Consider the following 55,204-nt stretch of genomic DNA (forward strand, 5'->3'; position numbering starts at 1 on the left):
TTTTTTTTTTTTTTTTTTTTTTTTTGTTGGGGGGGGGGGGGGGGCTGTGTCGGGGGGGGGGGGGGGGCCCCCGTTCGTGCACCCCCGGGGGGCCCGCCCCCGGGGGGGCCGCCCCTCCTGATCTGGGGCGGAATTTGGTGCTGCGGCTACGGCCGTGCAGCCTCGGCGAGGACGTCGTCGATGCGGGAAAGCACCCCGGGCCAGCCGTTGCCCATGCCCTGGAAGGCCTGCTGCCCCATCGGAGTGTCCAGCTTGAAGCCGGAGTGTTCGAGGTGCAGGACCGTGCCGTCCTCAACCGTTTCGAGGGTCCATGTCACGGTGGTGTCCAGGGCGCCCTCGGCGAACAGGAAGCTGATGGAGGTGCCGGGATCGACGCTGAGGACCTCGCACTGCTGGGTTCCCCAGCCGCCCATGTCCAGCGTGAAGCGGTGCCCGACAGTGGGGGCGATGTCGCCGGCCGCCCACCACCGCGCGAGCAGGTCCGGTGTGGTGAGCGCCTTCCAGACTGCCTCCGGCGGGTGTGGGAAGTGCCGTGTAAGGCGGATCGTGTTGTCGGTCATGTCAGGTTCTCCTCGTTCAGTAGGTTGCCATCCAGCACGTTGCCCGGCGCGTCGAGGCGCGGTTCCGAGCATATCTGCACCACTTTGGCCGCAGCACTGGCGATTCGGGTGCGGGGAAGCCCAAAAACCCCTGTTTCACTGGGCTCCGGGCTCGTAAAATAAAGGTGGGGCCGACGGCAAGAGCCCCGGAGAGCGATCCTTACGAGCCCGGGGTGCCTTCCCAACCGCCGCCGGCCCTTACGAATGCCGCCAGGTTCCGATCCGGTCACGCTCCGGCATCAGCTCTTCCCGCAAGATCACGGCCATGTGACCATTGGGCATGAGCGACGAACTTATGGCGGCGGCACCCTCCGGCGGTGGCGCTCCCCGCAACCGAACAGCCGGACTGATCCACTCCGAAGGCTCCGAGGCCACGCGGAAGATGCGCGAGCAGGCCAAACGGCGCCGGGAAGCAGAAGCGAAGCTGCAGCTGCACCTGATGGAAACCCGCAACAGGGCGGCAGGAACGCCGGACCCCGCACTCTGACGGAGCCGGCCGAAGCCCAGGCGGGCCCAAGCCCAGAGCGCCCGAACCCGCTCGAACAGCAATCACGGCGGCACCTTGAACGGTGCCGCCGTGATTGCGCTTCAGTTGTCAGCTGAGCGGGCCTCTAGTGCTGGCCGCTGGTGCCGCCAAGGGGCGGGATGGTTCCGGGACCGCGGTCTGCCCTCTCGGCCCGGTCCGCGGCGCTCTGTGTGTCGCTGGCTGCCGTCTCGTCCGAGTCGCCTTCGTCGTCAATCAGCCCGTTGGTCTGGTCGAACGGATGCGCGATGGCCTCGTCCGTCAGCGCCGAGCCCGTGCCGGTCGTGTCGGCAACAGTGGTTTCGGTGTATTCCGGCACCACCGGGGTGACAGTCTCGTCCACGACATAAACCGTGTCCGCATCCTTGTCCTTGCTGCCCGCGGCAGCGGCCACTGCCGCCCCTGCTGCAGCCGCCACTCCGGCGGCCGCGGCCGCCTTGCCGGAGATGCCTGCCTTGCCGCTGTCGCCGAGCGACCCGGCAGCATGCTCGACGCCCGGCGTGCCTACCGATCCGCCTTCGTTGACCGAGCCGCGCCAGGCGCCGCTGGCGTAGCCTTCGTCCTCGATGAATTCCTTGAACCTCTTGAGGTCGGCCTCGGCCTGGTGCTCCACCACATGCAGTTTGTCACCGATCTTCTCCACGAGCCCTTCGGGTTCGTAGTCGATGAAGAGCTTGATGGAGGTCTGGCCGCCGCCCACGTCTTCAAATTCCACCGATCCGGCGTTGGTGGCCCCCTCGGTGGCTGCCCAGGCAACCTTCTGGTCAGGCTTCTGCTCCAGGATCCGCGCCTCCCACTTGCGCTTCACGCCCGCGATCTCGGCCACCCACTCGAGGCGGTCGTCGCTGAGCTGGGTCACTTTCTTGACGCCGCCCATGAAGTGGGGAAAGTCCTCGAACTGGGTCCACTGGTTGTATGCCGTGCTGACCGGCACGTTCACCAGAATGCGCTTCTCAACCCTCGTGCTCATAGTGTCTCCTTCGTCGAAGTGAACAGATGATGGTCCGGTAATCCGAAGTCATCAGCATGCTTACTATATCGTCGACGGCGGAGTGTGGCCAGTGCGGGCAGCAGCCGACCGTGATGCTTGGGGGAAAACGTGAAGCCTCCGCGCGAATCATCGGACTCAAGCGCGGAGGCTTCCAGCGCTCCATTTTTTGGGGGGAAAGAGGAGAGCTGGCACTAATGTACAGGCGGCGGGAGTTCAGTAAAGGCGTATTCGGCCGTTTCGGCAATTCTTGACTAAACCTTGAGTTGCCGGCGGAAATCGACCGCGTCAACCAGCCTGGCGACCACCTCGGCCGGGGGACCGTCGGCGTCGATCTTCACCATCCCCGCGTACTCGGGCAGTGCCCGGTAGGCGTTCCGCAGGGCGGTCAGTTCGGCCACGGATTCCTCGTCCGTGCCGCGCGCCACGATCCGCTGGTGTGCGGCTTCGGGGCTCACGTCCAGGTGGAGGACGAGGTCCGGGGCTGGCAGCGTCCGGAGGATCCAGGGGAGAAGCCAGCCGCGGCGCAGGCCCCGTGCCTCGCGCAGCGCCAGCTGGCAGTGGAGGTGCCGGTCCATGACAACCAGGCCCTGGAACCGGGACGCCCGCACAGTGGACACCAGCACGTTGAACACCCGCATGGTGGTTTCCAGGGCGTCGGCCAGGCGGGCTGGCAGCCGGATGCCGAGCCTGGCGCTGAGCAGGGACATTCGCCGCCGGCCTGCATAGTTGTTCAGCAGGAGTGCGCCGCTGCCCTTCTCGCGGGCTGCGGCAGCCAGCGAGCGGGCCGCCGTCGTTTTGCCCGAGCCGTCGATTCCTGTCAGGACAATGAGCATGTGGCCTCCTTCCGTCCCCTGTCCAACGTCCGGGGGGCGGCCAACGTTGCGGCTTTGAGGCGCACGTCACGTTATCATGCCCGGATTGCCGCGGGCCAAGGCCGCCGCACTTCAAAACGGACGACGGCGGTGCCAGCGGATCTTGCAGTGATCCTTCCGGAAAGTTGCGCCTTTCTTGAGCCTGTCGGAGGACAGTATTCCGCAGGGGCCGTGCAGAAGCGCCGCGGCCCCGTAAAACGACCCGCTACGAACATCACGGATTCACCCAGGAAAGCCATGGACTGGGACGGGCAAGGCGCAATGGGGCACCGGCCCGTCCCCGGCACTAATTCCTGACGCGGGGCTCAGCCTTGACGGGCCTTCATCCTCGGATTCTTCTTGTTGATGACAAACGTCTTTCCGCGGCGGCGCACCACTTGGGCTCCCGGTATCTTCTTCAGTGCGCGCAGCGAATTCCGTACCTTCATGTAACTTTCTCCTCCTTGTGGTGATGGTCAGGCTTCTTGTGGTGATGTGGCCGGTCAATTCGGCTGGGTGAGACCAAACGGATCGTCCAGGGCCTCGAATCCGGCATTCATTTCTGATTCGGTGAGCTCGCAGGATGCGAGCAGCTCGGCGATCCGGTCCCCGTCCAGGCTGTCGCCGGTGGCGGCGAGTACCGTCCCGCGGCCGCCCGGACCGGTGTGCGGGTCCTGCAGTGCGCCAGGGTGTGCGGCCTCTTGCGCCAGGTGCGGTTCGGCCCTGCTGGTTGGCCATGGCCCGGTATTCTCCAGCCAGATGCGCGGGCCGATGCCGTGGATGGCGATCCGGCAGCCGGGGGCTGTTGCTATCCAAAGGTAGCCGCGGAGCCAGCAGCATCCGGCGGCCAGCGTGGCCAGGGCGTGCCGGAACCTCTCCGGATGGAGCGGGCGGCGGATCCGGTGGGTGACCGTGGTGAACGGTCCGCCGGACGTGCGTGCTGTCCGCACGGTTCCGGGAACCGTTCTGCCGACGGCGGCGGCGTAGTCGTGCCGGCCCGGCCGAATCCGCGCCGCGTCCTCGGCGAGGTCGGCGTGCGGTGCCAGTTCACGGAGGAGTTGCAGGCCGCGGGCCCGCCCATCGGGATCTACGGGGAGAACGTCCGGTTCTGCGGCAAGGATGGTGTCGCAGAACGATAGCTCTCCCATGACGAATTCGCCGGACGTCCGCTCGTCATCGGGCACGGGTGTGAAACCTGATTCGAACAATGTGTGGCGGTCCCAGATGTGGTCCTCCACGCAATCCGGCGCGCAGGCGTGGACGGCGGAGCTCACCCGGCAGTCCCGGCCAAGCTCCTGCCTGAGCGCGGCGATAGTGGTGGACGCCGGCACGCCCGAAGGCAGCCCAACAATGACGTGTTCCTCCCCGCGCGCCATCAGCTGCCTGACGGTGGGCACCACGTCCAGGCGCACGGTGCAGCTCAGGCAGCCGTGTTCCAGAACTGTTTCGTGCCGCTGGACCGGCCCGTCGTGGCTGAAGACCCGGCGCACAACAGTGCCGTTTTCCAGGAGGTCATGGACCACGACGGCGGCCGGGGGGTGTGCCGCGGCCAGCGCTTCGCACGCCTGCTGCCGGCAGAGGGAGTCGAGGGAGCTGAGGACGGTCAGGATCATGCATCCAGCATAATGAGAACCATTCTCATTTACAACCTAGGTGCCGCAGTGCGGCGGCACCGGCATGCATCAGGACGGCAGGCATCCGCCGCCAACCGGATCAGAGGAAGGCACTGCCCCTGACCACCGTGCGGCTGGTCCCGCCCACCCAGATGCTGTCGCCTTCGCTGGTGATGGTCAGCCGGCCGCCGCGGCCCAGGGCAGTGCCCTGGCTGACGGTGTAGTTGCCCTCCGCCGCACCCGAGCCGATCAGCCACTGGGCGAGGCCCGCGTTCAGGCTGCCGGTGACCGGGTCTTCGGGGATGGCCAGTCCGGGAAGGAAACCGCGCACCTCGAAGTCGGCCGGTCCGCCGTCCCCGTAGGCACCGATGACGCCGACATTCAGCTGTCCCATCGCGGTGAAGTCCGGCGTCAGGTCGAGCACAGCCCGGGCCGAGGCCAGCCGGATACCGAGCCAGCCCGGTCCGTTGTCCACCCAGTTGCTGTCGAGGACCTCTTCCGGAGTGATGCGCAGACTCGTGATGGCCTGCTCCAGGACCTCAGCCTCCAGAGGCCCGGAGCGACGCAGCGGCGGGGCCTCGAAGAACTGCTCGTTCGCGGTTTGGCTGATTTTGACCAGCCCCACCTCGCATTCCTGCACGAGTTCGCCCGGGCGGTGCGGCTGGCCGCCGTTCTCCAGCCACGCGTGTGCGGAGCCGAGCGTGGGGTGCCCGGCGAAGGGAAGCTCGGACGCCGGCGTGAAGATCCGCAGCCGGTAGTCCGCCTCCGGCCGGGTGGGCCTGAGCAGGAAGGTGGTTTCGGGGAGGTTGGTCCAGTTGGCGAAGCTTTGCATCTGCTCGGCGGACAGGTCATCGGCATTATGGACGACGGCCACCGGGTTGCCGGGCTGCGGCCCCGGGGCGAAAACGTCGACCTGCGAAAAGGGGTATTCGTTCACGCTGGTCATTATGCCTCCGCCGGTTCCCGCGGCGTGGCGAGCCCGTCCACTACCTCGACGCCGGGGAGCTTGAGGAGCTCGGCCGGGTCGAGGACGATCTTGCTGGACCTGTTGCCCCCGCCCATGACCACCCGGGGCACCTCCGTCACGGCCCGGTCCACGTACACGGGCAGCCCCTCGATGCCGGGGACGGTCACGCCGCCCACCAGCATGCCGGTCAGCGCGGTGGTGGTTTCGGCGTCGGCAAACGAGGCGCGCTTGACGTCGAGCAGGGCCCGGACCGCACGGTTCACGTCGAGGCGGGTGGTGCCCAGGACCAGGCACACCGCATACCGTGGCGGCTCCACCTTCTTGGAGGCGATCAGGATGGTGTTGGCCGCCTGCTCCAGGCTGAAGCCGTAGTGTGCGCAGAACTCCGCGGTGTCCGCCAGTTCCGGCAGGCATTCGAGGACCTCGTGGGCCACGCCGTGGGCGGCCAGGGCATCGGCCACGGCGGGCAGCAGGAGCGTATCACTCACAGCAGTTCTCCTTTCAGTGCGGTGTCGTTGAAGGCGGTGTCTTTGAAGCCGGCGTCTTTGAGCGTGCGGTCGCTAAGGGCGGCGTCCGCGCCGGACACCGCCGGCACAGGATAGGCGGTAACGCCGCGGTGCAGCAGGAAGAACCGGTTGGATGCGGGCAGCCACATGAGCGTGGCGCCGGCCAGTGTCAGGAGCAGGCCGGCAAGGATCGGGACGGTGAGGTCGACAGGTGCGCCGAGCGCCGAGAGGGCCGCAGCGGCCGTAAGGAGGCTGCGGGCCCACCGCTCGCCGTGCAGCAGATGCTGGGCCGCCAGGACCTGCAGAGCAGTCAGCGGGACGGCGAACGCCACGAGATAGGGCACGGCCCAGTCGGGGATCGACTGGCCGAAGTCGATTCCCGAGACCTCCAGGATGACAGGCATCATGCCCGCCACCACGGCGCTGGCCACCCAGCAGGCTGCCGAGAGCCGGACAGCCGCCGGTGTGTTTCCGGGCTCGCCAAAGCCCAACTGCTGATCGCCCAATGAAGTCCCCATTCTTCAATTTGCGGTGCTTGTTCGCCGCGCACACTGCGCGGTGTTTATTGCCGTGTGCCCGGATTTCCGGCGACGGCTCCAGCCTACAGGCTGTCCTTCAGCGGCCGGACGTACACTGGCCTTCCCATCTCTTCGAGGACCTGCTGCGAGTGCCTGAATGCTATGGAAGCTTCTTGTCCGGTACCTGCAGCCGCAACGGCGGCTGCTGATCGCCGTCGTCGTTTTTCAGCTTGCGCAGTCCATTGCCTCCCTCTATCTCCCCACCCTGAACGCGGACATCATCGACCTGGGTGTGGCCAAGGGGGACACGGGCTACATCCTGCGCGTCGGCAGCCTCATGCTGGTCATCACCCTGCTGCAGATCGCGTGCGCGGTGACGGCGGTGTACTTCGGGGCCAAAGCGGCGATGGGCATGGGCCGGGACCTGCGCGGGGCGATCTTCACCCGGGTGGGCGGGTTCTCCGAGCAGGAGGTCACCCAGTTCGGCCCCGCCAGCCTGATCACCCGGTCCACGAACGATGTCCAGCAGGTGCAGCAGCTGGTGCTGATGTCCGCCACGCTGATGGTGGCCGCACCCATGCTCAGTATTGGCGGCGTGGTGATGGCGGTCCGGCAGGATGCCCAGCTCTCGTGGCTGATCGCGGTGAGCGTGCCGGTGCTGCTGGCCGGCGTCGCGGTGATCATCAGCCGGATGGTGCCCCTGTTCCGCCTGATGCAGCTGCGGATCGACGCCGTCAACAGGGTGCTCCGCGAGCAGCTGGCCGGCATCCGGGTGGTGCGGGCGTTTGTGCGCGAGGACCTGGAAACGGAGCGGTTCGCGGGCGCCAACGCCGACGTGACGGATACGGCGCTGCGGGCGGGGCGGCTGATGGCGCTCGCGTTTCCCGTGGTGATGCTGGTGCTCAACGTGTCCAGCGTGGCGGTGATCTGGTTCGGGTCGTTCCGGATCGAGGACGGCTCCATGCAGGTGGGGACACTGGTGGCGTTCCTCAGCTACCTGCTGCAGATCCTGATGTCCGTCATGATGGCCACCTTCATGGCCGTGATGATCCCGCGCGCGGCCGTCTCCGCGGACCGGATCGGTGAGGTGCTGGAGACGGAGTCCTCCGTGCGGCCGCCCGAGCACCCGGTGCGCTTTTCCGCCGATGCGTCCGGCGGCACTGCCCGCGGTGAGCTGGAAATGCGCGACGTCGGATTCGCCTACCCGGGTGCCGAACGGCCGGTCCTCAGCGGCGTCAGCTTCACGGCTGCCGCGGGCAGGACGACGGCGGTCATCGGCAGCACGGGCTCGGGGAAAACCACCCTGGTGAACCTCATGCCGCGGCTCTTCGACGCCACATCCGGATCGGTGCTGATGGGTGGCGTGGACGTGCGGGAACTGCACCCTGACCTGCTGTGGGGGCACATCGGCCTGGTCCCTCAGCGGCCGTACCTGTTCTCCGGAACCGTGCGGAGCAACCTGCTCTACGGCAAACCCGACGCCACCGAGGAAGAGCTGTGGCGGGCCCTGGCCACGGCCCAGGCAGAGGACTTCGTGCGCAGGATGGACGGCGGGCTGGACGCGCCCGTCTCGCAGGGCGGCACCAACGTCTCCGGCGGCCAGCGGCAACGGCTGGCGATCGCCCGGGCACTCGTGAAGAGGCCGGAGTTGTACATCTTTGACGACTCGTTTTCCTCACTGGACACCGCCACGGATGCCCGGCTCCGGCAGGCGCTGCGGCGGGACACCGCCGGGGCCACGCTGGTGATCATCGCCCAGCGCGTCTCCAGCATTGCGGACGCGGACCAGATCCTGGTGCTCGACGGCGGCAGGATTGTCGGGCGCGGAACGCACAGTGAGCTTTTGGAGACCTCGGAGACGTACCGCGAGATCGTGTCCTCGCAGCTGGCGGCGGAGGAGACGGCATGAGCACAGCCCGCGGAACCCCTCCCGGCCCCGCAGCTGGAGCCCCCGGAACCGGGGCTGCCGCGGGAACCCGGCAGGCCGCCGTCGTACGCATCCCCCGGCCCGCCGGCGGACCGGGACGGGGCGGGCCGTTCGCGGGGATGAATGTCCCGGCGGAGAAGGCGCTGAACTTCGGGCCGTCGGCCCGGCGGCTGCTGGGGGAGCTCCGCCCCGAACGGGCCTGGCTGGCGCTGGTACTTGCGCTCGCCGTCGTCAGCGTGGCGTTCTCGGTGACCGGGCCGCGGCTACTGGGCGAGGGCACCAACCTGATCTTCGCCGGCGCCGTCAGCAAAAACCTGCCGCCCGGGGCGAGCAAGGAACAGGTGATCGCCGGACTGCGGGCGTCCGGGCAGGAGAAGCAGGCGGACATGCTGGGGGCAATGACGCTGACGCCGGGCACGGGGATCGACTTCGCCGCGCTGGCCAGCGTGCTGCTGTGGGCGCTGGCGCTGTATGTGCTGGCGTCGGCGTTCGGCTGGATCCAGGCCTACGTACTTAACGGTGTGGTGCAGCGGACCGTGTACCGGCTGCGGGAGCGGATCGAGGCGAAGATCCACCGGCTGCCGCTGCGGTACTTCGACTCCATCCAGCGCGGCGAGCTGCTCAGCCGGGTGACGAACGACGTGGACAACATCTCGCAGAGCCTGCAACAGTCGATCAGCCAGGCAGTCACGTCGCTGCTCACGGTGCTGGGCGTGCTGCTGATGATGTTCCTGCTCTCGCCGGTGCTGGCGCTGATTGCCCTGGTGACGGTGCCGCTGACGCTGGTGACGACGGGCCTGATCGCCAAGCGCTCGCAGAAGCTGTTCGTGGCGCAGTGGAAGCACACGGGGGAGCTGAACGGGCAGATCGAGGAGACGTACACGGGGCACGCACTGGTCAAGGTGTTCGGCCGGCAGCGGGAGGTGGAGGAGCGGTTCCGGCAGAAGAATGCGGAGCTGTTCGAGGCGAGCTTCGGCGCACAGTTCATTTCCGGACTGATCATGCCGGCGCTGACGTTCATCGGGAACCTGGTGTACGTGGCGATCGCGGTGGTGGGCGGGCTGCAGGTGGCCTCCGGGGCGATGCAGTTGGGCGACGTACAGGCGTTCATCCAGTACTCGCGGCAGTTCACCCAGCCGCTGGCGCAGCTTGGGTCGATGGCCAACCTGCTGCAGTCCGGGGTAGCGTCCGCGGAAAGGGTGTTCGAGCTGCTGGACGAGGAGGAGCAGACTCCCGAATCTTCAGGTGCTGCCTCTTCCGGTGGCCGCGGGCGGCTGGTGTTCGAGAATGTCTCCTTCTCCTATTCGCCCGACAAGCCGCTTATTGCCGACCTCAGCCTGGTGGCGGAGCCCGGGCAGACGGTGGCGATCGTCGGCCCCACCGGGGCCGGCAAGACCACCCTGGTGAACCTGATGATGCGGTTCTACGAACTGGACGCCGGCCGGATCACGCTCGACGGCGTGGACGTCACCGCTGTTCCCCGGCGCGAGCTGCGCTCGCGGATGGGAATGGTCCTGCAGGACACCTGGCTGTTCGGCGGGACCATCCGGGACAACATCGCCTACGGCCGCCCGTCGGCGTCGGAGGCCGAGATCGTGGAGGCAGCGCAGGCGACGTACGTTGACCGGTTCGTGCGCGCCCTGCCGGAGGGGTACAGCACGGTGCTCGAGGATGAGGGATCCAACGTCTCGGCCGGCGAGAAGCAGCTGCTGACCATCGCCCGGGCTTTCCTTTCCCGGCCCTCGGTGCTGATCCTGGACGAGGCCACTTCTTCCGTGGACACGCGGACCGAGCTGCTGGTGCAGAAGGCCATGAGCGCGCTGCGGTCCGACCGGACTTCGTTTGTCATTGCCCACCGCCTCTCCACGATCCGCGACGCCGACCTGATCCTGGTGATGGAGGCGGGGCGGATCGTGGAGCAGGGCACGCACGCGTCGCTGCTGGCTGCGGGCGGGGCGTACGCACGCCTGTACGAGGCGCAGTTCGCGGCCCCGGCGGCAGAGGTTTAAGGACTGAGGCTCAGGAGGGCGCACCCACGAGGTGGCCGGCCGTGAGGGGCAAGCGCTGCCCGTTGATCCGTTCCGCCTCCAGGCCGAAGATCCGCTGTACGGCGTCGGCAAGGACACTGACATCGGTGAAGCCCGGAAACTTCCGTTCCGGCTGGGCTGCGCGCATCCGGTCATCGACCAGGGCCTTGACGACGAAGACCAGGGCGGCTGAGCGGCTTTCGTTTCCTCCCTGCGGATGCCGGAAGCCGTCGGCCACGGCAAGGGTCCATGCCTCGGCGGCGGACTTGACGGCGGCATAGGCGGGGCCGTCCGCTGTCGGCGAGGAAGCGGACTGTGCGGAAACGATGGCCAGACGGCCCACCGGGGAGGCAGCCAGATCCTGGTAGAAGGCGCGGCTGGTGTTCCTCAGGGTGGTGAGGACGCTGGCGTGCAGGAAGTCCCAGTCCTCATCCGTCTGGCCTGCAATGCCCGTGCCGCCCCGCCACCCTCCGACAAGATGGATGAGCCCGTCCACCGGACCCAGATCGTTACGGACAGATGCCGCCAGGTCCTCAACGGCTTGCAGGTCCGCAAGGTTGCAGACATAGCCCGTGACATTGTCGTAGGATCCCGAGAGCTCCTGCACGCGGTCCTCAAGAATGTCCACGGCGGCCACGCGCGCCCCGGCTTGGGAGAGGGTGCGGACTACTGCGGCGCCGGCTGCGCTTGTCGAACCGGCGACGACGACCGTACGCCCTGAGAGTTCCTGGCTCATGCGCCCGCCCCGCCCTCGGTCTTCACGGGGCTTTTACCGGTGATCCCGGCAGTTGATTCAATGACCGGGGACATCTTCTTCTCCAGTGCCTCGTAGAACATCGACAGGGGGAATTCGTCGTCAAGGATCTGGTCCGTCAGTCCCCGGGGAGGGCCGTCGAGCGGAAGAGCCTCCGGTCCCTTGGCCCACACGGAGGCCGGGTGCGGGGTGAGGGTTTCCGAGACGAGCTCATAGGCGGCCAGCCAGTGTGCGGTCTTCGGGCGGTCGATTGAACGCCAGTAGAGTTCCTCGATGCGAAGGCCCAGCTCGACGACCACGCCGGCGACGTCCTTCCAGTCGATGCTCAGCTTTCCATCGGTCCAGTGCAGGACCCGGTGCTGGTGCATCCAGGCGAACAGCAGTTGGCCGCCCACGGCGTCGTAGTTACGGACCCGGTTCCCGGTAATCGCGAAGCGGAAAATGCGGTCGAAGATCACGGCGTACTGGACCAGCTTGGCGTGCTTGCGGGCGTCCTCGGAAGCCGTTTCGTCCCGCTCAATGAGGACTGATTCGCGGAAGGCGGTCAGGTCACAGCGGAGCTCCTCCAGGGAGTACAGGAAATACGGCATCCGCTGCTTGATCATGAACGGGTCAAAGGGCAGGTCGCCGCGCATGTGGGTCCGGTCATGGATCAGATCCCACATCACGAAGGTCTTCTCCGTGAGGTGCTGGTCTTCAATCAATTCCGCGGCGTCGGCCGGCAGGTCCAGGGACGTGATGTCGGCAGCAGCTTTCAGGACGCGGCGGAACCGGGCAGCTTCACGGTCCGCGAAAATGCCTCCCCATGTGAAGGAGGGGGTGCTCCGGACCGCGACGCTCTCGGGGAAGAGAACGGCGGAGTTCGTGTCATAGCCGGGTGTGAAATCGACGAAGCTGATGGGGACGAACAGCTTGTTGGAGTAGTTCGCCGCCTCCAGTTCAGCGACGAAGGAAGGCCAGATGACCTCGATGAGGACGGCCTCGAAGTAGCGGTTGGTGCTGCCGTTCTGGGTGTACATGGGGAACACGACCAGGTGCGGCAGCCCGTCGATGCGCCACTGCTCGGGGTGGAAGGCTGCCAATGAGTCGAGGAAATCCGGTACAGCGAAGCCCCCGGACGCCCACCGCTGGAAGTCCTGCACCAGCAGTTCAAGGTAGTCCCTGTCGTGGGGGAGGTGGCGGCACAGGTCACTGACCGCGTCAGTGATGATGCCGACGTTCCGGCGGGCCTGGTCATGGTCAGCGGATTCAGGAACGGAACCGTCCTGCACTTGAACCTGCTGCAGTTCCATGACGGCTGCCTTCAACGCCTGCCACGCCGGCAGCGGTTTCAGGTCTTCTGCCCGGCTCGTCGTCACTTCGGGGCTTGCGATGGACATCTTCGTTCCTTCCGTTGAGGGGTCCGGATGAACGTAGCAATGGATAAGCACGATTGATGTGTAATTTCGACAAGAGTAAGAAACTCTTGCGCTCAGGCGGCTGCTTTTCGGGCCTATCCGTAAGACTTCGATCATTCGCCGGGCAACATTCGCTTCGCCGGAGGGGCCGTTCCGCTCATGTGTTAGCTTGATCACCGTCCTTCCCGGCCGGGCCCGCCGGAAAGCTCCATCCACCGCAGCTACCTTCCCGGAGGCATCTCAATGAGCACGACTTCCACAGGCATCAAAGACGATGCAGTGGCACAACCCGGATACGCCCCAGCCACAGGGGCGGCCCGCGCGTCCGACGAAACCGCCAACGATCTCAAGCGCGGACTCAGCAGCCGCCACCTGCAGATGATCGCCATCGGCGGTGCGATCGGCACCGGGCTGTTCGTGGCCTCGGGCGGCACCATTTCCCAAGCGGGTCCCGGTGGGGCGCTGGTCGCCTACGCGCTGGTCGGGCTGATGGTGTTCCTGCTGATGCAGTCACTGGGCGAAATGTCGGCCAAAATTCCGGTCGCCGGTTCCTTCCAGTCCTTTGCCACCCGTTTTGTCTCCCAGTCCTTTGGCTTCGCGATCGGCTGGAACTATTGGTTCAACTGGGCCATCACGGTGGCCGCCGAGCTGGTGGCGGCCGGAATCATCATGGACTTCTGGTTCCCGGGCGTCCCCGGCTGGGTGTGGGCCGGCATCTTCCTGCTGGTGCTGGCCGGACTCAACGCCCTCTCGGCGAAGTCCTTCGGTGAGTCGGAGTTCTGGCTGTCCCTCATCAAGGTCACCGCCGTCGTGCTCTTCCTGATCGCCGGTGTGCTGATGATCTTCGGCATCCTCGGGGGCAACTCCCCGGGCCTCAGCAACTGGGAAAACCGGGATGATGTGTTCCACGGGGGCTGGGTCTCGATCATCTCGGTCTTCATGATTGCCGGGTTCTCCTTCCAGGGCACCGAGCTGGTAGGCGTGGCCGCAGGCGAAGCCAAGAACCCGCGCCGCGAAGTGCCGAAGGCTATCCGCACTGTCTTCTGGCGCATCATGCTGTTCTACATCGGTGCCATCTTTATCATCGGCTGCCTGATCCCGTTCACCGATCCGAGCCTGCTGGCTTCCGGCGAGGCCGACATTGCAGCATCGCCGTTTACCCTCGTCTTCTCGCGCGCCGGGATCGCCTTCGCAGCGGCCCTGATGAACGCAGTGATCCTGACCGCCATCCTGTCCGCAGGCAACTCCGGACTGTATGCCTCCACCCGGATGCTTTACGCCATGGCCCATGACGGCATGGCCCCGAAGGTCTTCGGGCGGACCAATGCGCGGGGCGTGCCGATCCCGGCACTGCTGGCCACCTCGGCCGTGGGACTCTTCGGATTCCTCTCCGCAATCGTCGGTCAGGGCGCGGCCTACTCCTGGCTGCTGAACATGTCAGGCCTGTGCGGTTTCATCGTCTGGGCGGGGATCGCGGTTTCCCACTACCGTTTCAGGCGCGGCTTCCTGGCCCAGGGGAACAAGGTCAGCGACCTGCCATACAAGGCATCCCTGTTCCCCATTGGCCCACTGCTGGCCTTCGCCCTGCTCGTGCTGGTGATCGCGGGACAGAACTACGAAGCCGTGCTTGCGGGGAGGGCGATGGAGGTGCTTTCCTCCTACATCGGGCTGCCTGTCTTCATCGGCCTGTGGCTAGCTCACCGCTACATCACCAAGTCCAAGGTAGTGCCGCTACTCGAGATGGATCTCTCGGCACCTAAGGACCTCGAGGACGAACCTGCCCGCGTCACCCGGTGACCGGGAATTCACCCGGCTTTCCTGTTGCCCTGTGGTCTCTGCAACTGTTTCTGACCACAGGGCGGCAAGGCTTTCAAAATTTCGTACTACACGCGGGAGGATCTGCCCCGGATGAAATGGAAGACCAGGACGACCACGGCTATTACCAGCAGCAGGTGAATTAGCCCGCCGCCTATGTTGCCGAGCAGGCCGAGAAGCCAGAGAACTGCGATGATGATGGCTATCCAAAGCAACATGGGAGTCTCCTTCGCCTTTGCGGCTGGAAATGCCAATTCCAGCTGTGGTGCCTATCACAATAGGCCCGGATCGGGTTGCCGGAAATAGCCGTACCCCACCCAATTGCCGGAGAATTTGGGACTAGTAGAAAACGCTCACGACGTCGACCGGGTGTCGAAGGCGGCAGCGGATTCCCGCAGCAGGCGCGCGACCGTGTCCACCGGGGAGCTGGCTGACCGCCGCCGGTCAAAGCGCCGCAGCACAATGCGCCGCGTGCCCAGGCCGGGGACATCCAGAACGTCCACCCCGTCCTGGACGACGCCGCTCAACGCCAGGGTGGGCACGATGGCGACGCCCTCACCTGCAGCGACCAGCGCCAGGGCGGTCAGTGTGTCCTGGTACTGGTGCACGGTTTCCAGCTGGGCGCCCGTTGACTCGCGGAGCCTGCCGAGCACCGACGCGTTGGCGGCCGAGGACTCGACGCCCAACCACGGAAGGGGCAGGCGGCCGAGGTCGATGTTCTCGGTGCTGAGCAGTGCGCCGGCTGGTACCACCAGTTTCCAGGGCTCATCCAGCAGGGGCTCCTCGGTCATTCCGGCGGACATCGAACGCTGGCCGGACGTCGTCGAATCGAGCTCGACCACCACGGCGTCGAGCGCGCGCTGCCGGAGCAGCCGCATCAGGGCCGGGAAGTCGTCCTCAATCATCCGGATCTGCAACTGCGGATACTGGCTGCGCCACTCGGGCAGGCGCGGGATCACCACCGTGCGGACAAAGCTGGTGAATCCGCCCACCCGCACCACGCCGGAGATCTTGGCGCCGCCTTCTATCCGGGCTCGCGCCACACTGAGGGCGCGCTCGATCTCTTCGCCGGCCTCTGCGACGGCCAGGCCGGCGGGCGTGAGAACCGAGCCTTTGGGCGTGCGCACGACCAAAGCGTGCCCCGTCTCTTCCTCTAATTTGTTCAGTTGCTGGGACACGGCCGACGGCGTAATCCCCAGTTCGTCTGCCGCGGCGAGGACCCCGCCCGTGCGGGCAACAGCCAGGAGGACTCGCAGCCTTCGCGGATCGATATCCATGTTAAGAAGTTCTAAACCATATCTTCAGCGGAATGCAATTGATCTAAAGATTCTTCTTCCTCATAATTGCTGTTGTAACTACAGGACAGTGGGAAAATTAAGGCCGGGCGGACCAACTGGAAGGTCCACATCCCGGGGCCAAGCCAACGCTGGTACAGCGTCCCTTATCCCTTCGGCAATGGAGCCTCTTCTGAACCACACACATATATGGCCCGCCCCTCCACTCCGATCAGCGAATGGCAGCCGGGCACAACCCTGAAAGGACGCCATGGAACTGCTGTTTGAAATTTCTGGTTGGGCAGGGGCGGTTGCGATCCTCAGTGCGTACCTGGCTGTGTCCATGGGGTGGCTGAAGGCTGGCAAGGGCTTCCAGATCGCGAATCTCCTCGGTTCCTGTGCCTTTATTGTCAATGGCGCGTTCCACGGAGCGTGGCCGTCCGTGGTCACCAACATCGCCTGGTTCCTCATTTCTGCGGTGGCGCTGGTCCGCATGCGCGCCGCGCAGGACGCTCCGGCACCGGCCGCCGAAGCCCCGCAGGTGCAGTTTCCGGGCGTCCCCGAAACCGGCCAGTTGGCCATCATTGAGGCGCCGCAGGTGCAGTTTCCCGGTGTCCCCGAAACCGGCCAGCTGGCCATTGTTGACGGCCCGCAAGCACGCTGTGCCTAAAGCGGACGACGGCGGGACGTCCCGCCGTCGTCCGTCTCACGGCATTTCTGCTGTTACACCGCTTCATTAGGGGCGGCGGCTGCCTGCACATACGAGGCCGAGACCCGGCGGTAGACCGGGGTCAGGAAGGCTGCCAGGGCGGCCGCGATCATAATCACACCGGCCACCAGGAACACCAGGGCAATGCCGCGGGAGGTACCCTCGCCCAGGAGCGGGGCCAGCTGCGCTGCGCCCTCGGCGGACCGCGCGTAAGGGATGATCCAGAACTGCGCGATGGGGGCAATCAGGAACGCGGTGACCGGTGCCGCCGCGGACTCGAAAGCCATGGCGAATCCGAACACCCGGCCCTGGCGGGGCAGGGGAACCACCTGCTGGATGACCGTCTGCTCGGCGGCCTCCACGAACGGTATCAGGACCAGGTACAGCCAGATGCCGGCCACGTACAGCCAGGCCCACTCCCGCAGCGTGAACACGGCACCAAGCAGCCCCATCACGGCCACGGCGATGAGCATGGTGCGCAGCGGGTTCGCGCCGAGCCCGAACTTGCCGATCAGCGCGCCGCCGATGATGAATCCGGTGGAGCCGAGCGCGAAGACGGCGCCCCACATCTCCACGGAGAACATCTCCAGCCCGTACGGATCCATCAGCGCCATGTAGACGCCGCCGATGAAGTTGTTGAATGTGGAAAACAGGATGAGCGCGAACAGCCCGGCGATGGCAAGCACTGCGGCCAGTGAACCGCGCAGATCGAATCCTCCCTGCGCGTCCGTGGCGGCAGCGCGCACTTCCTCGGGCATGCGCAGGGTCAGCAGATGCGCGAAGGCCAAAGCGGTAAGCGCCAGGGCGACGACGATCGTCCACCCCATGCCGAGCAGCCCGACGGACAGCCCGGAGAGCAGGGAGGTGACGATGAACATCAGTCCCTGCACCATGCCCACCATCCCGTTGGCATTGGCACGCCGGTCGGGCTCGATGAGGATGGTTACCGTGGTGGACAGTGCGATGTTGCGCATGTTCTCCACCACCGCACCGACCAGGATGATCAGCGTAAAGAGCCAGAACCACGGCTGCGTCAGGTCCAGCAGCATGGCGGCGGGTGTCAGCAGGAACATGACGCCGGACAGCAGGAACATCACCAGGGTGAAGGCGGCGGCGAAGCGCATCACCGCCAGTTTGCGGTAGCGGTCCACGAAGGTGCCGAAGCTGATGCTGGACAGGGCGATCAGCAGCATGTACGCGCCACCGACCACCCCGGTGGCGATCACGTTCCGCGTCTCCAGGTACACCCAGAACGTGAGGGCGAACCAGAGGTAGCTGGTGGTGACGTTGGCAAGCGCCGTGTTCACCAGGATTCCGGCGAAGGTGCGGGACCGCTGCGCCGGGGTGCGCAGGGATGTGTCGACGGCGTCGGGATCGGCCAGACGCGGAGCCTCGGCCTCCTCGACCGGGGCCGGATCCTGCTCGGTCATGCGTCCCAGTGTACTGACAACCCACGCGCCGGTCACGGCCCGTAAGCGGACGACGGCGGGACCTCCCGCCGTCGTGCTTAACCCGCCGCCGTGCTTAAACTGAGCGCGAACGTACAGTTGTGGCCCCAAAACGCCGTGAAAATGGGGCCACAAGTGTCCGTTCGCGCTCAGTCCTGCCCCGGCTTAGCGTGCCGCGGAGACGGGCTGCTCCTGGAAAGCCGGCATGACCTGTTCGATGAAGAGCTCGAGGGAGCGCTTCTTCTCCTCGTGGGTCAGGCTGTTGTCGGACCAGAGGCTGAACTCGGTCACGCCCAGTGCCTCGTAGTGGCGGAGCCGTTCGATGACCTCATCGGGCGTGCCGATCATCGCGGTCCGGTGCAGGGACTCCGGGGTGAACTCCGGGCGTTCGGCGAACTTTTCTTCCGGGCTGGGCTCCAGGAAGCCGTTCTTCGGGGTGGTCTTGTTGCCGAACCAGGCATCAAACGTCCGGTAGAACTTGTTGATGCCCTCGGCCGGACGCCGCCAGCCTTCGGGGTCGTCCGCGGCGTGGACGTGCGTGTGGCGGAGCACCATGAGGTCCGGGCGGGGGACACCGGGATTGTTCTCGACGGCGGTGTCGAACTTCCGCGCCAGGTCCTCGACCTCCTCGTCGCCCTTCATCAGCGGCGTCACCATCACGTTGCAGCCATTGGCGACGGCGAACTCGTGCGAGGAGATGTCGCGGGCGGCGATCCACATGGGCGGCGTCGGCTTCTGCAGCGGCTTGGGCACGCTCGTGGAGGTGGGGAACTGCCACACCTCGCCGTCGTGCGCGTAGTCACCTTCCCACAGGGCACGCACGGCAGGCACCATTTCGCGCAGGTGCTTGCCGCCGTCGACCGCCGACATGCCGCCCATGAGGCGGTCGAACTCGAACTGGTACGCACCGCGTGCCAGCCCCACTTCCGCCCGGCCGTTGCTGATGACGTCCAGGAGGGCGCACTCGCCGGCGACGCGTAGCGGGTTCCAGAAGGGAGCGATGATCGTGCCGGCGCCCAGCCGGATGCGGGAGGTGCGCGCCGCCAGGTATGCGAGCTGCGGCATGGGGCTGGGGGAGATGGTGTACTCCATCGAGTGGTGCTCACCGATCCAGACGGTGCTGAATCCGCCGGCCTCCGCGATGAGGGCGAGCTCGGTCAGGTTCTCGAAGCATTCCTGGTGCGAGACGGACTCGTCCCAGCGTTCCATGTGGACGAAAAGGGAAAAGCGCATTGGTGACTCCTTGGTCTTACTTGCTGGACGCCTGTTGTGCGACGGATGCAGCGTTGCGTTCGGCGATGGTCTGGTTGCCGCGGGACCAGTGTTCGTGCTCGATTTCACGGACGATGACGGTGGTGTTGTACGGCACCGCGCCCACAGCGGTCTCAGCGGCTCGGTGCAGCTCGGCGATGAGGGAGCGGAGCTGCTCGGGGGTCCGGCCGCGGGCGATGGAAACTTCGATAAGAGGCATGGCGGGCTTCCTCAGCTGCGCAGGACGAAGGGGTCGGAGACGGGTCCTTCGTCGGTGTTGATCCAGACGCTTTTAAGCCGGGTGTACTCATGCATGGACTCGAGCCCGTGCTCGATGCCGACGCCGGAGTTCTTGAACCCCTGCCGCGGGGACATGGGGGACATGGCGCGGTAGGTGTTGACCCACACCGTGCCTGCTTCCAACCGGCGGGCCATGCGGTGGGCGCGTGCGAGGTTCTGGGTCCAGATGCCGGCGGCGAGGCCGTACTCGGTGTCGTTGGCCAGGCCCACAACCTCGTCCTCGGAGTCGAAGGGCATGATCGCGGCGACCGGCCCGAAGATCTCTTCCCGCACCACGCGCATGGTGTTGTCGACGCCGGTCAGCACGGTGGGGGAGAAGAAGTAGCCGGGAAGATCGATGTCCGGGCGCTTGCCTCCTGTCCGTACCGTGGCACCCTCGCTGACGCCGATGTCCACGTAGGAGCTCACCTTGTCCAGCTGGGCGCCGAAGGCGAGTGGGCCGAGCTCCGTGGTGGCCAGCCGCGGGTCGCCGATGATGATCGAAGCCGCACGTTCGGCAACGCGCTCAACGAGTTCGTCGTAGACGCTGCGGTGCGCGAAGACCCTGCTGCCGGCAATGCAGGTCTGGCCCGCTGCCGCGAAGATCCCGGCGATGACACCCATCGCCGCATTGGATACGTTGGCGTCCTCGAACACGATGTTGGGGGACTTGCCGCCGAGTTCAAGGGTCGAGCCGATGAAGCGAGACGCGGTCTCCGCGGCGATGCGCGCACCGGTCTGGGTGGATCCGGTGAAGGAAATCTTCGCGAGATCGCGGTGGCTGACCAGCGCGGCCCCGGCTTCCTGGCCGAAGCCGGTGACGACGTTCACCACACCGTCCGGGAACCCGGCCTGGGAGGCCAGTTCGGCCACGCGGAGGATCGTCCGGGAGGTGTACTCGCTGGGCTTGATGACCACGGTGTTGCCGGCGGCCAGCGCAGGGGCGAGCTTGGACGTGGTCAGCGTCAGCGGCGAATTCCATGGTGTGATGGCACCGACAACGCCGAGCGGTTCGCGCTGGGTGTAGTTCAGCATGGTGATCGAGTTCGTGGGGATCTGGCTTCCCTGGACCTTGTCCGCTAGCCCGGCGTAGTAGTAGAGGTACTCGGGCAGGGAGGCGAGCTGGCCGCGCATCTCGCGCAGCAGCTTGCCGTTGTCCAGGGTTTCGAGTTCGGCAAGCTCGTCTGCGTGCTCGCCGATCAGATCGCCGAGGCGGCGGAGGAGGTGGCCGCGCTTGGTGGCGGTGAGGTCGCGCCACAATGGGGACTCGAACGCCTCCTTGGCTGCTGCCACGGCACGGCGGACGTCCTCTTCGGTTCCCCTTGCCGCCTCATACAGCAGCTCGAGCGTTGCCGGGTTGGTGCTGGCGAAGTATTCCCCGCCGGCGGGAGCAGACCAGGTACCCCCGATGAAGTGGTCGAGTCGAAGCGTCATGCCCGTTCTCCTTCGGATTCTTGGATGAAGTCGTTGATGGCCCCGGCCAGGACGTCGGCGTCCTGGACCGGCAGCATGTGCCGTGCGCCGGGCACGACGAGACTCTTCGCGCCCGGGACGGCAGCCGCCAGGCGCTGCGTCATCTCGGGTGTCGATCCCGGGTCCAGCTCTCCGGTGACGGCCAGGGTAGGAACTTGGATGTTGCCGAGTTCCGGACCGATGACCGCGTCCCCGAGGGCGAAGACGCGGTAAGCGTGCACAAAGGACCCGACGTCGTTAGCCTCCAGGGTGCGGCGGGTCGCTTCCACAACATCAGCGGGCACGGAAGTGCCGGTGTACCAGCGGTCGATGGATGCCTCGACGGTCGCCATGAAGTTCTGCTCGGCGGAGGCAAGCCTTGCCATCACCGCCTGTGATTCAGCCTCCGTGCGCCGGCACACGGAGTTCACGCACGTCAGAGTCGCAACCCGGTCGGGGTGGTATCTGGCGATGTACTGGGCGATCAGGGCGCCGAGCGAAAACCCCACCAGGTGGCTTCGCCCGGGTAGCCGGGCCAGCACATCCTCGGCCAGTTCGGCCAGGGAGGTGGGCTGCGTCAGGGCCGGCTGCCGTCCATGGCCCGGCAGGTCGATGGCCACCGAGTTCCGCTTGAGGGCATCTTGGACCGGCGCCCACATGCCCGCGTCGAGGCCGACACCGTGCAGGAGGGCAACGGGGGTTTCAGGCACGTGGGTCATTGCTCCGTGGACAGGGGCGCCAGGCGCTCCTGCGGCCGGCCCTGGGCGGAGGCTGCAAGGGCGATGAGGATCTCACCGGGATGGGGAGCGTCAGCCACCCTGACCTCGACGCTCTGGTGGTGCGAGCGGATGGTGGCATCCGTAATGTGCTTCATCGGGATGTCGAAGACGGTACCGGCCGGCGCGCGCTTCTCGACGGCGGGCAGCAGCGTGGTGGCGGAAGCGGCCTTGCGATAGTGGTCACCGAACTTCAGGGTGTGAATCAGCGCCGAGCCGTGCTCGATCTCGCCTTCGATGCCGACGATGGCCGCCTTGCCGTAGGCCTCGACGGGAGCGCCGAGGGCTTCAATCACCTTGGGGGCCAGGAGGGCGCCGAGGTCCGAGGCGGTGGCATCGATGCCCTCGGTGAGATCCTCGACGAAGCCCTGGCCGGCCCAGGGGTTGTCCACGACGGCGACGGCGATCGCGACCCGGGCACCGGGCGTTACGGGGCGGCCGCCCTCGGTAAGGATTTCTTCGGACAAAGTAACGATCTTGCGGATGTTCACGGCAGGATTCCCTCCAGGATTTCAGCGGTTACGGGGCGGTCGGTGGTTCGGTCACCGATGCGGGGATGCGGACGCGACCCCGTAGAGGCGGCGGCGACCACGACAATTTCGTTGGGGTGGGGCGCGTCGCTCAGGTTCAGCGTCAAGGTTTGGTAGTGGCTGCGCGTGGAAGCGGCTTCCTTGTGCCACATCGGCACGGCGATGGTGGTTCCAGGCTCTGCCCGGTCGTCCGAGAAGGAGAGGATTGACGTGCCTTCGAGGAACTCGCGGACGAGGTTGCCGAAGAACGGGGTGTGAATCAGCGCCGCGGCGTGCTCAATCTCGCCCTTCAGCCCGACAACGGCGGATTTGCCGAAAGCCTCGATCTCGCCGGCACCTCCCAGAGCTGCCGTGAGGCGGTCGGTGAGAATTTTCGCGAGCACGGGAGCTATGCGTTCCGTTTCGGGTGCCAGGTCGGTTGAGACAGCCGAACCGATCCACGGATTGCGGATGACTGCGGCTGCCGCCGCCCTGGTCACGCTGGTGGCCAGGGCGCCTGACCCGTCGCGGAGGATTTCTTCCGTCAGGACCGTGATTTTTCGGACGCCGAGTTCCCGGGCGAGTTCTTCGACGGCGGACGCTGGATTGGTTCCCTCAGCGACGGGGGTGGTGGCGGTCTCGGACACGGTTCAACCCTTCTTCGGGGAGCTAGTGGCAGTCATGGGGTTCCTTTCGGTAGCTAAGCATCTGTTTGTGCGCCGGCTTGTTCTGCACCGGCGGCAGTGCCGGTGTCGGCGCCGCGCGCCGCAGCCAGGCTGGAGGCATTGACGTGGCCGCGCATGGCAAGCTCGGCGCCAACAGGATCCTTTTCCAGGAGCGCATCCACCACCGACTGGTGTTCCCGGATGGAGGCTCGCATACGGGCGGGGCGCTCAACGGTCTCGAGGACAATCCGGTGGTAGGCAAGCTGGTTCATGAGGCGCCCGTAGTGCTCGACGAGCTTGGAGTTGTCGGAGCCGTTGACGATCGTCCAGTGGAACTCGTGGACGAGTTCCGCGTACCTGACGCTGTCCGCACGTCGTTCAGCGCGCTCCGACTCCTCGATGTTGCGCTTGAGGATTTCCATTTCCGGCACCGGGCCCCGCCGGGCGAGCAGGCTGGCGGCCAGGCCCTCAAGGCTTTCCTTCAGCTGGAAGAGCTCAACGATCTCCCGGCGCGTCGGAATCCGGACAAAGGTCCCTACCTTGGGCCTGATCTCGACGAGGCCCTCGTTCTCCAGTTGCTTGAGCGCCTCCCGCACAGGCGTCCTGCTTACGTCGAATTCCTCTGCCAGGAACAGCTCCGGCAGTGGGGCGCCCGGGGGGTACTCGCCGCTGAGGACCAGCTTCCGCAGCTTGTCCAAAAGGCTGGCCTGATTAGCGGACGCCGGTGCGTGCTTTCGCAACTGGATGGCTTCTTGCATGCATCAAACCTATGTTGCATACAAGAGCTTCGTCAAGAGCTGGGCGAGAACTGCCGGTTTTTCAGCATTTTCGAATACTCCTATTGACGCAGATCACACTCAGGCCTACGGTTGTGGCATGCAACAGACATTCTCTGACACCTTGACCGCAGCGTGGACGGCAGCCTGGGACGAGGGCGACGTCAACGCTTTCGACGCAATCGTCACTGCCGACTACCGCCGGGAGAGCGCCGGCACGAAAAAGATCACCGGACTGAAGGAACTGCAGCAGGAAATCCTCGATGTCCGGGCGGCATTCCCGGACCTCACCACCCGCATCGACAAGGTCATCGCCAACGGTGATGACATGGCCATCTTTTGGACCACCACCGGCACGTTCACGCACCCCCTTGGCGGGGTTCCGCCTACCGGACGCACCGTCGAGACCCGCGGCTCGAACGCCATCACCCTGCGCGACGGCCGGATCGCCTATGAGCGGGTTACCTGGGACGCAGCCGAACTCCTCGCCCACCTGGGCATCCCGTCCCTCGGCTCCGCTTTCGAGGAAGAAATCCCGGAAGTCGTCGTCGACAACCTGTCCGGCAACCTCCCGCAGGACCTCATGAAGGGATTCAACCGCCAGTTCATCACCGGGGTTACTGTCGTGACGACCGTTGACGAAAACGGCAACCCGCGGGGCCTGGCCGCAAACTCCTACGCCTCAATTTCCATCGACCCGCCGCTGGTTCTCGTCTGCGTCCAGAAGACGTCGTCGACCTATCCCGCACTGTTCCAGTCATCGCACCTTGGAATCAACATCCTCAGCAACGACCAGCTGGGAACCGTACGGACATTCGCCTCGAAAACACCGGACAAGTTCGCAGACCTTCAATGGCATGCAGGACCCAACGGCGTGCCGCTCATCGACGGGTCGGCGGCTTCACTCGAGGCAGAAATCAAGGAGCGCTTCCAGGCCAAGACCCACACGATCTTCGTCGGCCGGGTCCGGCACGCCGAAGTCGCTGAAGCGGCTCCGATGGTCTATAAAGCAGGCCACTTCTTTGACGGCGCGCGCCTCGAGGAACTCTGAGACGCCAGCGAACTGCAATTTGGAGCACTCATGACCCACATCAAAAATGCTGAGGACCTGATGGAAGACACATCCTCCGGCATGGGCGAAAACCACCAGCTCGCCGACTCGCCCACTGCCGGTGAGCCGACGGCTGAAACAGCAATGGCCAAGGCAGACCGCCTGCGGCACAAACCCGGAGCAGTGTTCTGGGCGGCCGTCGGGCTGATCGGCGCGTTCACGGCCTGGGCATCATTGGCACCCGAGAACCTGAGTGCCGTCATGACCGCGGCCATGGATTGGGTGGCACAGAGCGTCGGCTGGAGCTACCTGGCTGTGACCCTCGGCTGCATCGGACTGCTCATCTACATCGGCCTCAGCAGGTTCGGAACCATCCGGCTCGGCGCCGACGACGCGAAGCCCGACTTCAGCACCTGGTCGTGGCTGGCGATGATCCTCTCCGCGGTCATGGGAATTGGCCTCATCAGCTACGGTGTGGCCGAGCCGATCTCGCACTTCGCTTCGCCGCCCCACGGTTTGGCCGAAGCCGGCACCTCGGAGGCCGCGGTCCGGGCCATGCAGTTCTCCTACTTCGACTGGGGCCCCCACGCCTGGGCAGTATTCGGCGTCTTCGGCCTCGCCATCGCATACTCCACGCACCGCCGCAACAATGCAGGGTTGGTGTCACCGATGCTGCGCCCGGTCTTCGGCAAGCTGGTCGACGGCTGGTTCGGCAAGATGATCGACGTGTTCGCCATCATCGCCACCCTCTTCGGGACGACGACGTCCCTCGGGCTCGGCGCTTCCCAGATCGGCGAAGGCATCGACCGTGTGTTCGGCATCCCCTCCAACCTCCTGGGCCAGATCCTGATCATCGCCGTCATCACCGTGATCTTCACACTGTCCGCGCTCTCCGGCGTGCACCGCGGCGTCAAATACCTAAGCCAGGGAACAATGGTTCTCTCCGCCGGGCTGGGACTCTACGTGCTGTTCGCCGGTCCCACCAACTTCATCTCGAACCTGTTCTTCCGCTCGCTCGGCGAATACCTCAGCGGCTTCTTCGCGGTGAGCCTGCTGACCCCCAGCACGCCGGAAGACGTCCAGTGGATGCAGTGGTGGACCTACTTCATGATGGCCTGGTGGCTGAGCTGGGGCGCCTTCGTCGGCGTCTTCCTCGCAAAGATCTCCCGGGGGCGCACGGTCCGCCAGTTCATCGCAGGCGTCATGATCGTCCCGAGCATTGTCTTCTTCGCATGGTTCACCATCTTCGGCGGCTCAGCAATCAAGTTCGACATGGAAAATGGGGGCCAGATCGGGGCCGCTGCGCTCGAGGACGTCAACTCAGCGTTCTTCGCCACCCTCGCCGAGCTCCCCCTGTCCGGGCTCACCTCCGTCGTGTCGATCTTCCTGGTGGTGATGTACTTCGTCTCCGGCGCGGACGCGAACACCTTCGTCCTGAGCATGATGTCCTCCCGCGGAACGCTCAATCCAACCAAGCCGGTCCTGACCACCTGGGGCCTGCTGACCGGCCTGTGCGCGGTCGTGCTCCTCATCGTCGGCGGCCTCAGCGCACTCCAGCAGGCAGCAATGCTGTCGGCACTGCCGTTCACCGTGATCGTGGCCCTCCTCGGAGCCGGCCTGGTGATCGAGCTGAGGAAGGACCCCCAGTTCGAAGGGACACGCGCCCTCACGCAGCGCGATCTCAACCGGATCCTCAAGCCCCAGGCCTAGCACCAGCTTCTGACACCTCCTAAAAGGACTTCCTGATGACAGTTACTTCTGCGCTTTCCCCTGCCGCCTCGACCGAGCTGGAATCCTCCCTCCTCGCCTCCGTGCCGACCGGCCTGCTGATCGGCGGGCAGTGGCGGGACGCGTCCGACGGCGGCACGTTCGACGTCGAGGATCCGGCGACCGGCAAGGTTCTGGCAACGCTGGCCAGCGCGACGAGCGAAGACGCCCTCTCCGCGCTGGATGCGGCCGACGGCGTCCAGGCGGCCTGGGCGCGGACCGCGCCGCGTGAGCGGGCAGAGATCCTGCGCCGGGCCTTCGAGCTGGTGACCGAACGGGCGGAGGACTTCGCCCTGCTCATGACCCTCGAGATGGGCAAGCCGCTGGCCGAGGCGCGGGGCGAGGTGGCCTATGCGGCCGAGTTCCTGCGCTGGTTTTCAGAGGAGGCGGTGCGGGATTACGGCCGCTATCTGACCACTCCCGAGGGCAAAAACAAGATCCTCGTCCAGCACAAGCCGGTCGGCCCCTGCCTGCTGATCACCCCGTGGAACTTCCCGCTCGCCATGGCCACCCGCAAGGTTGCCCCTGCCGTGGCGGCAGGATGCACCATGGTGCTTAAGCCCGCAAAGCTCACGCCGCTGACCTCGCAACTCTTTGCGCAGGTGATGACCGAGGCGGGCCTGCCAGCCGGGGTACTGAACGTCGTGTCGTCGTCGTCGGCCTCATCCATCTCCGGGCCCCTGATGAAGGATGCGCGGTTGCGGAAAGTGTCCTTCACAGGCTCGACGCCGGTGGGCAAGCAGCTGATGGCGGAGGCGTCCCGGAACGTATTGCGCACCTCGATGGAGCTGGGCGGGAACGCCCCGTTCATTGTGTTTGAGGACGCCGACCTGGACAAGGCGGTGCAGGGCGCGATGGCGGCAAAGATGCGGAACATGGGGGAGGCGTGTACCGCCGCCAACCGGTTCCTCGTGCACGAATCCGTGGCGCAGGAGTTCACCGGCAAATTCGCCGAGGCGATGAAAGCCCTCCGGCCCGGCCGCGGCACCGAGGCCGGCGTGACGGTGGGCCCGCTGATCGACGCCGGCGCACGCAAGGATGTGCACGCCCTGGTGGAAGACGCCGTCACCGCCGGCGCAACTGTCGTCACCGGCGGCGCGCCTGTGGATGGCCCCGGCTACTTCTATCAGCCCACCGTCCTGGCGGGCGTATCAAACACCGCGGAGATCCTGCGCACCGAGATCTTCGGTCCGGTCGCCCCGGTCACCACGTTCAGCACCGAGGAACAGGCCATTGCCATGGCCAACGCCACCGAGTACGGCCTGGCCGCCTACCTCTACACCCGCGACTACGAGCGGATGTTCCGCGTGTCAGAGCAGATCGAATTCGGCATGGTCGGTTTCAATGCAGGCGTCATCTCCAATGCCGCGGCACCCTTCGGCGGCGTCAAGCAGTCCGGGCTGGGGCGTGAAGGAGGCTCGGAAGGCATCACCGAATACACCACCACGCAGTACATCGGCATCGCAGACCCCTACGCCTAAAGCCCGGCAAAGCGCGAACGGACAGTTGTGGCCCCAAAACGCCGTGAAAATGGGGCCACAAGTGTACGTTCGCGCTTAACCGGTTTTGTGTGCGGCCTCGGCTTCCAGCAGCGGCAGGGTCCTTCCCTGGAAGTGGGTGTTGAGGACGATCACCGTGGTGGAGCGCAGCACCGTCTTGGTGGACATCATCGCGTCGAGCACCCGCTGCAGGTCAGGATTGGAGCGGGCGGCGATGCGGGCCATGAGGTCCGAGCTGCCGGAGACCGTGTGGATCTCCGTCAGCTCGGGGATTTTGGTGAGCGCGGCCACCACGGCGTCATGGCCCAGGTCCTGGTTGATGGTCAGCGAGCAAAAGGCCACCACGGGGAAACCGAAGTGGGCGGGGTCGGGCTGCGGCACCCACGAACCGATCACGCCCTTGTCCGTCATGCGGTCCAGCCGGGCCTGGACCGTGGCCCGCGCGATTTTGAGCACCCGCGAGGCCTCCAGCACGGAGGCCCGCGGCGCATCCGTGAAGAACCGGACAATTTTCGCATCCAATGCGTCCACGTTCATGGCGTGCTCCCGCTTCCTCCGGATCCGGCAGCACAAACTGTTGCCGGATCTGCCAATGCCTTAGGCAAACTGGCACCATGATCTCACGCCGGAGCGGCGGCCTCTGCGAGTGCTGTTTCCTGGGATGCCGATTCCTGCATGGCAAGGGCCTGGTCGGCGGCGAGGACCGGTTCCATGCTTTCCCGCATGTAGTCAGCCACCACGCTCTGCGAAATCGCCACATCGAGGACAAAGAGGCCGCGCGCCCCGGCCGCCTGCCATTCCCGCAGGGCGGCAATGTCCGCCAGGGAGCGCATCTTCGTTCCCTGGGCGCCCATCGCCCTGGCCACGGCGCTGAAGTCCACTTCCTCGATCTGCATGGCCGCATCGTCGAGGCCGCGCACCGCGTACTGGTGGATCTCGGCACCATAGGCGGCATCGTTGAAGACCACCATGACGCCGCTGGCGATCTCCCGGACGGCGGTTTCAAGGTCCGCCAAGGCCATGAGCGCACCGCCGTCGCCGGAGATCAGCACCGTTGTCCGGTCTGGCCGGGCCGCCGCCGCACCCACCGCCGCGGGCAGTCCCAGCCCGATGGTCTGGAAGGCGGTGCCCACCATCATCAGGCCCTGCGGATCCGGCACCTGGCAGTACATGGGCATCCAGCCGCAGAAGTGTCCGCCGTCCTGGACGATCGTGCGTTCTGCGGGGAGAACCGAGTCCAGCAGCCGGGCAACGGCATGCGGGTTCAGCCGGCCGTCGGGTGCGGACTCCGCTGCCACCTGGTCGAGGCCGACGGGGCCGGCCAGCAGTTTCGGATGCTTTGCGCGCCAGCCGCCGTCCGTTGCCGACGGAACTGCTGCGGCCAGCTGCCAGGCAAAGGCCGCGGCATCCGCCTGGACGAAGTCCGTCACCTGGTCGCAGGTTGCTGCCGGCTGCTCGTCAATCTGGATCACGGTGGTCCCTGGGGCAAACAGGGAGCCATACCGGGTCTGGAAGAGGTTCAGCCCGGCCCCCACGACAAGCACGGCGTCGGCCTGCCGCATGATGTCCACGGCCTGGGGGCGGGCGAAGCCGCCGGCAATGCCCAGGTCCCAGGGCGAACCGAAGAAGTTCCGTGCCATAACGGACGTGGCATACAGGGCCCCCAGCCGGTCGCCAAGTTCCAGGAGGGCAGCCCGGGCGTTGGACAGCACCGCACCGCGCCCCGCAATGATCAGCGGCCTCTCCGCCTGGTTGAGCAGTGAGGCTATCCGCCGCACGTCGAGGCTGTCCGGGTGCAGGACCTTCCCTGCCGGACGTGCTCGGACGGGCTGCTGCTCTACGGCGGCGAGTGAAGAGATGTCATAGGGCAGGGCCACCACAACAGGCCTCCGCTCCTGGCGGGCAATCGTCCACGCTTCCTCGGTGGTCCGCGCGGCATTGTCTGCAGCAACGGTGAGGGTCTGGACGCCTAGCCCCCGGGCCACCATGACCTGGTCAATGTCCCAGGGGCGGGGTCCCGCCGCCGGCGCGTCACCAACCACCACCACCATCGGGATCCGTGCCTTTGCGGCTTCGGTGAGGGCGGTCAGGCTGTTGGTGAATCCCGCGCCGTAGGTGACGGTGGCCACCGCCACCTTGCCGCTGGCCCGGTGATACGCGTCGGCCATCGCAATCGTCCCGGCTTCATGCCGGGCGCTGATATAACGCATGCCCCGGCTGGTGAGGCTGCTGATGAAGAAGGCGTTTCCATTCCCCATCAGCCCAAAGATGACGTCGGCGTGGCTGGCGCAGACATCTGCAACAACATCGGATACGGTCAGGCGGTGTGTCATCGGGTTTGTTCCTCGCGGCTAGAAGTTGGGGGAGTGGGTCAGTGTTGGCGGAGCAGCAGGCGGCCGGCCCGGCGGGCGATCTCCAGGACGCGGTCGTTGGCGTCGGCTGTCCCCACGGAGACGCGGATTCCCTCAGTCGGGAAGACACGGACCGCGATGGCGTTGGCCTCGAACAGTGCAGCCACCTCCGCGGTATGGATGCCGGTGTCCAGCCAGAGGAAGTTCGCCCCCGATGGCCTCACCGGAAGTCCGGCCCCGAGCAACCCGGAGTAGACGCGCTGGCGCTCGCTGATCAGGCTGTCGATGCGGTCCTGAAGTTCCTTCCCGGCCCGCAGGGAGGCCAGCCCTGCCTCCTGTGCCAGGGCTGTGACGGCGAAGGGGATGGCCACCTTGCGCAGGCCGGCAATCAGTTCGGGCGTGCCAATGGCATAGCCGAGGCGCAGGCCCGCCAGACCGTAGGCCTTGGAAAAAGTGTGCAGGACAACCACGTTCGGGTGCCGCCGGAACAGGTCCACTCCGACGGCGGTTTCCGGGTGGTCGTTGAAGTGCAGGTAGGCCTCATCGATGACCACCAGCACGTCCGACGGGACCGCGTCGAGGAACCGTTCGACGGCGGCGGCAGTCAGGACTGCGCCCGTCGGGTTGTTCGGGTTGCACAGGAAAATGACCCTCGTGCGCGGGGTGACCGCGGCAGCCATCGCCTGCAGGTCATGGCCGCCCTCCGGGGTCAGGGGGATTGGCTGGGGTTCCGCTCCCGCCACTGTGGCCAGGATCGGATAGGCCTCGAAGGAGCGCCAGGCGAACATCACCTGGTCACCCGGGTTGGTCACGGCGTGGATGATCTGCGAGGCAACCTCCACAGACCCGGCCCCGAATGCGATGTTGCCGGCGGTGATGCCCCACTCGTCGGCAATTGCCGCGGCCAGGGCGTCCGCAGCCAGGGAGGGATAGCGGTGGATGCCCGACAGGGCGCCGGCCACGGCCTCCATCACCGAGGGCAGGGGCGGATAAGGGTTCTCGTTGGAGGAAAGCTTGAACGGTGCGAGCCCGTCCACAGGTTTGGGTGCTGCTCCCTGCCGATAGGCCGGGATCGTGTCGAGGCCTGCCCGTTGCCCGATGGTAGTGGTCATGGTTTCCTCCGGATGATGCTGCCCTGCAGCTCTGTTGTGGTCTGGGGCACACCGTAGGGAACGGGTGAAGGGCTAGACAAGTTAGCAACCAGGTAGTGAGCAAAGTGCACAGCCTGCCCGCGGGTGGACCCGTACCGGTAGGCAATTTGCCAAGCGGATATGCAATTAGTTGCCACACCCCCGCAGAGTGACTAGCGTCACTTCCGGACTCCCCAACGACGGAGCCGCGACCACTGGGCCGGTCAACGATGACCTGCCCTTTTGGCTGTCCATGACCTCCAAGCGGTCCGCCCGCTTGTCACACCCTGATACGAGGCAATCTATGAACAAGGCACCCACCATCGCCAACACACCGGCGGCAGCTCCACCCGCGCACGGACCTACAGCGCAGGGACCCGCAGCACAGGGGCCCAGCGCGCAGCGGCCCACACTGGGCCGCTCCCTGAAGTCCCGCCAACTGACCATGATGGGGCTGGGCAGCGCCGTCGGTGCCGGGCTGTTCCTGGGTTCGGGAGTCGGAGTAAAGGCGGCCGGGCCGGCTGTATTGATCTCGTACCTGGTGGCCGGAACCCTTGTCATCCTGGTCATGCGGGCGCTGGGGGAACTCGCGGCCGCGAATCCGAACATCGGGGCGTTCTCCGTTTACGCGCAGAAGGCGTTCGGAAAGACGGCGGGCTCGACTTTGGGCTGGCTCTGGTGGTTCCAGCTGGTGGTGGTGATCGCGGCCGAGGCGGTCGGAGCCGCCGGCCTGCTTGCGACGGTGTTTCCGGATCTGCCCGTCTGGCTCCTGTCGCTGGTTTTCGTCACGGTGTTCACGGCCGTGAACGTGGCCGGTGTCCGCAACTACGGCGAGTTCGAATTCTGGTTCGCGATTCTAAAGGTAGCGGCCATCGGAGCCTTCATCCTGATCGGCGCCGCCCTCATCTTTGGCTGGCTGCCGGCCGTGGACTCACCGGGCCTGTCCAACCTCTTTGGCAACGGCGGCTTCGCCCCGACCGGTCTGGCGGGCGTGGCGTCCGCACTGCTCGTGGTGGTCTTCGCCTTTGGCGGCACGGAAATCGTCAGCGTTGCGGCCGCCGAGACCCAGGACCCGGTCCGCAGCGTCGGCAAGGCGATCCGCACCGTCGTGTGGCGGATCATGGTGTTCTACGTCGGCTCGCTTCTCGTCATCGTCACCGTTGTCCCCTGGGATTCAGAGCAGCTCGCCTCCCCGTTTGCCGCAGTGCTGCGCGTGGCGGGCATCCCGGGGGCGGAAACCGCCATCACCCTGGTCGCCGTCGTTGCCCTGCTCTCGGCCCTTAACGCCAATCTCTACGGCGCCTCCCGCATGGTGTATTCCCTTGCTGAGCGCGGCGAGGCGCCCAAGGGACTGACCCGGTTGAACAGGGCGCAGGCCCCGGTCCGCGCCGTGCTCGCGTCTGTGGCCTTCGGCGTCGGCTCGACGGTTTTGGAGCTCTTCTTCCCGGGGAAGGTATTGCCGCTTCTGCTCAGCCTGGTCGGCTCCACCATCCTGGTGGTGTGGACTTCGGTGCTTCTTTCCCAGTTCGTCCTGCGGCGGCGTGCTGACCGGGAAGGCCTTAAACTTCCGCTGCGGATGTGGGCCTTTCCGTATCTGAGCTATCTGGCCATGGCTATCCTGGCCGCCATCTTTGTCCTGGGCTTCCTCGACGCCGGCACCAGGATTCAGCTGCTCTCGACGTTCGCGCTCACGGCAGCCATCGCCGTCGCCTGCCGCCTGACGGGCCGCGCACGCAGCCGGAGGTAGGAAGCGGGAGGCAGGAAGCCGGGCTAGACAAGCGGCCACGGGTAGCGCATGCCGGTGCGGTCAATGGGCAGCACCGGCTCGCGCAGCAAACGCTGGACCCGGCGCCGCAGGGCGCTGACCTCGGAGCCGTCGAGGAGCTCGGCAACCTCGGCGGGTACGGCGTCGGCGAGGGGGGTGATGTCCTCGAGCAGGGTTTCGGGAACGGGGTCACCTGCGAAGTCCCAGATCACGGTGCGGAGTTTGAAGATTGCCGAGAAGCACAGGCCGTGGTCGATGCCCCACACCCGCCCGTCGTCGCCGCGCAGCACGTGCCCGCTCTTGCGGTCCGTGTTGTTGGCGACGTAATCGAACAGTGCTATCCGCGCGAGGTCGCCGTGGGTTTCCGGGACGTCGGCGTACAGCGTGAAGTAGTGCTCGCTGAAGTCGCAGTCGATGAACCACTGCAGCGACCCGACTCCGAGGGGCGCCTCCTCGCGGATCACCGTGGGCGGCACGAACCCCCAGCCCAGGGACTCGCTGAGCAGGTACGCCGCGCGTTCCCGCCGGTACAGCCCGGGCTCGAAATCGGACAGCGGCCGCTCTCCGGCCTCGGGTTTGTACACGGCAAAGGCAGAGTCGTCCCCGGCGAAGATCCGGACCAGGAACGTCTCGTTGCTGCTGCGCGGGATGCGCCCGATCAGCTCCACATCGCCCCCGGCCAGAAGTGTCAGCTCCCGTCCGGACACCGGCTGCCCCACGTCACCGTCGGTCCCATGTCAAGCCCGCAGTCCGCTCAGCGGTTCCGACGTCGAATTCACCATGAGCACGGCGGGCGCCTGGCCGTCCGACAAGGAGATGGCCGAGACCGATCCCGGGCTGATGACAATTCTCTGGAAGAGGTCCAGGTGCGTGCCCAGGGCGTGCGCGACGGCCGCCTTGATCGGGTCGGCATGGGAGAAGCAGACGACGACGCCCCCCGCGTGCGCGGTGCCCAGCATCTCGAGCGCCCCCACCATCCGCGCCTGCATCTGCGTGAAGCTCTCGCCGTTGGGAAAGCGGAAGGCTGACGGGTTGTGCTGCACCGTCTGCCACTGCGGAAGGCCCGCCAGTTCGGAAAGCGCGACGCCGGTCCACTCGCCGAAGTCGCATTCGATCAGGCCGGCCTCCGCGCGCACCTCCAGCCCGGTGCGCGATGCTGTGGGTTCGGCTGTCTCGCGGGTGCGCTCCAGCGGCGAGGTGTAGATACCGGAAACCGGAAGGCCCGCGAGCCGTTCCGCGACCCGCTCGGCCTGGGCGCGGCCCCGGTCGGACAGGTGCAGTCCCGGCGCCCGCCCCGGCAATACCTGGCCCGTGGTGGGCGTTTCCCCGTGGCGCACCAGAAGGAGGAGGGTGCTCTCCGGTTTCGACGGCGGTGCGGCAGTCACAGCACAAGCCTAAGCGTTCGCCGCCTGCCCCGTGCAGCTCTCTTACGCACTGCTTTCCGAGGAAATCCCTCGATTCCCTGCGCGGTCCGGGACTACGGTAGAGGGGTGAGTGATCGTCCCGATATCTTCACCGTTGGCGAACTGCGTGCTTCCGGGCACGTCCACAAGGACCTGCGCCACGAGATCCGCGACAACCTGGTCGCCGCGCTGGCCGCCGGCCGCGATCCGTGGCCCGGGTTGTTCGGATTCAGCCGCACCGTCCTTCCCCAGCTTGAGCGTGCCCTGATCGCCGGGCACGACGTCGTCCTGCTCGGCGAACGCGGGCAAGGCAAGACGCGGCTGCTCCGCACCCTGGCCGGGCTGCTGGACGAGTGGTCCCCGGTGATCGAGGAATCGGAACTCAACGAGCACCCGTACGAGCCGATCACCGAGCAGTCCCGCGCCCGTGCGCTCACCGAAGGGGACCGCATGCGGGTGGCCTGGCGGCACCGCTCCGAACGGTATGTCGAAAAGCTCGCGACACCGGACACGTCGGTCGCCGACCTCATCGGCGACGTCGACCCGATGCGGGTGGCGGAGGGGCGCCGCCTCGGCGACCCGGAAACCATCCACTACGGCCTCGTTCCGCGCTCCAACCGCGGGATCATCGCCATCAACGAGCTGCCCGACCTTGCCGAGCGGATCCAGGTGTCGATGCTGAACGTGATGGAGGAGCGCGACATTCAGATCCGCGGCTACGTGCTGCGCCTGCCGCTGGACGTGCTCGTCGTCGCGTCGGCCAACCCTGAGGACTACACCAACCGCGGCCGGATCATCACGCCCCTGAAGGACCGCTTCGGTGCTGAAATCCGCACCCACTACCCGATCGAGCTCGATGACGAGGTCTCCGTCATCCGGCAGGAGGGGAAGCTGGTGGCCGACGTCCCGCCTGTCCTCCTTGAGATTCTGGCCCGCTACACGCGGGCGCTGCGCCAGTCCCCGGCCATCAACCAGACTTCCGGGGTTTCCGCCCGGTTCGCCATCGCGGGCGCCGAAACCGTTGCCGCCGCAGCACTGCGCCGGGCCAGCGTCCGCGGGGAGGACCATGCGGTGGCGCGGATCATCGACCTGGAGACCGCGGTGGAGGTCCTCACCGGAAAGATTGAGTTTGAGTCGGGTGAGGAGGGGCGCGAGCAGGGCGTCCTGGACCACCTCCTGCGGACGGCCACCGCCGAAGCCTGCCGGGCGCACTTCAAGGGCATCGACATGGGCCCGCTGGTGGCCGCGCTCGACGGACACAAGACCGTCACCACGGGGGACCAGGTCACGGCGCGGGAGTTCCTGGCGAACCTGCCGTCCCTCAACGGCTCAAGTCTCTACGACAAAATCAGTGAGCGCCTGGGCGCGGAAAACGACGGCCAGCGGGCTGCCGCCGTCGAACTTGCCCTGGAGGGCCTCTACCTCGCCCGGCGGATCTCCAAGGAGTCCGACGACGAGGAAACGGTCTACGGCTAAGCCCAGTTCTCGCTTTGGTACAGGAGGCATGATGACCCTGCATAACCGGTCCAGGTACGGCCGGTACGCCGGAGGCCCCGATCCGCTGGCCCCGCCGGTGGATCTGACGGAGGCGCTGGACGCCGTCGCCGAGGACGTCATGGCGGGGTACTCGCCGCGGCACGCCCTGCAGGAGTACCTGCGGCGGGGCGGCCAGAACCGCGACGGGCTCGACGACCTGGCCCGGCGCGTCCAGCAGCGGCGGCGTGAACTGCTGGGCCAACACCGGCTGGACGGCACACTCAACGAGGTCAGGAAGCTGCTCGACACGGCCGTGCTGGAGGAGCGCAAGCAGCTGGCGCGCGACGCCATGATGGACAACACCGACCGCGCCTTCCGCGAGATGCAGCTGGAGAACCTGCCACCGTCCACGGCGGCTGCGGTCAATGAGCTCGCGTCCTATGACTGGCAGTCGAGCAGTGCCCGGGAGGCGTACGAGAGGATCAAGGACCTGCTGGGCCGGGAGGTTCTTGACCAGCGGTTTGCCGGCATGAAGCACGCGCTGGAGAATGCCACGGATGAGGACCGCGAAGCCGTGGCTGAGATGCTGCGCGACCTCAACGAACTGCTGGGCAAGCACCGGCGCGGCGAGGACACCGACGCGGATTTCCGGGAGTTCATGGCCAAGCACGGTGACTTCTTTCCGGAGAACCCGCAGTCAGTCGAGGAGCTGGTGGACGCCCTTGCCAAGCGCGCGGCCGCAGCCCAGCGCCTCCTGCAGTCGATGTCCGCAGAGCAGCGCGACGAGCTGACGCGGCTGTCCGCCCAGGCCTTCGGCTCGGCCGAACTGATGGCACAGCTCAACCAGCTCGACGACAGCCTGCGCGCCCTGCGGCCCGGCGAGGACTGGAGCGGCTCCGAACGCTTCGGCGGCCAGGAAGGGCTCGGGCTGGGCGACGGCACCGGTGTGCTGCAGGACATCGCCGAGCTCGACGAGCTGTCCGAACAGCTCTCCCAGTCGTACAACGGGTCCACACTCGACGACCTGGACCTGGATGCCCTGGCGCGGCAGTTGGGCCAGAACGCCGCAGTGACGGCGCGCACCCTTGCCGAGATTGAACGGGCCATGCAGGAGGGCGGCTACCTGCGCCGCGGCTCCGACGGCGACCTCCGGCTGTCGCCGCAGGCCATGCGGCGGCTTGGGAAGTCGCTGCTGCGGGACGCCGCCAAGCAGCTGTCCGGACGGCAGGGCCGCCGGGACACCCGGGTTGCCGGGGCCGCCGGAGAGCAGACCGGCTCCAGCCGGCAGTGGGAGTTCGGCGACGCCGAGCCCTGGGATGTCACCCGCACCATGACCAACGCCATCCGCCGCACCATGGCCGACGGCGGTGATCCGGCCGGCGGACTGCACCTCGCCGTCGGCGACATCGAGGTGGCGGAGACGGAGGCGCGGACCCAGGCCGCCGTCGTCCTCCTCGCGGACGTGTCGTTCTCAATGGCCGCCGAGGGGCGCTGGGTGCCCATGAAGCGCACCGCGCTCGCCCTGCACCACCTCGTTTCAACCCGGTTCCGCGGGGACCGGCTGCAGCTGATCACGTTCGGCCGCTACGCACAGGCGACGGACATCGGCGAGCTGACTGCGCTGCCGGCCCTGCGGGAGCAGGGGACCAACCTGCACCACGGCCTGCTGCTGGCCGGCCGGTTCTTCCGCAAACACCCGTCAATGCAGCCCGTCCTCCTTGTGGTGACCGACGGCGAGCCCACCGCGCACCTGCTGCCGGACGGCGAGTCGTGGTTCTGCTGGCCCCCGGACCAGGAGACCATCCGCGTGACGGTCGCCGAACTGGAGCGGCTGGGCCGTGCCGGCACGCAGGCCACCTTCTTCCGGCTCGGCGACGACCCCGGCCTGGAACGCTTTACCCGCCGGCTGGCCCGCCGGATCGATGGCAAGGTGGTGGCACCTGAGACCGGCGACCTGGGCGCCGCGGTTGTGGGTGCGTACCTCCGCACGCACTTCCGCGATGGACTGTACGACGACGACTGGGTCGCGGGGATTTAGGGTCAGGCGGCTGCCAGCACTGATTCGGCCACCGGAAGTACTGCAAGCTTCGGCGCTGCAACCTTCGGTGCCAGGATGCTGAACCGGTAGTCGCGCTGGAGCGGGTCCACCTGGACGGGCAGGTGACGGGTGCGCGCGCAGCCACGGAGCTCCTCCATGGCCTGGGGTTCCACGTCGGCGAGGGTCATGTCCAGTTCCAGAGCCAGCCCGGGGACCAGGGAGTCCGCGCGCTTCATCACGTCGTACAGGCCCTGAATGCTTTGAATAGTTACGTGGCCCTGGGTCTTAACCTGAGCCTTGGCGCCGTCGAGGTCAACGCTGACCAGCACCCGCAGCTTCTCGTTCACTAAGTTTTCTCCCCGTTTTAGAAAGGGCCACCACGCTGTGGCCCCCGACAACGATAGACGAATGTGACGCGGGTAACAAGTCCAGGGGCTGGGAGGCGCCGTCGGGACCTCCCATGACCGGTGGCCGCCCGGGTGTGGTGGCAACATGGGCAGGATTTGGCTGCCGTGCGGAAATGCCGATGGCGGCACCGCCGGCAACGAGGGCGCCGGCGGTGCCGCCATCCAGGCAGTCAACTGTCCGCCGCTCAGCGCGACGGGGCAGCTCCCCTCGCGCGCGGGTCGCGGGAAAGCAGAATCGCCAAAGCGATCATGGCCAGGCCAAGAAGCAGGTGGAGCCAGTTGTCAGCACTGTTGACCGGGACAAAGTTGGCGGCGCTGTCGTGGTCGACCAGCAGGCCGTACAGCCACAGAACGAGGTAAACGACGCCGCCGTAGAGCAGGAAGTTCCTGGACCCGCTGTGGGACCGGGCCATCGCCAGTCCCGCTGCTCCAAACAGCAGGTGGACGATGTTGTGCAGCACGGAAACCTGGAAGATGCCCAGGAGCAGGGCTTCGGAGCCGTGCCCTGCGAAGCTCAGGGAATCGTAGTTGCTGGTGATCCCGGGAATGAAGCCGAGGACGCCGACGAGCAGGAAAACTGCTCCTACGCCCTGTGCGGCCTTTTGCAAGTTGGTTGTGCGTCCGGTGGTCCTGTTTGTGGTCGCCAATGTGGTGGCCTTTCTGCTCTCCGGTGCGGGTCTGCTGCTACTGGTGAACCAGTGCGCCACAATAATAAGCATGCTTACGATGAAATGGTAAGCAGGCTTGCTAAATTGTGACCGGAAGGCAATCTCGCTACGTCACCGCCGTCGCATTGGCGGGCGAACCGGTGGCCCCGGTGATGTTCAGCGGCTTGATGGTGACGAACGCATCCCAGGAGCCGGCCGCCCTGAGGTGCCGGCTGAGCGGGCCGAGCTGCCAGAGTTCTCCCAGGGGCAGGCCGAGCTTGGCGAGGAGCTGCTGGTGCATCATGCCGTGATCGTTCGGGGCCGTGTCCCGGAACGGGCTCGTGGGGACCGCCGGCAGGCATTCGACGGCGAAGTTGTCCGCGGCGATGACAGCGAGTCGGTTATCCCAGGCCCAGGCAACGAACTCGGATGATTGTTCGATGCCGCTGGCCCGCCGGCTGTCACGGAGGCTCTCCTTGTCCTCTGCCGGCAGTGAGAGGAACCATTCGCACCACCCTGTGTGCAGCATGAGGATGTCCCCGGGCCGGAGGGACACGGACTGCGCTGCGGCGGCGGCCTGGACCAGCGCGAGGCCCAGCGGCTGCCCGGCCGCGTGGTCGATCGGCGTGCCCTGTTCCCGGCAGTAGCCATCGAGGTCCACCAGGATGCCGCGGCCGACGATGGGCTGCTCGGCCCACGTCTGGATGCCGAGGTCGGCGGTCCCTTCCCGGATGCGGTCGTCGGGCGTGCCGTTGTAGAAGCCCACATCGTCTGCCCGGCGGTGCCGGAGGCCGTCGATCTGGCTGGAGCCCTGGAGGTAGTACCCGTCGAGGTAGTCGTCGCGGTGGGCAGGGTGCGCCGAGTAGATCGTGTGCCGGGGAGCCCGCCGTTTCAGGGACATGCCGGGGTCGAAGGCGTCGGCGGGGTAGTCGAGGCCGAAGGCGGTGCCGGTCCGGATGCAGCCGGCGGCTTCCCTGACGGCGTCCGGGCCGATGAAGGACGGGGTGCCGCGTCCGGCGTCGGGAAACAGGCCCCACGAGGTCCCCGAGAGGTGCCCATCCCGTTCCAGCAGGGACTTGTACGAGGGGTAGGTGGTGTCGGATTCCGTCGCGGTCATGGGGTACGGGCTTCCTGCTGCCGCTGGTCTTGTTTTGCCGGCTGCTTGTAGCTGAGCAGGAAGCCGGTGATGGCGCAGATGGACGCGGCGATGCAGGCCGGGACCTTGACGCCCTCATTCAGGGCTGCCAGCCACTCGCCCTGGCCAGTGACCAGGGCGAGGGCCTGCCCGGCAACGAACACGATGCCGGCGATGAGCAGTAGGGCCAGGCTGGCCACGAAGACGGAGTTGACGGTGCGTCGTAGCTTCTGCATTTCCATGCTTCCTAGAGGGGAACGCCGATGGGGAGAACGCCGACGGCGATCAGCACGCCGATGGCCAGCAGGGGCAGGGCGTAGAGGGTGAACAGGCGGGCAAAGGTCTTGATCGGGTCGACGTCGGCGATGCCGCAGGCAACGTACAAGGGGGCACCTCCCGGCGGGACCGCGGCCTCGCAGGAGGAGAAGACCAGCACGGCCACTGCCGCCGTGGTGGCAGGCACGCCGGCGGCTACCAGTGTGGCCACGCCGACGGTTCCGACGGCGGCCATGGTCGCCGTCGCGGACAGGGGCGCGGCGACGGCGATGACGATCAGCCCGATCAGGACGGCCAGCAGCCACAGCGGCAGCTGGAGCTCGTTCAGCAGTGCCGTCATCTGTTTGGGCAGGCCGGTTGCGGCCAGGGCGTTGGCGCCGGCGAACGCGAACACCACCGTGACGCCCACGACGCCGAAGCGCGGGGCGGACTGCTGCAGGAAGTCCCAGTATGCCTTCGGGCCGCGCGGCAGCCGCTTCCGGCCCAGGATGGCCCCGGTGATGATGAGGATCACCGGGATCCAGACGATGACGCTGACCGCTTTGGTCACGTCCGCGCCGGCCCAGTCCGTCAGGGCTGCGGCGATGGCACCGGAGGTGATGATCAGGGGGATGGCCACCACGGCGAACAGGAGCAGGGTGGCCCAGCCATGGCTGAACGCCCGCCGGATGGGCGTCCGGTGGGCGTGGTCCAGGGGCGCCATGCCGCTTTTGCGGATGAGCACGTAGGTGATGATCAGGCGGTGCAGGAAGCACCAGAGCCCGCCCAGCAGCAGGGGAAGGACAAGGTCGTTGACCTGCAGCAGCGGGCCGACGGTGGCGGATCCTACGAGGACGAACATGGAGGCACTGAACGGAAAAGTAATGCCCATTCCGGCGTTCCCGGCCACGAGCGTGGCCGCCGACGGCTTGTCGAGCCGGGACTTTTCCATCCAGGGGATGGTCACCGAGCCCACGGTCGCCGCGATCGCGGCCTGGTTGTGGACCACACCGCCCAGGCCGGCCGACGCGACCGTGGAGACCCAGGCCGGGCCGCCCTTGACGCCGCCGATCAGGGAGTTCAACAGGTCGATGAGCCGGTCCAGCACGCCCGTCCGCTCCAGCAGGTACCCCATGAAAACAAACGCCATGGTGGCGTAGACGATCTCATCGGTGATGGCGTCGTAGAACGAGCTCCAGCCCACCTGTGCGGCGGCCCCGGTGAACGGAAGGACAACGAGGAACCCCAGGAGCATGGCTTCGCCGACGCTGCGCTTGATGACAGTCGTCCAGAGCAGGATGACGGCCAGGTAGGCTCCCAGCGCCCAGATGCCGGTCATCGGGCTGCTCCTTCGGGCTGTTTGTTGGTTTCGGGGTTCATCGTTGACTCCCTGTTCATTGATTCTGCCTCATGCGCGGTCAGCGCAGGGCTGCCTCCGGTGCCGGGATTGCGGCGATCCGGGCCAGGGCGGCCGCCGAGGCTTCCGTCATTTCCGCCGGGGCGCCGAGCTCTGCAAGATAGCTGGCGGTGTCCTGCATTTCCCGGGACCTGCGCACGGCGTGCTTGGCCGTTCCGGTGAGGAACCTGTCGATGACGGCCTGGCCGTCGCCAGCGAGCTGACGCGCGATCTGCTCCCGGATCCAGTCTTCCAGCCCTGCTGCCCGGCCGGCAGTGACGGCTTCGACAACAACCGACGCCAGACCCTTCATCAGTACGCTGCGCAGCAGCTTGTGGGACATAGCCGCCCCCGGCCCGCCGTCGGCAATTTCGATGTCGGGCCCCAACGGCGTCAGCAGCTGTGCCACCGCAGCCGAACCGGGACCGCTGACCATGAGCGGCGTCTTGACTCCAAGGGCGGCGACGGGGCCGAGGATCGCGACGTCGGCGAACAGCGCCTGGCTGGGCAGCTGGCCGAGTTCCTCCATGACAGTGGGGGAGGAGGAGGTGAGGTCCGCGTAGGTGCTGCCGGCCGGAAGCACCGGCAGGCAGTCCTCGGCGACGCTGCGGGCGGCGGCGGCGCCGGTGAGCACCAGGACAATCTCCGCGTCCCGGCAGGCTTCGGCGGCGGTGGCCGCCCGGGTGATTCCCGGCGGGGTGGACGGGGCCACCGGGTCGAAGCCGGTGACCTGGTGGCCGGCGGCAGCCAGGGCTTCGGCGTAGGCAGCTCCTGCTTCGCCCAGGCCGATGATGGTGCACTTTGTCATGGGAGGTCTTTCCTTACTCCTGGCCGCGCGCGGCGATGATCGACGCGCGGCGGTTGGTCTCGTCTGCGAAAACTGCTTCTGCGGCGTCCGCCACGGCCGCGGCCTGCTCACGGGGGATGACGACGACGCCGTCGGAGTCGCCGATGATGATGTCGCCCGGCAGGACCGGAACGCCGCCGAAGGCGACCGGACCGCCGATTCGGTGCGGCCCGTTCTTGTACGGGCCTGCCGGGGTGACCGCACGGGCGAAGACCGGCATGCCGATTTCGCCCAGGGCCTCGGCATCGCGGGCAGCGCCGTCAAGGGCGAAGCCGGCGATGCCGAGGTTGATGGCACGCTCGCCGATCAGCTCGCCCAGCAGGGCGCGGGACTCGTCGCCGCCGCCGGAGACCACGATGACGTCGCCCGGCTTGGCCTGCTTCAGGGCCTCGTGGATGCCCTGGTTGTCGCCGGGGCGGGTCCAGACAGTGAAGGCCGGTCCGGCGATTTTCGCCCCGGGCCAGATCGCCTGGATCGCTGAGTCGGCGACGCCCAGCCGGTCCATGGCGTCACCGATGTTCGCGGCGGGCAGCTTGGCCAGCCGCTCGACCAGTTCCTGGTCCGGGCGGATGAAGGAGGTGTCCTGAAGGGCGGGGGTGGTCATGGCAAGTCTTCCCTGGTGGTGTTGGTGTGGGCTGGGACGGGCGGGGGAGCGTTCGGGCTAGTCCTTCTTCTGGGCTAGTCCTTCTTCTGAACCAGCGGCAGGACCTTCTTGAAGTCCCCCTCCTGGCCGGCCCAGAACGTCTCGTAGTCCTTGCCGGAGAGGTAGCTGGTCTGCAGGCCGAGGTCGTTCATCTTCTTGACGACCTCCGGGTCCTCGATGGCCTTCTGGAGCGCGGCCTCGAGCTTCTTGGCAACGGCGTCCGGCAGGCCGGCGGGGGCGGAGTAGCCGCGGGCGGTGCCGGCCTCGACGTCGTACCCGCTTTCCTTGAACGTGGGCACGTCCGGCAGCGACGGGGACCGCTCGGCGGTCATGACGCCAAGGACACGGGCCTTGTTCTGCTTGGTCAGGTCGGTCACGTCACTGACGTTCGCCACCAGGATGTCCACGTGCTTGCCCAGGAATGCCGTGGTGGCCTGGGAGGCGCCCTCGGAGAAGTGGACCGGGGCGAACTCGGCGCCCGTGGTCTCCTGGATCTGGGCCATCGCGAAGTGCTCGCCGGTCTGCAGGCCGGTGGTGCTCGCGGTCATGGATTTCGGCTTGGCCTTGGCCGCATCGAGGAGTTCCTTGAGGGTCTTGTACGGGCTGTCCGGCTGGACGGCAATGACGGCGGGGTCAATGACCTGGCGGCCGAGCGGCTGGAAGCTGCTGCGCGTGTACTTCGCACCGCGCGCCGGGTCCAGCGGGGATACGACGACGGACGGGGAACCGGTGGCGCCGATGGTGTAGCCGTCGGGCTTGGCGCTGGTGAGCTGGGTGTAGCCGATCTGGCCGCCGGCGCCCGGCTTGTTGATGACCTCGACGTTGGTGCCAAGCTCCTTTTCCAGGACGGGCTGGACGAGGCGTGCTGCGGTGTCCACGGCGCCGCCCGAGGAGAACGCGACGATGAGCTCAATGCTCTTGCCCTTCCTGGGGAAGTCGTCCCCGGAGGCGGCGTTTGTGCCGGCGTTGGCGCCGCATCCGGTTAGGGCGAGCAGGGCGGCTCCGGCGAGGGCCGCGGTTACTTTCTTGCGTGACAGGTTCTTGGGTGACAAGGGTCTTCTCCTTCGAAGAGGCTGGTTGTTTTGTAGGTTGGGGACGGTTTAGGTTTCGGGGTCGTCGTCCATCAGCGCCTTGGGCTTGCGGAGCTTCAGCAGCGGGCTGCAGATGATCAGCGCGCCGAGGATGATCAGGACCATGGAGATCGGGCGGTTGAGGAAGATGCCGAAGTCGCCCTGGGAGATTTCCAGTGATTCGCGCAGCGACCGTTCCATGAGCGGGCCCAGGACCAGGGTGAGGACCATGGGGGCCAGCGGGATCTCCAGGTGCCGCAGGGCCAGGCCCAGCAGGCCGAAGCCGATCATGACGAAGACGTCGAAGACGCTGAAGTTGATGGTGTAGGCGCCGATGACCATGAAGAGCAGGATCAGTGCGGTCAGGATGGAGGACGGCACCCGCAGGATCGAGGTCCAGAGCCCCACCAGGGGAACGTTCAGCAGCACCAGCAGCAGGTTGCCAATGAAGAGGCTTGCGATGATCGCCCAGGCAATTTCGGAGTGCTCGGTGAACAGCGTCGGCCCCGGGGTCAGGCCCTGTTGCAGGAAGGCCCCCATGAGGACAGCGATGGTCGGCGAAGCCGGGATTCCGAGGGTGAACAGGGGGATGAGTGCCGCGTTGGCGTGCGAGTTGTTGGCTGTTTCCGGCCCGGCGACACCCTCGACGGCCCCGCTACCGAGCTCGTTGCGGTACTTGGAGAACTTCTTCTCGGCACCGTAGGAGAGCAGGGAGGCGACCGATCCGGTCATGCCGGGGATCAGGCCAAGCCCGAAGCCGATGCCGGTTCCGCGGGCCATGGCCGGCGCGCTGCGGCGCCATTCCTTGCCCGTGGGCAGCAGCGAACGGAAGCCGGGGGCGTGCACCACCGTCGACTCGCCCTTGCGGTAGGAGAGGATCTCGGACAGGCCGAAGACACCCACGATGACGGCCACGAAGCTCACGCCGTCCAGGAGCCGGTCCACGCCGAACGTAAACCTCGGGGCTCCCGCGACGGGGTCGATGCCAACCATGGAGATCAGCAGGCCCAGGGCCCCGGAGATCAGGGCCTTGACCATGGACTTTCCTGCCAGCGCCACCAGCAGGGAGATGCCGACGACCATGAGGGCGAAGAACTCCGGCGGGCCGACCAGTAGGCCGAGCTCGCCCAGTGGTTTGGCGGCGGCCACGAGTCCGAGCGTGGCGATGGTGCCGCCGACGAAGGAACCGATGGCGGCGATGGTCAAGGCAGCGCCGGCCTTGCCGATCTTGGTCATGGCGTGGCCGTCGATGGTGGTGATCGCCGATGCCGCCTCACCCGGCGTGTTCAGCAGCACGCTCGTGATGGTTCCCCCGTAGGCAGTGCCGTAGAAGATGGCGCAGAGCATGATGATCGAGCCGGTGGCGTCCATGTTCAGCGTGAGCGGAATAAGCAGGGCAACGCCTGCCACGGGGCCGATGCCCGGCAGCACGCCGATGACTGTGCCGAGCAGGCAGCCCAGGAACGCGAAGATGAGGTTCTGCCACGTCAGCGCGGCCGCGAAACCGTTCAGCAGTTCATTGAGGGTGTCCATGTCTAGAGTCCGATCAGGTTCAGGACGGTAATGGATGAGACGGGCAGGGCCACGTTCAGTCCGTAGTTGAAGGCGTAGAAGGCTCCGACGCTTCCGGCCAAAGCGGTCAGCAGAGAGGACAGCCAGCTCCTCTTTCCCCGGATCTTCAGGTGGTACATCAGGAAGAGGAACATGCTCAGCTGGAAGCCGAGCAGGTCCATCACCGCGGCCAGCACCAGCAGGCTGACGACGACGGCTGTCACCAGTCCGCGGTCGGCACCCTCACCGGCGGCGCTGGGTTTCTTGAGCTCCTGCAACAGCCACAGCACCGACATCGACGCGAGCAGCGCGCCCATGGCGAACGGGAACAGTCCGGGCCCGGGTCCCAGGGAAGTCCAGAGGCCGAGACCCACCGAACTAACCAGTACGTAGGCGCCCAGTGCCGCGAAGGCGGTGATCCCTGCCAGAACGCTGCGCGCTGGCCTCGCCCGGGCAGGGGTCTGGGTCATGGTCGACTCCGTTGTCATTCGAAATGCCTTCCAATTGCTTTCATAGAATGAAAGTCTCTTACATCAGAAGAAATAGTGACACGGCCCACAGGTGCTGTCAAGCGGAGGGAATGAAGGCAGAAGTTACATAGAATGAAAGAATGACGGTCACCAATGCCCAGCCTGGCACTGCGGCGGACGACGGCGGCAAGCCCTCCAACATGCGCTCGCTGTCCCGCGCGATGGAAGTGTTCGCGGAACTGCAGCGGGCCGACCGGCCGCAGCGGCTCAGCGACCTGGCGCGGAACTGCGGCATGAGCCTGCCCACGACGCTGCGCATCCTGCGGGTCCTGCAGGACTTCGGCATGGTCAGCCAGACGGACAAGACGTACCGGATCGGACCGGCCGTCCTGCCCGCGGCACGCAGCTACATTGAAAACGACCCCCTGGTGACCGCGTCCCGCCCCGTGCTCCAGCAGGTGGCGGCGCAGACTGGAATGACCGCGTCCCTGTACACCCGCCTGGGCTTTGAACGCATCCTGGTGGTCCGCGTCGACGGCGACGCCCCGCTGCGGTATGACATGCCCCTGGGCAAGCGGCTGCCCCTCACCGTTGGTGCTGCCGGCAAGATCCTGCTGGCCGGTGCCCCGGACGAACACCTCGAGGGTGTGGTGCAGGGAGCGGTGGTGGCCGGGCACGAAAAGCCCGACTTCAGCCTGGCCGAGCTCAAGGCCCGCCTGCCCGAACCCGGAACGGACTACGCCTACTCGGCCGACGAGCGTGCCACCGGAGTGCTCTCAGTCGCTGTGGCCATCAGCAGGTCCGGGCTGCCCAGCGAATCAATCGCGCTGACCAGCCCCGTGGAGGCAGCCACCGAGGACGGGCTGAAGGCAGGGGTCCCCGAACTGCGGCGCGCTGCGGCCCGGCTTGCCGAACTGCTGGAGGGAACCGTCTACTAGGGACGGGAAAGGCGGGAGTCTTCATGGCAGGAATGCCGCCGGCCACGGTGGAGGTGAGTCCCGCCGTCGTCCATGCCCTCATCCGGGACCAGCGGCCCGACCTCGCCGGCCGCTCCCTGGAGCGGGTCGCGAACGGCTGGGACAACGCGACATTCCGGCTCGGTGCGGACCTGGCGGTCAGGCTGCCCCGCCGCGAGGAGGCCGTGCCGCTGGTCCTGCATGAGCAGCGGTACCTTCCCGGCATCGCCGGCCGTTCGCCGGTCCCGGTTCCCGTACCCGTCCACGCCGGCTGGCCGACGCCGGACTTTCCCTGGCCGTGGAGCATCGTGCGGTGGGTCCACGGCGCTCCTGCTGCCGACGCCGGTCCGGCGGACCGCGACCACGCCGCTGACGGCCTGGCCGCCTTTCTCCTGTCCCTGCACGTTCCCGCGGAAGCGGACGTCCCGGTGAATCCCGTCCGCGGGGTGCCGCTGGCGGACAGGGACGCGGTGCTGCTGGAAAGGCTCGCTGACCGGGAACGCTACTCCGACGCCGCCGGGTTGAAGGCGGTGTGGGGCGAAGCCCGTGCGGCCGCAGCCTGGGACGGTCCGGCAATGATGCTCCACGGGGACCTGCATCCGGCCAACATCCTGCTGGCAGCCGACGGGTCACTGGCTGGCGTGATCGATTTCGGCGATGTCGGGGCCGGGGATCCGGCAGTGGATCTCGCCGTCGGCTGGTTGATGTTCGACGCCGGGACGCGCCAGCGCTTCAGGGGCGCCTTTGGCTCCTCGGTGGACAGTGCCACCTGGGTCCGTGCCCGCGGCTGGGCACTCGTCCTGTCGACCGCGATGGTGAGCAACTCCGACGACAACCCACGGATGTTCTCGGTGGGGGAATTCGGGATTCGGCAGGTCCTGGAAGCCTGAGGGCACGCCGGGCGGCAATGTATAGGCCGGGCCGTGACGCGTAGGGTGGGCGCATGGACACCGGCCGGAACGAGGGATCCGCATGGACAGACGGACCTCTGATCCTTGGCGTGCCATGGGAGCCGCCCCGGCGGTTGATTGCCGGCGCTGCTGGCCTCGCCGATGGGCTGGGCGTGCACCTCATCTGCGCTTTCGTGGACCCCTCCGGCTACCTGGCTGAATTCGAACCTGCACGGTCGCGCACGGCCAGCTCCATCGACCCCAACACCAACAGTGAAGCGCTGTTCCCGGCCGCTGACGTGCGGTCCTCGATTGAAGCCGTCCTGGGCGCCCCTGGTGAGACGTGGTCCCTTCGGGTGCTCAACGGTTCCGTCCCGGATGCCCTGGCCCGGCTGGCCGACAGCACCGGAGCCTCGGCAATCGTTGTCGGAGGTCCCCGCCACGGCGCCCGGGCGCGTTTCAACCGGATGCTTGAGCAGTCCGTGTCTGCCCGGCTTATGGGCATCCAGCGCCGACCCGTGGTTGTCATCCCGGAGGTGTAGCCGGGCGCCGCCTCGTTCACCTGGGCTTTAAGCTGGCCTGTTAAAATCCGGACCACGATCCGCTGACGTGAAGGAGATCCCGATGGCACAGTCCTCCAACCCAATGGTGCCCGGCGAAGACTGGTGGGTCCGGGAAAACCTGCGCCAGGCGATCGACGACCTCGTGGAATCGGGGTACACGGTCAGCGGCGGGCAGGGCGAGGACCCCGAGCTGATCGACCCGGGCGGATCCGCGGTGGAGACGTGGCGGGAGGACTATCCGTATGCGGAGCGGATGACCCGCCGGGAGTACGAGATGGAGAAGTACCTGCTGCAGATCGAGCTGCTGAAATTCCAGTACTGGGGCCAGGACAACGGGCTCAAGAACGTGATCGTGTTCGAGGGCAGGGACGCGGCCGGCAAGGGAGGGACGATCAAGCGCTTCACCGAGCACCTGGATCCCCGGTCGGCCAGGACCGTGGCGCTCGGCAAGCCCTCCGACCGGGAACAGGGGCAGTGGTATTTCCAGCGCTACGTCCAGCACCTTCCGACGGCGGGCGAGATCGTGATGTTCGACCGCTCCTGGTACAACCGCGCCAACGTGGAAAAGGTCATGGGCTTCTGCACGGACGAGGAGTACCGCAGCTTCATGTGGCAGGTCCCGGAGTTCGAGCGGATGCTGGTGGACTCCGGAATCCACCTGAACAAGTTCTGGTTCTCCGTGACCCGCCGCGAGCAGCGCACGCGCTTCGCCATCCGCCAGATCGACCCCGTCCGGCGATGGAAGCTCTCGCCCATGGACCTGGCTTCACTCGACAGGTGGGATGACTACACCGACGCCAAGGAGCAGACGTTCCTGCGCACCGACACGGACGACGCGCCGTGGATCACCATCAAATCCAACGACAAGAAACGCGGCCGGATCAACGCCCTGCGCTTCTTCCTCAACCAGTTCGACTACGAGGGCAAGGACACTTCCGTGGTGTACGAACCCGACCCGCTCATCGTGCGGCGGGGCCGAGAAGCGGTGGGCGACTGATCCTGCGTCTCTATTATTCGTCGTCAGGCGGGGAATCCCCGCCAGCCGCCTTGCCGCCTGCGCGCCATCCCGGCAGGGCGGCATCCAGCGCGTCTGTCCGATCAGGGGTGAGGTCGCCGTGGCGGAACTTGTACCGCTGGCTGCGCAGCCAGCCGCCGAGTTCCTTTTCCGGCCCGGCCACGCCGGGGGTGGTGCGGGGACAGGGGTGTCCCGCAGCCCGGTACGCGGCCAGTTGCTGCAGATGGTTCTGCCACTGCTGCTCCTCCCTGACCTCCCGGGGCCTGCGGCGCCAGTCGGGCAGGACGGACAGGCCTGCGGCGATGATCGGATGCAGGATGCCGGCGTCCGCGTCGCGGCGGCGGCGCCGCAGCCACTGGGCCAGTTCCCGCTCCGCCTTGTCCTCGGCGTTGCGGGACGGGTAGCGGCCCGTTGCGTCGACCATGGCCAGCAGCTGATACAGGCGCTTGAGGCCTGGTGCCGCGTAGCTTGTTCCGGCGGCAGTTGCTGCGCGGTGTTCGGTTTTCAGGGCGGGATCGGCGGCCTTGACTGCCGCAAGGTGGGCCGCGACGGCGGAGGCCTTGACCCGGGCCAGTTCGGCGATCTTCTTCCGGGACATGCCCTTGCGGTACATCAGGGTCCACTCCGGATGCGCATCCCCTGGCGTCTCGAGAGGGCCGGCGTGTTCCTGGTCCACCATGGTCATGACGTTCTGCAGGGCAGTTTGGCGCGGATCCGCACCCCGGGTGTAAGGGGAACCATGGGCAAAGGATAGCCAGAGGAGTCCGCTGCCCGGCCGGGTGTCCCTACTTTTCACCCAACGTTCATCCAGGGAAGCACAGCCGGAGCGGTGCTGGGGTTGGGCGGCGGGTGCCCCCGGTGTCCGGCTACTTACCGGCCACGCGCGACGTCGAGTCACGGATCACGAGCTCGGGTTCGACGACGTAATGCCGGGCAGGTTCTCCGGTCAGGATCTGGTGGTGGAGCATCTTGAACGTGGCGATGCCCAGTGCCTGGAAGTCGAGCTTCATGGTGGTCAGCGGCGGCGAGAAGTAGGCGGCGGCAGGCATGTCGTCCACCCCGACGATGGAAAAGTCCCGGGGCGCCCGGAGTCCGCGTTTCTCCATGGCACTCATGAAGCCGAGGGCAATCTCGTCATTCGCGGCGAAAACAGCCGTGAACGTGCCGGACTCTGCGGCTTCGCCTGCCTGGTATCCGGCGTCCGAGGACCAGTCCTTGGCGACATCGAGCACCTGGGGGTTAAGGCCGGCGCTCTGCATGGCATCACGGTAGCCGCGCTCACGCTCCCGGGCTTCATTGCGGGTGGAGGGTCCGGCCACATGCAGGATGTCACGGTGTCCCAGTCCGATGAGGTGGCGGGTCGCCTCCCAGCCGGCCGCGTGCGAATGCGTGCCTGCTGAGCCTTCGTCGGAGGACGGAAGCTCCGAAACCGTGATCAGCGGCGTCGACTGGTCCCAGCCGGCGAGCAGCTTGTCGACGCCGGGCAGCGGTGTGGAAACAACTACCCCGTCGACCTGGATGGACTTGAAATGCGCCAGTGCCCGCCGAGCCTCGGCTTCCCAGTTCTTTGCCTCAAAGTCGAGATTCAGCGCGGCAATCGTGAGGGTGAAATCGGCCTCGCGGGCCGCAAATCCCAATCCCGTCAGCACGCCCGCGCTTCCGTAGACAAAGGCGCCCATGGTCAGTACGCCCACTGAGTTCGTCCGGCTGGTGCGAAGGGCCCGGGCAGACTGGTTGGGCACATACCCCAGTTCCTCGATGGCGGCGGTGATCCGCTCGCGCGTCTCGGCGCGGACGTAACCGACGCCCGTGAAGTAGCGCGACACCGTCTGGGTGGAGACGTTGGCCAGCCTGCCGACGTCGGCCATGCTGGGACGCGCTCCCGCCTTCGATCTCGTCATGTCCGCCTTTCTTCGCAGCAGTCTGCACCCTATGTGGTCCCAAGGTAAGTTTACGATCACTCATGTCTCAACTGCGCGGATTTGTCTTTTTTGAAGGAATATTGGTCAACCGGTTGACGTGAGTTATCGTAAACCCCCATACTCCTTATGGGCTAGGTCACACATCTTCGGCCGAGACGGCAGTGACGAAAGCACCCTCAACTGAAACCTACGAAAGGACGCGACGATGCGTTTGCTTGCCAAAGGCGCTGTTGCTCTGACCGCCATTGCCGTTCTGGCTGGCTGCTCCGCCGGAGCCGGCTCCTCTGCTTCCGGCAAGACCCAACTCGACTGGTGGGTGATCAACCCGGCCTCCCCGACTGCGGCTGCGGCCCAGGACAAGATCATCAAGGATTTCGAAGCGGCAAATCCGGACATCACCATCAAGAAGACCAACCGCGCCGTTGACGCGCACAAGGACGCGCTGCGGACCTCCATCGGCACCTCCGCCGCTCCCGACATCTACGACTTCTGGGCAGGGCCAGGCCTCGGCGGCGAGCTGGTCAAGAACGGCGCCAGCGCTGACCTCAGCAGCGAGTACACCCAGTACAAGTGGCCGGAGCGTTTCACCGAGGCTGCACTTGGGCCGGCCAAGCAGTATGGCGGCTACCACGGCGTTCCGTGGAAGCTCAACGGCGAAGCCCTGTACTACAACAAGGCCCTGTTCGAAAGGGCCGGCATCACCAAGCTGCCGACGACCATCGACGAGCTGAACGACGCCGCCGCCAAGCTCAAGGACGCCGGCATCACCCCGATCGAGTTCGGCGGCACCGTCAACTGGCACGTCATGCGCCTGCTGGACACCTTCCTTGAGGGCTACTGCGGCTCCGAGACGTTCGACAAGCTGGTCACCAACAAGGCCAACTGGGGTCAGGAGGAATGCGTCACCAAGTCCTTCACCAACCTCCAGAAATGGTCCAAGGACTACTTCAACACCGGCTTCATCGGCATCAACAACGACGAGTCGTCCGCCCTGTTCTTCAGCGGCAAGGCCGCCATGGCACTCGAGGGCGACTGGTTCAACGCCCAGATCAAGGACAACGCCAAGGCCGAAGACTTCGGTGTGTTCCCCCTGCCCACCGGGACCGGGCGCATGTACGGCTTTGAGCAGGCCATGTACATCACCAAGGACAGCAAGCACAAGGATGCCGCGGCCAAGTTCCTGGACTTCATGATGTCCACTTCGGTCCAGCAGGAAACCCTGGGCCAGTTCTCCACCCAGTCGGTGAACAAGGAAGTCAAGCCCGCGGCCTCGGACGAACTGAGCAAGTCCTGGAACGGCATCTTCGAGAACGCCAAGGGCCTGTACATGAACAACGACCAGAACCTCACCCAGGCCCAGACCACTGAGTACTGGCGGATCCAGAACCTGGTTGCAACCGGAGGCCTGGACCCGGCCAACGCCGGCGCGGAATTCCAGAAGTTCCTCGATTCGAGCAAGTAGCTCGTTCGCTGAAGGGCGGGACTGCGCCCCGCACGCGGCCCGCCCTTCAGCACCCCTGCCCTTCAGCCCACTGACCGATCCACAGATCAAAGGCGACCTACTCTTGTCTAAGCTCACAGCCACGCGCCTGGAGACACTACCGGGCCCCGTTACGCGGCAACCATCAAAGAAGCCGCTCCTGAAGCGCATCGCCGGCGGCGGCTTCGTCGCAGCCCTGCCCTTCCTCGCTCCCGCCCTGGCAGCCTACGTTGTCTTCGTCATCGGCCCGATGGTCAGCGCCGTGCGCCTGAGCCTCTTCGAGTGGTCCGGCTTCAACGCGGACCCGCAAGTATTCGTCGGCTTCAAGAACTACGTCCGGCTCTTCACCGCCGATCCGGTGTTCTGGACCGCCATGCAGAACACGATCGTCTGGGTTCTGCTCTCCCTGGTGATCCCCACCAGCCTCGGCCTGGTGATGGCCCTGGCACTGAACCGGCCCATCTTCGGCCGGAACCTGTTCCGCTCCGTCTTCTACATTCCCGGCGTCCTGGCGCCGATCGCCATCGCCAACATGTGGCGCTGGATGTACAACCCGAACTACGGCGTCTTCTCCGAACTCGCCAGGGCGTGGCACATCGGTGACGGCTCGGGCGTCACGTTCCTCAGCGACCCCAAGGTGGCCATCTACGCAATCTTCGCCGCCTTCGTCTGGCAGATCGCGGGCCTGAACATGGTCCTCTTCCTCGCCGGCCTGCAAAGCGTCTCCAAGGAACTGGTCGAATCGGCCCGCCTGGACGGGGCTAACAACTGGAAAGTCTTCCGGCACGTGACGTTCCCGGCCCTCCGGCCCACCGTCGTCGTCGTTCTGGTGCTGACCATCGTCCACTCCATCAAGGTCTTCGACCTCGTGGTCGGCATGACCGGCGGCGGCCCGGCCCAGTCCTCGCAGGTGCTGGCCCTGTGGTCCTACTCCCAGTCCTTCCTGCAGCACGACTTCGGCATGGGCAACGCGGTGGCCACGGTGCTGCTGGGCATCACCCTTGTCCTTGTCATCCCCTACCTGATCTGGTCCACCAAAGGAAACGAAGACTGATGAGCACCCTCACTCTCGGGCGCGCAAAGCACGCCGACGGGACCGCCCGTCCACGCCGCAACGTCGACTACGTCAGGATCGGCCTCTGGCTCGCCCTGGCCGTGACCATGGTCATCTGGGCCATGCCCCTGATCTTCGTGATCTTCACGTCCCTGAAGTCAGAAGCCGCCATCTTCTCCACCTCGTCCTTCGCGTTCCCCGGCTCGCCTGAATGGCAGAACTACACCGAGGCGCTGGAGACCGGCAACCTCCTCACCGCCGGCGGCAACAGCCTCCTCATCGCAGCGATCAAGGTCCCCCTGGGCCTGCTGTTCTCCGCCGCTGCGGCCTTCGGCCTGTCCCGGATCCGCTTCAAGCACAGCAAGCTGCTGCTCGGAGCCTTCGCGCTTGGTTCCATGGTGCCCATCCAGGTGGCCCTCGGCCCGCTGTTCAAGACCATCCTGGACATGGGCCTGCTCAATCACCCGCTCGGCGTGATCCTGCCCTACATCGGCTTCGGACTGCCCATCCAGGTCTTCATCCTGCACGGCTTCTTCAGCGCCGTGCCGAAAGAGATCGACGAGAGCGTCCGCGTAGACGGCGGCGGCAACTGGCGGCTGTTCTGGCAGATCATCCTGCCCCTGTCCAAGCCGGCCCTGGCTGCCCTGTTCATCCTGGACTTCGTGGCCACCTGGAACGAATACGCGATCGCCCTTGTCATCCTCCAGGACCAGGCCGCGCAGACCATCCCGCTGGCCATCCAGGGCTTCCAGTCCCAGTTCACCAGCTCCTACGGCCCGCTGAACGCCTTCACCAT

The 55,204-nt window shown here is 66.4% G+C and carries 55 protein-coding genes (1 of these 55 only partly in view); 18 read left to right on the forward strand and 37 right to left on the reverse strand.

The window, feature by feature from the left end:
• Nucleotides 1-146: 146 nt before the first annotated feature.
• Nucleotides 147-560, reverse strand: coding sequence for an SRPBCC domain-containing protein (locus ACFTR6_RS05190; RefSeq protein WP_377957112.1), 414 nt, complete (start codon nt 558-560; stop codon nt 147-149).
• A gap of 319 nt (nt 561-879) precedes the next feature.
• On the opposite strand from ACFTR6_RS05190, the gene ACFTR6_RS05195 reads away from it, so the two are divergent.
• A complete protein-coding gene (locus ACFTR6_RS05195) occupies nt 880-1,086 on the forward strand; it encodes a hypothetical protein (protein WP_377957113.1) in 207 nt (68 codons plus the stop codon).
• A 124-nt stretch (nt 1,087-1,210) separates the two neighbouring features.
• Here ACFTR6_RS05195 and ACFTR6_RS05200 read toward each other — a convergent pair whose 3' ends face one another.
• The 7 genes from ACFTR6_RS05200 to ACFTR6_RS05230 all read right to left on the reverse strand — a co-directional run bounded on the left by ACFTR6_RS05200 (nt 1,211) and on the right by ACFTR6_RS05230 (nt 6,568).
• On the reverse strand, nt 1,211-2,092 hold the full coding sequence (locus tag ACFTR6_RS05200; protein WP_377957114.1) for an SRPBCC family protein: 882 nt from the start codon (nt 2,090-2,092) through the stop codon (nt 1,211-1,213).
• A 272-nt stretch (nt 2,093-2,364) separates the two neighbouring features.
• Nucleotides 2,365-2,946: an AAA family ATPase gene (locus tag ACFTR6_RS05205; RefSeq protein ID WP_377957115.1), complete on the reverse strand. Its 582-nt coding sequence runs from the start codon at nt 2,944-2,946 to the stop codon at nt 2,365-2,367.
• Between the two features lie 344 nt (nt 2,947-3,290).
• On the reverse strand, nt 3,291-3,413 hold the full coding sequence (gene ykgO, locus ACFTR6_RS05210) for a type B 50S ribosomal protein L36 (protein WP_076800018.1): 123 nt from the start codon (nt 3,411-3,413) through the stop codon (nt 3,291-3,293).
• Between the two features lie 54 nt (nt 3,414-3,467).
• Nucleotides 3,468-4,577, reverse strand: coding sequence for a GTP-binding protein (locus ACFTR6_RS05215; RefSeq protein WP_377957116.1), 1,110 nt, complete (start codon nt 4,575-4,577; stop codon nt 3,468-3,470).
• A gap of 100 nt (nt 4,578-4,677) precedes the next feature.
• A complete protein-coding gene (locus ACFTR6_RS05220; RefSeq protein WP_377957117.1) occupies nt 4,678-5,523 on the reverse strand; it encodes a PhzF family phenazine biosynthesis protein in 846 nt (281 codons plus the stop codon).
• Nucleotides 5,523-6,032 carry a YbaK/EbsC family protein gene (locus ACFTR6_RS05225; RefSeq protein WP_377957118.1) on the reverse strand — a complete coding sequence of 170 codons (510 nt, stop codon included), beginning with the start codon at nt 6,030-6,032 and terminating at the stop codon, nt 5,523-5,525. The genes ACFTR6_RS05220 and ACFTR6_RS05225 overlap by 1 nt, the downstream gene beginning before the upstream one ends.
• The gene (locus ACFTR6_RS05230; RefSeq protein ID WP_377957119.1) at nt 6,029-6,568 is read right to left on the reverse strand and encodes a hypothetical protein; all 540 of its coding nucleotides are present in this window, start codon (nt 6,566-6,568) and stop codon (nt 6,029-6,031) included. The genes ACFTR6_RS05225 and ACFTR6_RS05230 overlap by 4 nt, the downstream gene beginning before the upstream one ends.
• Before the next feature lie 157 nt (nt 6,569-6,725).
• Between ACFTR6_RS05230 and ACFTR6_RS05235 the strand changes: the two genes are divergently transcribed.
• On the forward strand, nt 6,726-8,477 hold the full coding sequence (locus ACFTR6_RS05235) for an ABC transporter ATP-binding protein (RefSeq protein ID WP_377957120.1): 1,752 nt from the start codon (nt 6,726-6,728) through the stop codon (nt 8,475-8,477).
• Nucleotides 8,474-10,504 (forward strand): ABC transporter ATP-binding protein, encoded by a 2,031-nt coding sequence (locus ACFTR6_RS05240; protein WP_377957121.1) that lies wholly within the window; start codon nt 8,474-8,476, stop codon nt 10,502-10,504. Before ACFTR6_RS05235 ends, ACFTR6_RS05240 begins: the two co-directional genes overlap by 4 nt.
• 10 nt (nt 10,505-10,514) lie before the next feature.
• On the opposite strand, the gene ACFTR6_RS05245 is transcribed toward ACFTR6_RS05240, so the two are convergent.
• Entirely contained in the window at nt 10,515-11,258 is a 744-nt protein-coding gene (locus ACFTR6_RS05245; RefSeq protein WP_377957122.1) for an SDR family NAD(P)-dependent oxidoreductase, read from the reverse strand.
• A complete protein-coding gene (locus tag ACFTR6_RS05250) occupies nt 11,255-12,655 on the reverse strand; it encodes a DUF6421 family protein (protein ID WP_377957123.1) in 1,401 nt (466 codons plus the stop codon). The genes ACFTR6_RS05245 and ACFTR6_RS05250 overlap by 4 nt, the downstream gene beginning before the upstream one ends.
• A gap of 261 nt (nt 12,656-12,916) precedes the next feature.
• On the opposite strand from ACFTR6_RS05250, the gene ACFTR6_RS05255 reads away from it, so the two are divergent.
• Nucleotides 12,917-14,470 (forward strand): amino acid permease, encoded by a 1,554-nt coding sequence (locus ACFTR6_RS05255; protein ID WP_377957124.1) that lies wholly within the window; start codon nt 12,917-12,919, stop codon nt 14,468-14,470.
• Between the two features lie 86 nt (nt 14,471-14,556).
• On the opposite strand, the gene ACFTR6_RS05260 is transcribed toward ACFTR6_RS05255, so the two are convergent.
• Together ACFTR6_RS05260 and ACFTR6_RS05265 are read right to left on the reverse strand one after the other, a co-directional pair.
• Complete coding sequence (locus ACFTR6_RS05260; protein WP_139023443.1) at nt 14,557-14,706, reverse strand: lmo0937 family membrane protein; 150 nt, start codon at nt 14,704-14,706, stop codon at nt 14,557-14,559.
• Nucleotides 14,707-14,841: 135 nt separating this feature from the next.
• Nucleotides 14,842-15,765 (reverse strand): LysR family transcriptional regulator, encoded by a 924-nt coding sequence (locus ACFTR6_RS05265; RefSeq protein WP_076800035.1) that lies wholly within the window; start codon nt 15,763-15,765, stop codon nt 14,842-14,844.
• 268 nt (nt 15,766-16,033) lie between these two features.
• On the opposite strand from ACFTR6_RS05265, the gene ACFTR6_RS05270 reads away from it, so the two are divergent.
• Nucleotides 16,034-16,432, forward strand: a complete 399-nt coding sequence (locus tag ACFTR6_RS05270) for a YgjV family protein (protein ID WP_076800037.1) — start codon at nt 16,034-16,036, stop codon at nt 16,430-16,432.
• Nucleotides 16,433-16,485: 53 nt separating this feature from the next.
• Here ACFTR6_RS05270 and ACFTR6_RS05275 read toward each other — a convergent pair whose 3' ends face one another.
• The 8 genes from ACFTR6_RS05275 to ACFTR6_RS05310 form a co-directional block, all read right to left on the reverse strand.
• Nucleotides 16,486-17,901: an MFS transporter gene (locus tag ACFTR6_RS05275; protein ID WP_377957125.1), complete on the reverse strand. Its 1,416-nt coding sequence runs from the start codon at nt 17,899-17,901 to the stop codon at nt 16,486-16,488.
• 183 nt (nt 17,902-18,084) lie between these two features.
• Nucleotides 18,085-19,152, reverse strand: a complete 1,068-nt coding sequence (locus ACFTR6_RS05280) for an LLM class flavin-dependent oxidoreductase (RefSeq protein WP_076800041.1) — start codon at nt 19,150-19,152, stop codon at nt 18,085-18,087.
• 16 nt (nt 19,153-19,168) lie between these two features.
• Nucleotides 19,169-19,390, reverse strand: a complete 222-nt coding sequence (locus ACFTR6_RS05285) for a 4-oxalocrotonate tautomerase family protein (protein WP_377957126.1) — start codon at nt 19,388-19,390, stop codon at nt 19,169-19,171.
• Nucleotides 19,391-19,401: 11 nt separating this feature from the next.
• Nucleotides 19,402-20,883 carry an aldehyde dehydrogenase gene (locus ACFTR6_RS05290; RefSeq protein WP_377957127.1) on the reverse strand — a complete coding sequence of 494 codons (1,482 nt, stop codon included), beginning with the start codon at nt 20,881-20,883 and terminating at the stop codon, nt 19,402-19,404.
• The gene (locus tag ACFTR6_RS05295; RefSeq protein WP_377957128.1) at nt 20,880-21,620 is read right to left on the reverse strand and encodes an alpha/beta fold hydrolase; all 741 of its coding nucleotides are present in this window, start codon (nt 21,618-21,620) and stop codon (nt 20,880-20,882) included. The genes ACFTR6_RS05290 and ACFTR6_RS05295 overlap by 4 nt, the downstream gene beginning before the upstream one ends.
• The gene (locus tag ACFTR6_RS05300; RefSeq protein ID WP_377957129.1) at nt 21,617-22,168 is read right to left on the reverse strand and encodes an amino acid synthesis family protein; all 552 of its coding nucleotides are present in this window, start codon (nt 22,166-22,168) and stop codon (nt 21,617-21,619) included. Before ACFTR6_RS05300 ends, ACFTR6_RS05295 begins: the two co-directional genes overlap by 4 nt.
• A complete protein-coding gene (locus tag ACFTR6_RS05305) occupies nt 22,165-22,833 on the reverse strand; it encodes an amino acid synthesis family protein (RefSeq protein ID WP_377957130.1) in 669 nt (222 codons plus the stop codon). The genes ACFTR6_RS05300 and ACFTR6_RS05305 overlap by 4 nt, the downstream gene beginning before the upstream one ends.
• Nucleotides 22,834-22,886: 53 nt before the next feature.
• Nucleotides 22,887-23,609: a GntR family transcriptional regulator gene (locus ACFTR6_RS05310; protein WP_377957131.1), complete on the reverse strand. Its 723-nt coding sequence runs from the start codon at nt 23,607-23,609 to the stop codon at nt 22,887-22,889.
• A gap of 118 nt (nt 23,610-23,727) precedes the next feature.
• Between ACFTR6_RS05310 and ACFTR6_RS05315 the strand changes: the two genes are divergently transcribed.
• From ACFTR6_RS05315 to ACFTR6_RS05325, 3 genes are read left to right on the forward strand one after another with little or no spacing between them, the layout of a single operon-like run.
• Nucleotides 23,728-24,678 (forward strand): flavin reductase, encoded by a 951-nt coding sequence (locus tag ACFTR6_RS05315; protein WP_377957132.1) that lies wholly within the window; start codon nt 23,728-23,730, stop codon nt 24,676-24,678.
• 30 nt (nt 24,679-24,708) lie between these two features.
• Nucleotides 24,709-26,388: a BCCT family transporter gene (locus tag ACFTR6_RS05320; protein ID WP_377957133.1), complete on the forward strand. Its 1,680-nt coding sequence runs from the start codon at nt 24,709-24,711 to the stop codon at nt 26,386-26,388.
• Between the two features lie 35 nt (nt 26,389-26,423).
• Nucleotides 26,424-27,926 (forward strand): NAD-dependent succinate-semialdehyde dehydrogenase, encoded by a 1,503-nt coding sequence (locus tag ACFTR6_RS05325; RefSeq protein ID WP_377957134.1) that lies wholly within the window; start codon nt 26,424-26,426, stop codon nt 27,924-27,926.
• A gap of 75 nt (nt 27,927-28,001) precedes the next feature.
• Here the strand turns inward: ACFTR6_RS05325 and ACFTR6_RS05330 are convergent, their stop codons facing one another.
• The 3 genes from ACFTR6_RS05330 to hisC all read right to left on the reverse strand — a co-directional run bounded on the left by ACFTR6_RS05330 (nt 28,002) and on the right by hisC (nt 31,407).
• Complete coding sequence (locus ACFTR6_RS05330; protein WP_076800054.1) at nt 28,002-28,481, reverse strand: Lrp/AsnC family transcriptional regulator; 480 nt, start codon at nt 28,479-28,481, stop codon at nt 28,002-28,004.
• An 83-nt stretch (nt 28,482-28,564) separates the two neighbouring features.
• On the reverse strand, nt 28,565-30,277 hold the full coding sequence (locus ACFTR6_RS05335; RefSeq protein ID WP_377957135.1) for a thiamine pyrophosphate-binding protein: 1,713 nt from the start codon (nt 30,275-30,277) through the stop codon (nt 28,565-28,567).
• 38 nt (nt 30,278-30,315) lie between these two features.
• Nucleotides 30,316-31,407 carry a histidinol-phosphate transaminase gene (gene hisC / locus ACFTR6_RS05340; RefSeq protein WP_377957136.1) on the reverse strand — a complete coding sequence of 364 codons (1,092 nt, stop codon included), beginning with the start codon at nt 31,405-31,407 and terminating at the stop codon, nt 30,316-30,318.
• A 322-nt stretch (nt 31,408-31,729) separates the two neighbouring features.
• On the opposite strand from hisC, the gene ACFTR6_RS05345 reads away from it, so the two are divergent.
• Nucleotides 31,730-33,172 (forward strand): amino acid permease, encoded by a 1,443-nt coding sequence (locus ACFTR6_RS05345; RefSeq protein WP_377957137.1) that lies wholly within the window; start codon nt 31,730-31,732, stop codon nt 33,170-33,172.
• A gap of 23 nt (nt 33,173-33,195) precedes the next feature.
• Here the strand turns inward: ACFTR6_RS05345 and ACFTR6_RS05350 are convergent, their stop codons facing one another.
• Together ACFTR6_RS05350 and ACFTR6_RS05355 are read right to left on the reverse strand one after the other, a co-directional pair.
• Nucleotides 33,196-33,897 carry an SCO1664 family protein gene (locus ACFTR6_RS05350; RefSeq protein ID WP_076803697.1) on the reverse strand — a complete coding sequence of 234 codons (702 nt, stop codon included), beginning with the start codon at nt 33,895-33,897 and terminating at the stop codon, nt 33,196-33,198.
• A gap of 30 nt (nt 33,898-33,927) precedes the next feature.
• The gene (locus ACFTR6_RS05355; protein WP_377957138.1) at nt 33,928-34,575 is read right to left on the reverse strand and encodes an MSMEG_4193 family putative phosphomutase; all 648 of its coding nucleotides are present in this window, start codon (nt 34,573-34,575) and stop codon (nt 33,928-33,930) included.
• 105 nt (nt 34,576-34,680) lie between these two features.
• Between ACFTR6_RS05355 and ACFTR6_RS05360 the strand changes: the two genes are divergently transcribed.
• Entirely contained in the window at nt 34,681-36,069 is a 1,389-nt protein-coding gene (locus ACFTR6_RS05360) for a sigma 54-interacting transcriptional regulator (RefSeq protein ID WP_377957139.1), read from the forward strand.
• 31 nt (nt 36,070-36,100) lie between these two features.
• Nucleotides 36,101-38,107: a VWA domain-containing protein gene (locus ACFTR6_RS05365; protein WP_377957197.1), complete on the forward strand. Its 2,007-nt coding sequence runs from the start codon at nt 36,101-36,103 to the stop codon at nt 38,105-38,107.
• Between the two features lie 2 nt (nt 38,108-38,109).
• Here the strand turns inward: ACFTR6_RS05365 and ACFTR6_RS05370 are convergent, their stop codons facing one another.
• The 10 genes from ACFTR6_RS05370 to ACFTR6_RS05415 all read right to left on the reverse strand — a co-directional run bounded on the left by ACFTR6_RS05370 (nt 38,110) and on the right by ACFTR6_RS05415 (nt 46,546).
• Nucleotides 38,110-38,454: a hypothetical protein gene (locus ACFTR6_RS05370; RefSeq protein ID WP_076800062.1), complete on the reverse strand. Its 345-nt coding sequence runs from the start codon at nt 38,452-38,454 to the stop codon at nt 38,110-38,112.
• A 245-nt stretch (nt 38,455-38,699) separates the two neighbouring features.
• Nucleotides 38,700-39,161, reverse strand: a complete 462-nt coding sequence (locus ACFTR6_RS05375; protein ID WP_377957140.1) for a DUF4383 domain-containing protein — start codon at nt 39,159-39,161, stop codon at nt 38,700-38,702.
• Between the two features lie 127 nt (nt 39,162-39,288).
• Nucleotides 39,289-40,278, reverse strand: coding sequence for a cyclase family protein (locus ACFTR6_RS05380; RefSeq protein WP_076800066.1), 990 nt, complete (start codon nt 40,276-40,278; stop codon nt 39,289-39,291).
• Nucleotides 40,275-40,538: a hypothetical protein gene (locus tag ACFTR6_RS05385; RefSeq protein ID WP_335633062.1), complete on the reverse strand. Its 264-nt coding sequence runs from the start codon at nt 40,536-40,538 to the stop codon at nt 40,275-40,277. Before ACFTR6_RS05385 ends, ACFTR6_RS05380 begins: the two co-directional genes overlap by 4 nt.
• Nucleotides 40,539-40,543: 5 nt before the next feature.
• Complete coding sequence (locus tag ACFTR6_RS05390) at nt 40,544-41,890, reverse strand: TRAP transporter large permease subunit (protein ID WP_076800067.1); 1,347 nt, start codon at nt 41,888-41,890, stop codon at nt 40,544-40,546.
• Between the two features lie 79 nt (nt 41,891-41,969).
• Complete coding sequence (locus tag ACFTR6_RS05395; protein WP_377957141.1) at nt 41,970-42,755, reverse strand: DUF1932 domain-containing protein; 786 nt, start codon at nt 42,753-42,755, stop codon at nt 41,970-41,972.
• Between the two features lie 13 nt (nt 42,756-42,768).
• Nucleotides 42,769-43,398: an RraA family protein gene (locus ACFTR6_RS05400; protein ID WP_076800071.1), complete on the reverse strand. Its 630-nt coding sequence runs from the start codon at nt 43,396-43,398 to the stop codon at nt 42,769-42,771.
• Nucleotides 43,399-43,472: 74 nt separating this feature from the next.
• Nucleotides 43,473-44,474 (reverse strand): tripartite tricarboxylate transporter substrate binding protein, encoded by a 1,002-nt coding sequence (locus tag ACFTR6_RS05405; protein ID WP_377957198.1) that lies wholly within the window; start codon nt 44,472-44,474, stop codon nt 43,473-43,475.
• 63 nt (nt 44,475-44,537) lie between these two features.
• A complete protein-coding gene (locus ACFTR6_RS05410) occupies nt 44,538-46,040 on the reverse strand; it encodes a tripartite tricarboxylate transporter permease (RefSeq protein WP_377957142.1) in 1,503 nt (500 codons plus the stop codon).
• 2 nt (nt 46,041-46,042) lie between these two features.
• Nucleotides 46,043-46,546 carry a tripartite tricarboxylate transporter TctB family protein gene (locus tag ACFTR6_RS05415; protein WP_377957143.1) on the reverse strand — a complete coding sequence of 168 codons (504 nt, stop codon included), beginning with the start codon at nt 46,544-46,546 and terminating at the stop codon, nt 46,043-46,045.
• Between the two features lie 122 nt (nt 46,547-46,668).
• Here ACFTR6_RS05415 and ACFTR6_RS05420 point away from each other — a divergent pair, with 122 nt between their 5' ends.
• The 4 genes from ACFTR6_RS05420 to ppk2 all read left to right on the forward strand — a co-directional run bounded on the left by ACFTR6_RS05420 (nt 46,669) and on the right by ppk2 (nt 49,934).
• Nucleotides 46,669-47,466, forward strand: a complete 798-nt coding sequence (locus ACFTR6_RS05420; RefSeq protein ID WP_377957144.1) for an IclR family transcriptional regulator — start codon at nt 46,669-46,671, stop codon at nt 47,464-47,466.
• A 23-nt stretch (nt 47,467-47,489) separates the two neighbouring features.
• Nucleotides 47,490-48,374 (forward strand): aminoglycoside phosphotransferase family protein, encoded by an 885-nt coding sequence (locus ACFTR6_RS05425; protein WP_377957145.1) that lies wholly within the window; start codon nt 47,490-47,492, stop codon nt 48,372-48,374.
• Nucleotides 48,375-48,427: 53 nt separating this feature from the next.
• The gene (locus ACFTR6_RS05430) at nt 48,428-48,916 is read left to right on the forward strand and encodes a universal stress protein (RefSeq protein WP_377957146.1); all 489 of its coding nucleotides are present in this window, start codon (nt 48,428-48,430) and stop codon (nt 48,914-48,916) included.
• 82 nt (nt 48,917-48,998) lie between these two features.
• On the forward strand, nt 48,999-49,934 hold the full coding sequence (ppk2, locus tag ACFTR6_RS05435; protein ID WP_377957147.1) for a polyphosphate kinase 2: 936 nt from the start codon (nt 48,999-49,001) through the stop codon (nt 49,932-49,934).
• A gap of 13 nt (nt 49,935-49,947) precedes the next feature.
• Here ppk2 and ACFTR6_RS05440 read toward each other — a convergent pair whose 3' ends face one another.
• On the reverse strand, nt 49,948-50,748 hold the full coding sequence (locus ACFTR6_RS05440; RefSeq protein ID WP_377957148.1) for a helicase associated domain-containing protein: 801 nt from the start codon (nt 50,746-50,748) through the stop codon (nt 49,948-49,950).
• A gap of 70 nt (nt 50,749-50,818) precedes the next feature.
• On the reverse strand, nt 50,819-51,853 hold the full coding sequence (locus ACFTR6_RS05445; protein WP_076800083.1) for a LacI family DNA-binding transcriptional regulator: 1,035 nt from the start codon (nt 51,851-51,853) through the stop codon (nt 50,819-50,821).
• Between the two features lie 226 nt (nt 51,854-52,079).
• On the opposite strand from ACFTR6_RS05445, the gene ACFTR6_RS05450 reads away from it, so the two are divergent.
• The 3 genes from ACFTR6_RS05450 to ACFTR6_RS05460 form a co-directional block, all read left to right on the forward strand.
• A complete protein-coding gene (locus tag ACFTR6_RS05450) occupies nt 52,080-53,336 on the forward strand; it encodes an ABC transporter substrate-binding protein (protein ID WP_377957149.1) in 1,257 nt (418 codons plus the stop codon).
• Nucleotides 53,337-53,439: 103 nt separating this feature from the next.
• The gene (locus ACFTR6_RS05455) at nt 53,440-54,408 is read left to right on the forward strand and encodes a carbohydrate ABC transporter permease (RefSeq protein ID WP_236782951.1); all 969 of its coding nucleotides are present in this window, start codon (nt 53,440-53,442) and stop codon (nt 54,406-54,408) included.
• Nucleotides 54,408-55,204, forward strand: partial view of a carbohydrate ABC transporter permease gene (locus tag ACFTR6_RS05460; protein WP_076800087.1) — the 5' portion only. The gene runs 88 nt beyond the window's last position; only the first 797 of its 885 coding nucleotides appear in the window; its start codon is at nt 54,408-54,410; its stop codon lies beyond the right edge, outside the window. Before ACFTR6_RS05455 ends, ACFTR6_RS05460 begins: the two co-directional genes overlap by 1 nt.

Origin of the sequence: Arthrobacter sp. NPDC057009, from assembly GCF_042673905.1 — a bacterium.
Classification (GTDB): Bacteria; Actinomycetota; Actinomycetes; order Actinomycetales; family Micrococcaceae; genus Arthrobacter.

What these genes read in the sequence shown, in the direction of transcription:
- ACFTR6_RS05430 (WP_377957146.1), top strand. Translation starts at nt 48,428, where the DNA reads ATGGACACCGGCCGGAACGAGGGATCCGCATGGACAGACGGACCTCTG.
- ACFTR6_RS05330 (WP_076800054.1), bottom strand. Translation starts at nt 28,481, where the DNA reads ATGAACGTGGACGCATTGGATGCGAAAATTGTCCGGTTCTTCACGGAT.
- ACFTR6_RS05445 (WP_076800083.1), bottom strand. Translation starts at nt 51,853, where the DNA reads ATGACGAGATCGAAGGCGGGAGCGCGTCCCAGCATGGCCGACGTCGGC.
- ACFTR6_RS05250 (WP_377957123.1), bottom strand. Translation starts at nt 12,655, where the DNA reads ATGTCCATCGCAAGCCCCGAAGTGACGACGAGCCGGGCAGAAGACCTG.
- ACFTR6_RS05190 (WP_377957112.1), bottom strand. Translation starts at nt 560, where the DNA reads ATGACCGACAACACGATCCGCCTTACACGGCACTTCCCACACCCGCCG.
- ACFTR6_RS05290 (WP_377957127.1), bottom strand. Translation starts at nt 20,883, where the DNA reads ATGACGCTTCGACTCGACCACTTCATCGGGGGTACCTGGTCTGCTCCC.
- ACFTR6_RS05315 (WP_377957132.1), top strand. Translation starts at nt 23,728, where the DNA reads ATGCAACAGACATTCTCTGACACCTTGACCGCAGCGTGGACGGCAGCC.
- ACFTR6_RS05320 (WP_377957133.1), top strand. Translation starts at nt 24,709, where the DNA reads ATGACCCACATCAAAAATGCTGAGGACCTGATGGAAGACACATCCTCC.
- ACFTR6_RS05450 (WP_377957149.1), top strand. Translation starts at nt 52,080, where the DNA reads ATGCGTTTGCTTGCCAAAGGCGCTGTTGCTCTGACCGCCATTGCCGTT.
- ACFTR6_RS05235 (WP_377957120.1), top strand. Translation starts at nt 6,726, where the DNA reads ATGCTATGGAAGCTTCTTGTCCGGTACCTGCAGCCGCAACGGCGGCTG.
- ACFTR6_RS05390 (WP_076800067.1), bottom strand. Translation starts at nt 41,890, where the DNA reads ATGACCGGCATCTGGGCGCTGGGAGCCTACCTGGCCGTCATCCTGCTC.
- ACFTR6_RS05400 (WP_076800071.1), bottom strand. Translation starts at nt 43,398, where the DNA reads ATGACCACCCCCGCCCTTCAGGACACCTCCTTCATCCGCCCGGACCAG.
- ACFTR6_RS05380 (WP_076800066.1), bottom strand. Translation starts at nt 40,278, where the DNA reads ATGACCGCGACGGAATCCGACACCACCTACCCCTCGTACAAGTCCCTG.
- ACFTR6_RS05270 (WP_076800037.1), top strand. Translation starts at nt 16,034, where the DNA reads ATGGAACTGCTGTTTGAAATTTCTGGTTGGGCAGGGGCGGTTGCGATC.
- ACFTR6_RS05420 (WP_377957144.1), top strand. Translation starts at nt 46,669, where the DNA reads ATGACGGTCACCAATGCCCAGCCTGGCACTGCGGCGGACGACGGCGGC.
- ACFTR6_RS05415 (WP_377957143.1), bottom strand. Translation starts at nt 46,546, where the DNA reads ATGACAACGGAGTCGACCATGACCCAGACCCCTGCCCGGGCGAGGCCA.
- ACFTR6_RS05230 (WP_377957119.1), bottom strand. Translation starts at nt 6,568, where the DNA reads ATGGGGACTTCATTGGGCGATCAGCAGTTGGGCTTTGGCGAGCCCGGA.
- ACFTR6_RS05195 (WP_377957113.1), top strand. Translation starts at nt 880, where the DNA reads ATGAGCGACGAACTTATGGCGGCGGCACCCTCCGGCGGTGGCGCTCCC.
- ppk2 (WP_377957147.1), top strand. Translation starts at nt 48,999, where the DNA reads ATGGCACAGTCCTCCAACCCAATGGTGCCCGGCGAAGACTGGTGGGTC.
- ACFTR6_RS05285 (WP_377957126.1), bottom strand. Translation starts at nt 19,390, where the DNA reads ATGCCTCTTATCGAAGTTTCCATCGCCCGCGGCCGGACCCCCGAGCAG.
- ACFTR6_RS05215 (WP_377957116.1), bottom strand. Translation starts at nt 4,577, where the DNA reads ATGATCCTGACCGTCCTCAGCTCCCTCGACTCCCTCTGCCGGCAGCAG.
- ACFTR6_RS05205 (WP_377957115.1), bottom strand. Translation starts at nt 2,946, where the DNA reads ATGCTCATTGTCCTGACAGGAATCGACGGCTCGGGCAAAACGACGGCG.
- ACFTR6_RS05200 (WP_377957114.1), bottom strand. Translation starts at nt 2,092, where the DNA reads ATGAGCACGAGGGTTGAGAAGCGCATTCTGGTGAACGTGCCGGTCAGC.
- ACFTR6_RS05395 (WP_377957141.1), bottom strand. Translation starts at nt 42,755, where the DNA reads ATGACAAAGTGCACCATCATCGGCCTGGGCGAAGCAGGAGCTGCCTAC.
- ACFTR6_RS05255 (WP_377957124.1), top strand. Translation starts at nt 12,917, where the DNA reads ATGAGCACGACTTCCACAGGCATCAAAGACGATGCAGTGGCACAACCC.
- ACFTR6_RS05345 (WP_377957137.1), top strand. Translation starts at nt 31,730, where the DNA reads ATGAACAAGGCACCCACCATCGCCAACACACCGGCGGCAGCTCCACCC.
- ACFTR6_RS05265 (WP_076800035.1), bottom strand. Translation starts at nt 15,765, where the DNA reads ATGGATATCGATCCGCGAAGGCTGCGAGTCCTCCTGGCTGTTGCCCGC.
- ACFTR6_RS05385 (WP_335633062.1), bottom strand. Translation starts at nt 40,538, where the DNA reads ATGGAAATGCAGAAGCTACGACGCACCGTCAACTCCGTCTTCGTGGCC.
- ACFTR6_RS05245 (WP_377957122.1), bottom strand. Translation starts at nt 11,258, where the DNA reads ATGAGCCAGGAACTCTCAGGGCGTACGGTCGTCGTCGCCGGTTCGACA.
- ACFTR6_RS05335 (WP_377957135.1), bottom strand. Translation starts at nt 30,277, where the DNA reads ATGACACACCGCCTGACCGTATCCGATGTTGTTGCAGATGTCTGCGCC.
- ACFTR6_RS05275 (WP_377957125.1), bottom strand. Translation starts at nt 17,901, where the DNA reads ATGACCGAGCAGGATCCGGCCCCGGTCGAGGAGGCCGAGGCTCCGCGT.
- ACFTR6_RS05325 (WP_377957134.1), top strand. Translation starts at nt 26,424, where the DNA reads ATGACAGTTACTTCTGCGCTTTCCCCTGCCGCCTCGACCGAGCTGGAA.
- ACFTR6_RS05410 (WP_377957142.1), bottom strand. Translation starts at nt 46,040, where the DNA reads ATGGACACCCTCAATGAACTGCTGAACGGTTTCGCGGCCGCGCTGACG.
- ACFTR6_RS05260 (WP_139023443.1), bottom strand. Translation starts at nt 14,706, where the DNA reads ATGTTGCTTTGGATAGCCATCATCATCGCAGTTCTCTGGCTTCTCGGC.
- ACFTR6_RS05365 (WP_377957197.1), top strand. Translation starts at nt 36,101, where the DNA reads ATGACCCTGCATAACCGGTCCAGGTACGGCCGGTACGCCGGAGGCCCC.
- ykgO (WP_076800018.1), bottom strand. Translation starts at nt 3,413, where the DNA reads ATGAAGGTACGGAATTCGCTGCGCGCACTGAAGAAGATACCGGGAGCC.
- ACFTR6_RS05220 (WP_377957117.1), bottom strand. Translation starts at nt 5,523, where the DNA reads ATGACCAGCGTGAACGAATACCCCTTTTCGCAGGTCGACGTTTTCGCC.
- ACFTR6_RS05310 (WP_377957131.1), bottom strand. Translation starts at nt 23,609, where the DNA reads ATGCAAGAAGCCATCCAGTTGCGAAAGCACGCACCGGCGTCCGCTAAT.
- ACFTR6_RS05425 (WP_377957145.1), top strand. Translation starts at nt 47,490, where the DNA reads ATGGCAGGAATGCCGCCGGCCACGGTGGAGGTGAGTCCCGCCGTCGTC.
- ACFTR6_RS05295 (WP_377957128.1), bottom strand. Translation starts at nt 21,620, where the DNA reads ATGACCCACGTGCCTGAAACCCCCGTTGCCCTCCTGCACGGTGTCGGC.
- hisC (WP_377957136.1), bottom strand. Translation starts at nt 31,407, where the DNA reads ATGACCACTACCATCGGGCAACGGGCAGGCCTCGACACGATCCCGGCC.
- ACFTR6_RS05240 (WP_377957121.1), top strand. Translation starts at nt 8,474, where the DNA reads ATGAGCACAGCCCGCGGAACCCCTCCCGGCCCCGCAGCTGGAGCCCCC.
- ACFTR6_RS05280 (WP_076800041.1), bottom strand. Translation starts at nt 19,152, where the DNA reads ATGCGCTTTTCCCTTTTCGTCCACATGGAACGCTGGGACGAGTCCGTC.